The sequence below is a fragment of the Anabaena sp. CCY 0017 genome (assembly GCF_963920885.1).
GTDB lineage: Bacteria > Cyanobacteriota > Cyanobacteriia > Cyanobacteriales > Nostocaceae > Nodularia.
The window spans coordinates 1-57,671 of record NZ_CAWUDG010000021.1; the positions used below are offsets into that span (position 1 = coordinate 1).

Annotated in this window: 54 protein-coding genes and 3 pseudogenes (1 of these 57 running past the window's edge); 34 read left to right on the forward strand and 23 right to left on the reverse strand. The window is 41.4% G+C overall.

Going from position 1 to position 57,671, the window contains the following annotated elements; genetic code table 11:
* Positions 1 to 319 (forward strand): annotated as a pseudogene (locus ACM0OW_RS20000) (GTPase); the annotation flags it as partial.
* A gap of 441 nt (positions 320 to 760) precedes the next feature.
* Here ACM0OW_RS20000 and ACM0OW_RS20005 read toward each other — a convergent pair.
* A complete protein-coding gene (locus tag ACM0OW_RS20005) occupies positions 761 to 1,270 on the reverse strand; it encodes an orange carotenoid protein N-terminal domain-containing protein (RefSeq protein WP_414551897.1) in 510 nt (169 codons plus the stop codon).
* Between the two features lie 423 nt (positions 1,271 to 1,693).
* On the opposite strand from ACM0OW_RS20005, the gene ACM0OW_RS20010 reads away from it, so the two are divergent.
* Positions 1,694 to 1,966, forward strand: coding sequence for a Precorrin-3B methylase (locus ACM0OW_RS20010; RefSeq protein ID WP_414551898.1), 273 nt, complete (start codon positions 1,694 to 1,696; stop codon positions 1,964 to 1,966).
* Between the two features lie 100 nt (positions 1,967 to 2,066).
* Positions 2,067 to 2,831, forward strand: coding sequence for a Tic22 family protein (locus ACM0OW_RS20015; RefSeq protein WP_414551899.1), 765 nt, complete (start codon positions 2,067 to 2,069; stop codon positions 2,829 to 2,831).
* A 161-nt stretch (positions 2,832 to 2,992) separates the two neighbouring features.
* On the opposite strand, the gene ACM0OW_RS20020 is transcribed toward ACM0OW_RS20015, so the two are convergent.
* A complete protein-coding gene (locus ACM0OW_RS20020) occupies positions 2,993 to 3,634 on the reverse strand; it encodes a DUF3386 domain-containing protein (protein WP_414551900.1) in 642 nt (213 codons plus the stop codon).
* 101 nt (positions 3,635 to 3,735) lie between these two features.
* On the opposite strand from ACM0OW_RS20020, the gene ACM0OW_RS20025 reads away from it, so the two are divergent.
* A complete protein-coding gene (locus tag ACM0OW_RS20025; protein ID WP_414551901.1) occupies positions 3,736 to 4,410 on the forward strand; it encodes a LuxR C-terminal-related transcriptional regulator in 675 nt (224 codons plus the stop codon).
* A gap of 70 nt (positions 4,411 to 4,480) precedes the next feature.
* Here the strand turns inward: ACM0OW_RS20025 and ACM0OW_RS20030 are convergent, their stop codons facing one another.
* Both ACM0OW_RS20030 and ACM0OW_RS20035 read right to left on the reverse strand, forming a co-directional pair.
* Entirely contained in the window at positions 4,481 to 4,882 is a 402-nt protein-coding gene (locus tag ACM0OW_RS20030; RefSeq protein WP_414551902.1) for a hypothetical protein, read from the reverse strand.
* A gap of 144 nt (positions 4,883 to 5,026) precedes the next feature.
* On the reverse strand, positions 5,027 to 5,899 hold the full coding sequence (locus ACM0OW_RS20035) for a zinc metalloprotease HtpX (RefSeq protein WP_414551903.1): 873 nt from the start codon (positions 5,897 to 5,899) through the stop codon (positions 5,027 to 5,029).
* A gap of 443 nt (positions 5,900 to 6,342) precedes the next feature.
* Between ACM0OW_RS20035 and ACM0OW_RS20040 the strand changes: the two genes are divergently transcribed.
* The gene (locus tag ACM0OW_RS20040; protein WP_414551904.1) at positions 6,343 to 6,630 is read left to right on the forward strand and encodes a hypothetical protein; all 288 of its coding nucleotides are present in this window, start codon (positions 6,343 to 6,345) and stop codon (positions 6,628 to 6,630) included.
* A 46-nt stretch (positions 6,631 to 6,676) separates the two neighbouring features.
* On the opposite strand, the gene ACM0OW_RS20045 is transcribed toward ACM0OW_RS20040, so the two are convergent.
* Both ACM0OW_RS20045 and ACM0OW_RS20050 read right to left on the reverse strand, forming a co-directional pair.
* On the reverse strand, positions 6,677 to 6,988 hold the full coding sequence (locus ACM0OW_RS20045; RefSeq protein WP_414551905.1) for a type ISP restriction/modification enzyme: 312 nt from the start codon (positions 6,986 to 6,988) through the stop codon (positions 6,677 to 6,679).
* A gap of 2 nt (positions 6,989 to 6,990) precedes the next feature.
* Entirely contained in the window at positions 6,991 to 7,173 is a 183-nt protein-coding gene (locus ACM0OW_RS20050) for a type II toxin-antitoxin system HicB family antitoxin (protein ID WP_414551906.1), read from the reverse strand.
* Between the two features lie 202 nt (positions 7,174 to 7,375).
* Between ACM0OW_RS20050 and ACM0OW_RS20055 the strand changes: the two genes are divergently transcribed.
* The 4 genes from ACM0OW_RS20055 to minE all read left to right on the forward strand — a co-directional run bounded on the left by ACM0OW_RS20055 (position 7,376) and on the right by minE (position 11,002).
* A complete protein-coding gene (locus ACM0OW_RS20055) occupies positions 7,376 to 8,701 on the forward strand; it encodes a four-carbon acid sugar kinase family protein (protein ID WP_414551907.1) in 1,326 nt (441 codons plus the stop codon).
* Between the two features lie 73 nt (positions 8,702 to 8,774).
* Positions 8,775 to 9,815 (forward strand): septum site-determining protein MinC, encoded by a 1,041-nt coding sequence (minC, locus tag ACM0OW_RS20060; RefSeq protein ID WP_414551908.1) that lies wholly within the window; start codon positions 8,775 to 8,777, stop codon positions 9,813 to 9,815.
* A gap of 44 nt (positions 9,816 to 9,859) precedes the next feature.
* Positions 9,860 to 10,666 carry a septum site-determining protein MinD gene (gene minD / locus ACM0OW_RS20065; RefSeq protein ID WP_414551909.1) on the forward strand — a complete coding sequence of 269 codons (807 nt, stop codon included), beginning with the start codon at positions 9,860 to 9,862 and terminating at the stop codon, positions 10,664 to 10,666.
* 36 nt (positions 10,667 to 10,702) lie between these two features.
* Positions 10,703 to 11,002 carry a cell division topological specificity factor MinE gene (minE, locus tag ACM0OW_RS20070; RefSeq protein ID WP_414551910.1) on the forward strand — a complete coding sequence of 100 codons (300 nt, stop codon included), beginning with the start codon at positions 10,703 to 10,705 and terminating at the stop codon, positions 11,000 to 11,002.
* Positions 11,003 to 11,156: 154 nt separating this feature from the next.
* Here minE and ACM0OW_RS20075 read toward each other — a convergent pair whose 3' ends face one another.
* A complete protein-coding gene (locus ACM0OW_RS20075) occupies positions 11,157 to 12,425 on the reverse strand; it encodes a hypothetical protein (RefSeq protein WP_414551911.1) in 1,269 nt (422 codons plus the stop codon).
* 989 nt (positions 12,426 to 13,414) lie between these two features.
* Here ACM0OW_RS20075 and fmt point away from each other — a divergent pair.
* Positions 13,415 to 14,416, forward strand: a complete 1,002-nt coding sequence (gene fmt / locus ACM0OW_RS20080; protein WP_414551912.1) for a methionyl-tRNA formyltransferase — start codon at positions 13,415 to 13,417, stop codon at positions 14,414 to 14,416.
* On the opposite strand, the gene ACM0OW_RS20085 is transcribed toward fmt, so the two are convergent.
* Positions 14,413 to 14,772: a DUF6464 family protein gene (locus ACM0OW_RS20085; protein ID WP_414551913.1), complete on the reverse strand. Its 360-nt coding sequence runs from the start codon at positions 14,770 to 14,772 to the stop codon at positions 14,413 to 14,415. The genes fmt and ACM0OW_RS20085 overlap by 4 nt on opposite strands.
* A gap of 437 nt (positions 14,773 to 15,209) precedes the next feature.
* Here ACM0OW_RS20085 and psaC point away from each other — a divergent pair, with 437 nt between their 5' ends.
* From psaC to ACM0OW_RS20120, 7 genes are all read left to right on the forward strand, one after another.
* Positions 15,210 to 15,455 (forward strand): photosystem I iron-sulfur center protein PsaC, encoded by a 246-nt coding sequence (gene psaC / locus ACM0OW_RS20090; RefSeq protein WP_414551914.1) that lies wholly within the window; start codon positions 15,210 to 15,212, stop codon positions 15,453 to 15,455.
* A 240-nt stretch (positions 15,456 to 15,695) separates the two neighbouring features.
* Positions 15,696 to 17,594, forward strand: coding sequence for a glutamine--fructose-6-phosphate transaminase (isomerizing) (gene glmS, locus ACM0OW_RS20095; RefSeq protein WP_414551915.1), 1,899 nt, complete (start codon positions 15,696 to 15,698; stop codon positions 17,592 to 17,594).
* A gap of 429 nt (positions 17,595 to 18,023) precedes the next feature.
* Positions 18,024 to 18,200 carry a hypothetical protein gene (locus ACM0OW_RS20100; protein WP_414551916.1) on the forward strand — a complete coding sequence of 59 codons (177 nt, stop codon included), beginning with the start codon at positions 18,024 to 18,026 and terminating at the stop codon, positions 18,198 to 18,200.
* Positions 18,185 to 19,354 (forward strand): ATP-binding protein, encoded by a 1,170-nt coding sequence (locus ACM0OW_RS20105; protein WP_414551917.1) that lies wholly within the window; start codon positions 18,185 to 18,187, stop codon positions 19,352 to 19,354. Before ACM0OW_RS20100 ends, ACM0OW_RS20105 begins: the two co-directional genes overlap by 16 nt.
* A 5-nt stretch (positions 19,355 to 19,359) precedes the next feature.
* A complete protein-coding gene (locus ACM0OW_RS20110; RefSeq protein ID WP_414551918.1) occupies positions 19,360 to 20,328 on the forward strand; it encodes an O-methyltransferase in 969 nt (322 codons plus the stop codon).
* Between the two features lie 381 nt (positions 20,329 to 20,709).
* The gene (locus ACM0OW_RS20115) at positions 20,710 to 20,973 is read left to right on the forward strand and encodes a hypothetical protein (protein ID WP_414551919.1); all 264 of its coding nucleotides are present in this window, start codon (positions 20,710 to 20,712) and stop codon (positions 20,971 to 20,973) included.
* 194 nt (positions 20,974 to 21,167) lie between these two features.
* Complete coding sequence (locus ACM0OW_RS20120; protein WP_414551920.1) at positions 21,168 to 21,509, forward strand: helix-turn-helix transcriptional regulator; 342 nt, start codon at positions 21,168 to 21,170, stop codon at positions 21,507 to 21,509.
* An 11-nt stretch (positions 21,510 to 21,520) separates the two neighbouring features.
* Here the strand turns inward: ACM0OW_RS20120 and ACM0OW_RS20125 are convergent, their stop codons facing one another.
* Positions 21,521 to 22,225 (reverse strand): polysaccharide deacetylase family protein, encoded by a 705-nt coding sequence (locus ACM0OW_RS20125; protein ID WP_414551921.1) that lies wholly within the window; start codon positions 22,223 to 22,225, stop codon positions 21,521 to 21,523.
* 133 nt (positions 22,226 to 22,358) lie between these two features.
* Between ACM0OW_RS20125 and ACM0OW_RS20130 the strand changes: the two genes are divergently transcribed.
* The 3 genes and pseudogenes from ACM0OW_RS20130 to ACM0OW_RS20140 all read left to right on the forward strand — a co-directional run.
* Positions 22,359 to 23,468: an acyltransferase family protein gene (locus ACM0OW_RS20130; RefSeq protein ID WP_414551922.1), complete on the forward strand. Its 1,110-nt coding sequence runs from the start codon at positions 22,359 to 22,361 to the stop codon at positions 23,466 to 23,468.
* 461 nt (positions 23,469 to 23,929) lie between these two features.
* Positions 23,930 to 26,614, forward strand: a complete 2,685-nt coding sequence (locus ACM0OW_RS20135) for a tyrosine-protein kinase family protein (protein WP_414551923.1) — start codon at positions 23,930 to 23,932, stop codon at positions 26,612 to 26,614.
* A gap of 179 nt (positions 26,615 to 26,793) precedes the next feature.
* A pseudogene (locus tag ACM0OW_RS20140) lies at positions 26,794 to 26,925 on the forward strand (DUF5009 domain-containing protein); the annotation flags it as partial.
* Positions 26,926 to 27,042: 117 nt separating this feature from the next.
* Here ACM0OW_RS20140 and ACM0OW_RS20145 read toward each other — a convergent pair.
* The 3 genes from ACM0OW_RS20145 to ACM0OW_RS20155 all read right to left on the reverse strand — a co-directional run bounded on the left by ACM0OW_RS20145 (position 27,043) and on the right by ACM0OW_RS20155 (position 29,454).
* A complete protein-coding gene (locus ACM0OW_RS20145; RefSeq protein ID WP_414551924.1) occupies positions 27,043 to 27,366 on the reverse strand; it encodes a hypothetical protein in 324 nt (107 codons plus the stop codon).
* A gap of 277 nt (positions 27,367 to 27,643) precedes the next feature.
* Positions 27,644 to 28,672 (reverse strand): GTPase ObgE, encoded by a 1,029-nt coding sequence (gene obgE / locus ACM0OW_RS20150; protein ID WP_414551925.1) that lies wholly within the window; start codon positions 28,670 to 28,672, stop codon positions 27,644 to 27,646.
* Positions 28,673 to 28,782: 110 nt separating this feature from the next.
* Positions 28,783 to 29,454, reverse strand: a complete 672-nt coding sequence (locus tag ACM0OW_RS20155; protein WP_414551926.1) for a Mo-dependent nitrogenase C-terminal domain-containing protein — start codon at positions 29,452 to 29,454, stop codon at positions 28,783 to 28,785.
* Positions 29,455 to 30,008: 554 nt separating this feature from the next.
* Here ACM0OW_RS20155 and ACM0OW_RS20160 point away from each other — a divergent pair.
* Positions 30,009 to 31,112: a glutamate--cysteine ligase gene (locus ACM0OW_RS20160; protein ID WP_414551927.1), complete on the forward strand. Its 1,104-nt coding sequence runs from the start codon at positions 30,009 to 30,011 to the stop codon at positions 31,110 to 31,112.
* Between the two features lie 332 nt (positions 31,113 to 31,444).
* Here the strand turns inward: ACM0OW_RS20160 and ACM0OW_RS20165 are convergent, their stop codons facing one another.
* From ACM0OW_RS20165 to ACM0OW_RS20175, 3 genes are all read right to left on the reverse strand, one after another.
* Positions 31,445 to 32,158, reverse strand: coding sequence for a serine/threonine protein kinase (locus ACM0OW_RS20165; protein ID WP_414551928.1), 714 nt, complete (start codon positions 32,156 to 32,158; stop codon positions 31,445 to 31,447).
* A gap of 133 nt (positions 32,159 to 32,291) precedes the next feature.
* Entirely contained in the window at positions 32,292 to 34,139 is a 1,848-nt protein-coding gene (locus tag ACM0OW_RS20170; RefSeq protein ID WP_414551929.1) for a peptidoglycan D,D-transpeptidase FtsI family protein, read from the reverse strand.
* Positions 34,140 to 34,521: 382 nt separating this feature from the next.
* The gene (locus tag ACM0OW_RS20175; protein ID WP_414551930.1) at positions 34,522 to 35,211 is read right to left on the reverse strand and encodes a hypothetical protein; all 690 of its coding nucleotides are present in this window, start codon (positions 35,209 to 35,211) and stop codon (positions 34,522 to 34,524) included.
* Positions 35,212 to 35,734: 523 nt separating this feature from the next.
* On the opposite strand from ACM0OW_RS20175, the gene ACM0OW_RS20180 reads away from it, so the two are divergent.
* From ACM0OW_RS20180 to ACM0OW_RS20190, 3 genes are all read left to right on the forward strand, one after another.
* Complete coding sequence (locus tag ACM0OW_RS20180) at positions 35,735 to 35,905, forward strand: hypothetical protein (protein ID WP_414551931.1); 171 nt, start codon at positions 35,735 to 35,737, stop codon at positions 35,903 to 35,905.
* Between the two features lie 269 nt (positions 35,906 to 36,174).
* Positions 36,175 to 36,843 (forward strand): glutathione S-transferase family protein, encoded by a 669-nt coding sequence (locus ACM0OW_RS20185; protein ID WP_414551932.1) that lies wholly within the window; start codon positions 36,175 to 36,177, stop codon positions 36,841 to 36,843.
* Between the two features lie 12 nt (positions 36,844 to 36,855).
* Positions 36,856 to 37,179, forward strand: a complete 324-nt coding sequence (locus tag ACM0OW_RS20190; protein ID WP_414551933.1) for a hypothetical protein — start codon at positions 36,856 to 36,858, stop codon at positions 37,177 to 37,179.
* 372 nt (positions 37,180 to 37,551) lie between these two features.
* Here ACM0OW_RS20190 and ACM0OW_RS20195 read toward each other — a convergent pair whose 3' ends face one another.
* Positions 37,552 to 39,282, reverse strand: coding sequence for an NFACT family protein (locus tag ACM0OW_RS20195; protein WP_414551934.1), 1,731 nt, complete (start codon positions 39,280 to 39,282; stop codon positions 37,552 to 37,554).
* Positions 39,283 to 39,300: 18 nt separating this feature from the next.
* On the reverse strand, positions 39,301 to 40,569 hold the full coding sequence (locus tag ACM0OW_RS20200; RefSeq protein ID WP_414551935.1) for a glycosyltransferase family 4 protein: 1,269 nt from the start codon (positions 40,567 to 40,569) through the stop codon (positions 39,301 to 39,303).
* A gap of 510 nt (positions 40,570 to 41,079) precedes the next feature.
* Here ACM0OW_RS20200 and ACM0OW_RS20205 point away from each other — a divergent pair.
* The 9 genes and pseudogenes from ACM0OW_RS20205 to ACM0OW_RS20245 all read left to right on the forward strand — a co-directional run bounded on the left by ACM0OW_RS20205 (position 41,080) and on the right by ACM0OW_RS20245 (position 50,068).
* On the forward strand, positions 41,080 to 41,604 hold the full coding sequence (locus ACM0OW_RS20205) for a Ycf51 family protein (RefSeq protein ID WP_414551936.1): 525 nt from the start codon (positions 41,080 to 41,082) through the stop codon (positions 41,602 to 41,604).
* 352 nt (positions 41,605 to 41,956) lie between these two features.
* Positions 41,957 to 43,141: an iron-containing alcohol dehydrogenase family protein gene (locus tag ACM0OW_RS20210; RefSeq protein WP_414551937.1), complete on the forward strand. Its 1,185-nt coding sequence runs from the start codon at positions 41,957 to 41,959 to the stop codon at positions 43,139 to 43,141.
* The gene (locus ACM0OW_RS20215) at positions 43,138 to 44,349 is read left to right on the forward strand and encodes an aspartate aminotransferase (protein WP_414551938.1); all 1,212 of its coding nucleotides are present in this window, start codon (positions 43,138 to 43,140) and stop codon (positions 44,347 to 44,349) included. The genes ACM0OW_RS20210 and ACM0OW_RS20215 overlap by 4 nt, the downstream gene beginning before the upstream one ends.
* Positions 44,350 to 44,381: 32 nt before the next feature.
* Complete coding sequence (locus ACM0OW_RS20220) at positions 44,382 to 44,711, forward strand: ArsR/SmtB family transcription factor (RefSeq protein ID WP_414551939.1); 330 nt, start codon at positions 44,382 to 44,384, stop codon at positions 44,709 to 44,711.
* Positions 44,712 to 44,828: 117 nt separating this feature from the next.
* Positions 44,829 to 45,890 (forward strand): PstS family phosphate ABC transporter substrate-binding protein, encoded by a 1,062-nt coding sequence (locus ACM0OW_RS20225; protein ID WP_414551940.1) that lies wholly within the window; start codon positions 44,829 to 44,831, stop codon positions 45,888 to 45,890.
* A 117-nt stretch (positions 45,891 to 46,007) separates the two neighbouring features.
* A complete protein-coding gene (locus ACM0OW_RS20230) occupies positions 46,008 to 47,018 on the forward strand; it encodes an ArsJ-associated glyceraldehyde-3-phosphate dehydrogenase (RefSeq protein WP_414551941.1) in 1,011 nt (336 codons plus the stop codon).
* 158 nt (positions 47,019 to 47,176) lie between these two features.
* A complete protein-coding gene (gene arsJ, locus ACM0OW_RS20235) occupies positions 47,177 to 48,436 on the forward strand; it encodes an organoarsenical effux MFS transporter ArsJ (protein ID WP_414551942.1) in 1,260 nt (419 codons plus the stop codon).
* 87 nt (positions 48,437 to 48,523) lie between these two features.
* Positions 48,524 to 48,808 (forward strand): annotated as a pseudogene (locus ACM0OW_RS20240) (arsenic resistance protein); the annotation flags it as partial.
* A 159-nt stretch (positions 48,809 to 48,967) separates the two neighbouring features.
* A complete protein-coding gene (locus tag ACM0OW_RS20245; RefSeq protein WP_414551943.1) occupies positions 48,968 to 50,068 on the forward strand; it encodes a response regulator in 1,101 nt (366 codons plus the stop codon).
* 177 nt (positions 50,069 to 50,245) lie between these two features.
* Here the strand turns inward: ACM0OW_RS20245 and ACM0OW_RS20250 are convergent, their stop codons facing one another.
* The 3 genes from ACM0OW_RS20250 to ACM0OW_RS20260 all read right to left on the reverse strand — a co-directional run bounded on the left by ACM0OW_RS20250 (position 50,246) and on the right by ACM0OW_RS20260 (position 51,888).
* Positions 50,246 to 50,845 carry a sulfite oxidase-like oxidoreductase gene (locus tag ACM0OW_RS20250; protein WP_414551944.1) on the reverse strand — a complete coding sequence of 200 codons (600 nt, stop codon included), beginning with the start codon at positions 50,843 to 50,845 and terminating at the stop codon, positions 50,246 to 50,248.
* A 194-nt stretch (positions 50,846 to 51,039) separates the two neighbouring features.
* Complete coding sequence (gene rpmF, locus ACM0OW_RS20255) at positions 51,040 to 51,213, reverse strand: 50S ribosomal protein L32 (RefSeq protein ID WP_194001444.1); 174 nt, start codon at positions 51,211 to 51,213, stop codon at positions 51,040 to 51,042.
* A 126-nt stretch (positions 51,214 to 51,339) separates the two neighbouring features.
* Positions 51,340 to 51,888, reverse strand: coding sequence for a hypothetical protein (locus ACM0OW_RS20260; RefSeq protein ID WP_414551945.1), 549 nt, complete (start codon positions 51,886 to 51,888; stop codon positions 51,340 to 51,342).
* 199 nt (positions 51,889 to 52,087) lie between these two features.
* Here ACM0OW_RS20260 and ACM0OW_RS20265 point away from each other — a divergent pair, with 199 nt between their 5' ends.
* Positions 52,088 to 54,052, forward strand: coding sequence for a caspase family protein (locus ACM0OW_RS20265; RefSeq protein ID WP_414551946.1), 1,965 nt, complete (start codon positions 52,088 to 52,090; stop codon positions 54,050 to 54,052).
* Between the two features lie 66 nt (positions 54,053 to 54,118).
* On the opposite strand, the gene ACM0OW_RS20270 is transcribed toward ACM0OW_RS20265, so the two are convergent.
* From ACM0OW_RS20270 to ACM0OW_RS20280, 3 genes are all read right to left on the reverse strand, one after another.
* Positions 54,119 to 54,496, reverse strand: a complete 378-nt coding sequence (locus ACM0OW_RS20270) for a Mo-dependent nitrogenase C-terminal domain-containing protein (protein WP_414551947.1) — start codon at positions 54,494 to 54,496, stop codon at positions 54,119 to 54,121.
* Positions 54,497 to 55,113: 617 nt separating this feature from the next.
* Positions 55,114 to 55,791 carry a DsbA family oxidoreductase gene (locus ACM0OW_RS20275; RefSeq protein WP_414551948.1) on the reverse strand — a complete coding sequence of 226 codons (678 nt, stop codon included), beginning with the start codon at positions 55,789 to 55,791 and terminating at the stop codon, positions 55,114 to 55,116.
* Positions 55,792 to 55,924: 133 nt separating this feature from the next.
* Positions 55,925 to 57,671: the 3' portion of a ribonuclease J gene (locus ACM0OW_RS20280; protein WP_414551949.1), read on the reverse strand. 26 nt of this gene lie beyond the right edge of the window; only the last 1,747 of its 1,773 coding nucleotides appear in the window; its start codon lies beyond the right edge, outside the window — the gene reads right to left on this strand; the stop codon is at positions 55,925 to 55,927.

The window sequence follows — 57,671 nt, forward strand, 5'->3', positions numbered from 1 at the left end:
AAGCGACAACCAAATCAGTATATTACCAGATGCGATCGCCCGTCTGCAAAATCTCGCCACACTGTATTTACGCGGCAACCCCATTGAAAAGCCACCACTGGAAGTTGTACAAAAAGGTCTAGAGGCAATTAGAGATTATTTCCGACAATTAGAGGCGGAAGGCACAGATTATCTGTATGAGGCTAAATTGCTGATTGTGGGTGAAGGTGGTGCAGGTAAAACTACTCTGGCAATTACCATTGCCTTATCTAGCTTTAACAATTATTGGCACAGCTATATTTATTGTCTTAATTGGGGTTTTACAACTGCGTCAAGATGACCGCTTATCTGAGATAAATACTGTAGATTTGATAAAAATGGTATTAGAACAATTACCTTTAATTGGCAATTTGATTAACCAGATTAAAGGTAAAAAATAAAATTACTGTACATAACGCGAAACCTAACCCCCTAACCCCCTTCCCTACTAGGGAAGGGGGGAAAATTTAAAGCCTCTCTCCTTGCAGGGGCTACGGTGTACACACAAGTGATCTGATCCCCCTAAATCCCCCTAAACCCCTTCGGGGATGCGCCTTCGGCGTAGAAAAAGGGGGACTTTGATTCTAGTTCCCCCCTTATCAAGGGGGGTTAGGGGGGATCGAAACGCTCTTAGGCAACTTGATAAGACTTGTGTGTACACGGTAGCCTTGCAGGGGAGAGGAATGGAAGTGGGGTTTTCCAGATCCCGTGAAAAGTCAGATTGGGGATCTATATTTGCTACTTATAGCACCTGCTTTAAGAAGGATACTAAATCGTTAGGTTCTAAGGATTTGAGGGTGTTAAATACTTCTGTTGCAGGTTGAGAAAGGCTATAGTCATGGGGAATAGCAATGATTGTAGTTCCCAACCTTTCAGCTAACACAGACCAAAAAGCCACCTTAGCTTCAGGTTTCATTGCGCCATACTCACCTGTGGGAATTGTGGTTCCGCCTTGTGCAAGTTCTACTGTGGCTTTGGTAGGATGTGGATCAAGCATGATTTCATCTTGATCATTTTTTGTAGCTGGTAGCAAGTCACGCAAGGCATAAAGTTGTTCTTCTGGGGAAACTTGCTGAATTTGTGCTACTAACTCTGCTGGTTTTTGTGTTGGTAAGGCATCTATCATATCAGCAGGAAGTTGATTAGCAATTTGGGTATAAAGTCGCCCTATTACTGCTAATCTATCGTCTATATCCAACTGTTTAAATTTGGATGCGCTTTGCTGAACAGGGTTAATGTTGGTAGATGTCATAAAAGCCTCCAGTTTGATGATATTTTTGCTCTAAAAAGGTGGGAAATTTAATTTTTGGCCTTTTTTAAGGTTAGAAATTTATGTTCTATGTCAGGCACTATAGAAAGATAGAGAATTATTGCAAAATATAATGTTTTAAGCCACCCATAGGATGGATGAAATGTCAATATTTTATGTTTGGTAAATTGATTTCTGAGGCGGGTATTTGGGTGATGGGGAAGAGTATCGAACCACAGAGGCGCAGAGGTCGCAGAGGAGGAGGAGGTAAGCGGCGATTCTACCTCATAAACCTGCAATACGCGTAAACCTTCAATTATGATTGCTCAAATGAGTCTAAATCGCTACGATCTGCTTTGCAGCAGCGCTGAGTGCAAAGCACACGCTCCGCGAACGCTATCGCATTATAAATTTATCGCGCTGACTATGGCAAAGCCAGACCCTCCACTCACTGGAGATTCATTAATCAAAGAAGTCTGTCGCCGGATTCGAGTAGCCCGCAGTTATTGGGATGCTCATAATAATGCTGCTTGTCGGGGTGAAAGAGACCGTGCTTTAGCCCTCTACAACACATTAACCAAAGAACAAAAACAGCAAATCCCGCAAGCATTGCGGGTATGGTTACGCTATCGTAGTGAGAAATACTTTGGCGAACACCGCACACCGCCCAAATCGGCACGAAAATCGTCTAAGGGCTAATAGTCGAAGATTTATTAAATCGCCTTGATATTGTTCAAACACAACGATTACTGCAACAATTAGTGAGTTTGTGGGTTTAATAGCCGTAACGAGAGAAATTATGAAATCATTACTTCGTCGGGGTAAAGCATTCGGTATAGTTACTACTGCTGTATTATTGAGTTTATTTGGTAGCATCACATCTGTCTTGGCATTATCGCAAGAACAAATTAAACAAAAACTTGATGCTGTACCAGTATATTTAATCACTAATGAGGAAGGTTCACCATTAACTCGTTCTGTTCCAGCCGAGCAAAACGGCCAAAAAGCTATGACAGTGGCTGGTGTTTATATGAGTCAACAAGAAGCTGAGGCTGTAATTACCGAATTACAAAGTGCCAAAAATAAAGACCAACGATTGACGGATTTAGTAAAAAATTTACAAGTAGAAGTTGTACCACTGGGATTTATTTATCAAAAATTAAAACAGTCTGAAAATAAGCCAGATTCCGTCGTATTTGCGCTGCAACCAGTAAAACAAGAAGTAACAGCAGCAAAAGACTTACTGCGCCAAAGTGGTGAAAAAGTTGAGCAGTTTCCCGGTGTACCTGTATTTGTGGTTAGATTTGCTCCCGATGAAGGGTATGTAGCTATCAAATCAAATTCTGATAGTCAAGAACTAATCCCGATGTTCTTAAGTAAGCAAGATGCACAAGGTTTGTTAAATCGAGTTAAACCTGAGTTTTCCAAGGCTGAAATTCAAGTCATCGATATCGATTCAGTCATTGAAAATTTAGAAAAAAAGAATGATGAATGGTTCAAGCAAGTGGTTATTGTGCCATCTCCAGAGTCGAGAAAGTTGCTTGAAAGATTACCTCGGAAATGAAGAGAGTGCTGAGTGGGGAGACGCGATTTATCGCGTCTGTACAAGGGAATGGGGAGAGTGCTGAGTGAAGAGCGTTTACAATTTAAATCCCCCTTTTTGAGGGGGATTTGGGGGAATTTAGAATGTTTTGCTACCAACTAGAGTATTTTTCAAACATCCTCTTACAACAGTTTTAAGTTTGAGAAAATAAACTCTTGAGTTGAAGTTTTTCCGGCTGTTTCAGTGCGAATCTCGCGACGATTTAAAATGAAATATTCACCAACTTTTTCATATTCGTCGGTAAACTCACTTCTACCACCTTTTTGTTCCCCTGTTTTGGGGTCATGGTATACAGAGTCATAAGTGTGAGACAAGTAACCTGCGCCAGTGTCATGACTGCTGAAAGTGTCAATGGTTACATAAGTACCGTGGATTAAACGGTGAACGTGGCAAACTTCATTATTGCGAACTTTATATTTATCGCCTTCACCTTTACCACCAACTAAAATTTCAGTTGCACCAGTTTCGTCTGTGTCACCATAGCTGAATTGGTTGGCGCTGTGGGTATCTTCAAAGCTACGACGGACACGGTGAATCGCAATTTCCCAAGCTTGTCCGTGGATGGCTTTTTTGGCTTGCTCATCTTCTACGTCCAATACTTCGGCTTTGAGATTACCGTCAATGACTACTTTACCTGTTAATACTTTGTCATCATATTTATAAGTAATATCTGCGGTATAACCGGGAAAAGTGTTGTCCCAAGTGTAGCGATTTTCATAAGCAGCTTGGAAAAGTTCCCGCGCTGAAAGTTTTGTGATTGTCATAAGCTCTCCTAGCTTGACTAGCTATATTAGCGTTTTATCTTGGCTAGTATTAGCATAGAGGTAATTATGAAGCTTCGCATAGTCCCCAAGTGGGTACACTTATGCCTAATTCTCTTTACGTTGTATTTCAAGCGATCGCAAATGTCAAGAACGAGGAGCAACTAAGACTGGCTCTCATGGATAAAATTGGTGAGTATTTTGGCGTACAACATTGCGGTATCTATCTGATTGATGAACAGCCAAATTCAGAAATGAATGTTCAGACTATTCCCGCAGTCTGTATGGAGAATAACCCAGTCGGGCGCTATGTGGTGGAACGGCACGCTCCCGCCCATGAACAATTAATATTATCACCAGGAGATTGGAAACATTTCTGTTCGCGTCAAGACCATGAACACGTGATGACTGGGCCGATTGTTTGCGATGGTCAGCTTGTGGGTACGTTAAATTTAGCCCGCAATCAAGGAACTGAAGCTTTTAATGCCGATGATATCGCGGATTTAAGTGCTTTGTGCATTCATTTATCAGCCAAACTTGCCACTCTGCGAGCCAAAGAAGCAAAAATATCCAATTCGTTGTTAGTAAGTCCTTTAACCGCCCGTGAGCTAGAAATTGCTGAGTTGGTAGCCCAGGGGTTAACGAATGCGGAAATTGGTCGCAGATTGTGGATAACGCAAAATTCTGTCAAGCAAGCCCTCAAACGGATGTTTCGGAAGCTTGGTGTTTCAGCTCGGAGTGAAATGGTGGCAAAATTACATTTAATTTCTCTTAATTAGTTATCAGGGCGGGTGTACAGAGATTTGCATTTTCCTACAAATAACTTCGGCGAACCCGCCCCTACATTTTTTAAGGACGAGGCGCGTTGAATGCGTCCCAGGCGGCTTGAGCTGCATCTTGCAAGCGATCGCCAAAATCTGTTACTTCTTTAACTAGCAAGTGCCAGTTTCTCTCTGTTTCTTCTTGCATATTAGCCCAAGAATTCTCCAGGCGATCGCGCGAAATCAGTTTTTCCCGTTCAATAGCTTCTCTGGCTTGGCGCACAGCATTCAAATAAGTTTCACGCGTGAGAGTCCCGGCTGAATCAGCCTCACTTTGAGCGCGTCTTTTCAGCGCTTCAATCAACGCTTTAGTTTCACGCTTAATTTCATCAGTCTCACCAGCCATTTCGGTTTCTACCATTTCGTCAGTTTGAGGACTGATTTCCACAATTGCTGTAGATTCTCTGGGTTCGTTGTTGTGAGGATTCATAATCTAATATCCTTAATTGCAAAACTTCTGTTTCTGTTTAGAACTACAAACACGGTTTATTTGCCAAATCTTAGATATTTTCGGCATCTTTTCTTAGTCAGGTCTCTTCCCCAACTTGATTATGCAAATGAAATCTGCAATAGCTTAATAAGCCGTTCTTGGCAATTCTCGCTCTAATTTTAGTAATTCTTCAACTCGTGCTTCCGTAGCTGGGTGACTAGAGAATAAGCTACCTAAAAAGTCTCCCGAAATTGGATTAATAATCAATAACGGTTCAAAAGAGGGGTTAGCATTTAAAGGTAGTTGCTTGGCTGTAGCTTCTAACCTTTGCAGCGCCTGAGCCAAAGCGCGAGGATTCCCCGTCAATCTAGCAGCACCAGCATCGGCGGAAAACTCTCGTGTGCGGGAAATGGCTAGTTGAATAATTGTGGCAGCTATGGGTGCAAGTATTACAGTTAACAAAACACCGAAAATATTTCCACCTCTGTTACCATCTCGCGAACCAGAACCACCAAACCATAAACTGTAACTCACCATTTGTGCCAAAAACGATATCGCCCCGGCAATTGTGGCCGCAACAGCTTGGGTAAGGGTATCACGATTAGTAATATGAGTCAGTTCGTGAGCAATTACGCCTTCGAGTTCATCATCTGGTAATATATTCAAAATGCCTTCAGTAACGGCTACAGCCGCGTGTTCGGGGTCACGTCCCGTAGCGAAAGCGTTGGCAGTTTGACTAGGAACAATGTAAACTCCTGGCATGGGAATATTGGCGCGATCGCTCAATTTCCGTACCATACGATAAAGTCCCGGTGCTTGGGCTTCAGTCACAGGACGGGCGCGGTAGACTCTCAACGCAATCTGATCTGATTGATACCAAGAAAATAGGTTTGTGGCTGCGGCTAAACCGATGCCGATCATTAAGCCACCAGTACCGCCAATTATCCAGTAGCTAATAGCAATTAAAAGACCACTCAGAACAGCCAGCAAAGCAACCGTTTTCAATTGATTGTTCATAATTCTGCTCTCCCGCTAATGCTGCATTAGGTTTTTGAGACAACAGCATTAATTAAGTCGCATTTTTATTGTATCTAGCCAAACTCAGATATTTGTACAGAAAACCTCTCATCTTGAGTACGGATTTCCCGCTTAAACTTTGGCATAGTATTTACACTTATATAAGCCTGGTTAGTTTTTTTAGCTACTTTTTTCCATAAGAAAATATGTATACTTTCCTAAAAAAGGATATACTTTAGAGGTAGTAACAATTATATTTAAAGTAGTTTCCCGCAGACTTTCAGGGTAAAAAATCGTAAGGCAAGTATAGTAACATTAACTACTTGAATTTGTCAATACCTTTTTAACTGATAGACTACCTTGTGATCAAAGTTTAAGTCACACGCTTAATCATATCACAATATAATGTTTAACCAAGCAGCACGATTAAACGTGTATAAACAATGCCAGATACTTCAAATTTAATTTCCGAATTTGAAACATTATTTAGACAAAAATTAAAATTAAACAACTGTAAGCTGAAAAAGAAAAAGCAAGAGAATAATTATGAAATTATAACTCCAGCCAAAGATATTTTTCTCATGTCCTGGTGCGATTTTCCAGACATTAACTTGATATATCAACCAATAGGGGTACGCACACAGCAAACTGGAGTTTACGAACGAGCCATCCGTTCCCACATTAGTTTCTGTTTGAATAGTATCAAAGATAATACACAGACTGCTGTATAGATTTAATCAGATTTGGGGTGGGTAGCACTCACCCTCAAGCATTACTTCATCTTTTTACAATATACTCTTCATCATCTAGGCGATTGGAATCATTTGTAATGCTGGTGTATTGGTAATGGTTGCGATATTCTTTTAACGCCCAATCAGTAATATCTTCTTTACGGTTTGTTCCGTCTTCGTCGTAGTTATAAAAAGGTAAACATTGCGCTTTTTCAAAAGCAAAATTCAAAGCCAGAATAAACTTTGAAATAAAAATTCCAACGGTAAGACAAATAACCTGATTTTCTTGTTCAGTTTCAGGAGTAGGGGCGCAAGGCCTTGCGCCCCTACTGCTTGGTCTATGGTCAACCCTAAGCAAATTTACTCATGTTCTAATTTATCAGCAATCACTCGCAGAGCTAAAGCCTGAACATTCAATATAGCTTGTTGTTGAGTAAAAGCATACACTAAAACACCAGGTATTTCTAAAATTTCTGCAATCCAACGACCGTCATCTTCTTGTTCAACTTCAATTGTAAACTGAGAGGGTATTGAGCTTTGCATGAAATCATCTCTAGACTCTTTTTTTAACAAATATATTAAAACTCCTCCCACCTGAATACCAAATACATTATGAGTTGCACCAGACAGCTTGGGGTTTTTGCGAACATTCCCTGCTAAATCAACGTCTTGACTGCCATATAAAAAGTATTCCGAACAGATTTTGCGGGATAATAAAAAATTACTTCCAAATCACACAGCTTTTATGAGTAATAAACCCAAAATTATTGTCTTAGATGATGACCCTACAGGATCGCAAACAGTCCATAGTTGCTTACTGCTGATGCACTGGGATGTGGACACTTTACGCCTTGGCTTGCAAGATAATTCACCCATTTTCTTTGTCTTGACCAATACGAGATCCTTACCTCCAGAGTCAGCAACATCTGTGACTAGAGAAGTTTGTCAAAATTTAAAACTGGCTTTAGCGGCAGAAAATATCACTGATTTCTTAATTGTTAGCCGTTCTGATTCTACACTCAGGGGACATTATCCCATCGAAACTGATGCGATCGCTCAAGAACTTGGCCCCTTTGATGCTCATTTTCTTGTCCCTGCATTTTTCGAGGGTGGACGCATCACCCGTGACAGCGTACATTACCTGATAATTGATGATGTACCTACCCCAGTACATGAAACAGAATTTGCCCGTGATTCGGTGTTCAGCTACCATCATAGTTACTTACCTAAGTACGTAGAAGAAAAAACCCAAGGGCGGATTCAGGCGGAATCTGTAACTAGATTTTTACTTGATGATATCCGGGCGGGTAGTTTAGAACGCTTATTACAACTCAGTCATAATCAGTGCGCTGTGGTAGATGGTGAAACTCAATCTGACCTCAATTCTTTTGCTGTGGATGTGCTAACAGCAGCAAGTCAAGGAAAACGCTTTTTGTTTCGCAGTGCTGCCAGTATTTTAACAGCTTTGGCTGCCTTACCTCCTCAACCCATTGCCGCAGAAAATATGGCGGAATATGTGCGCGGAGGTAAACCAGGGGCGATAATTGTGGGTTCCCACGTCAAAAAAACAACTCAGCAGTTGCATTCGTTATTGCAAGTTGAGGGGACGGCGGGAATTGAAGTTGATGTGGCGCGGTTACTTGATTATGGAGTTAAGGAATCGGCTAAATTGCTAACGGAGATTTCAGAAAGTATAAAATTAGCCCATGCTGCTGGTAAAACCCCAGTAGTTTATACTAGTCGTCAGGAACTCACTTTTAAAGATGTCACTACCAGATTAGAGTTTGGCGTGAAAGTTTCTAGTTTATTGATGGATATTGTGCGGAGTTTACCAGCTGATATTGGTTTCTTAATCAGCAAGGGTGGAATTACCTCCAACGATGTGTTGAGTACGGGTCTGTCTTTAAATTCAGCCCGGTTACTGGGACAAATTCTAGCTGGTTGTTCAATGGTAATCACCACTTCAGAACATCCTCTGTTTCCCAATTTGCCCGTAGTGCTGTTTCCTGGTAATGTTGGCGATGCTGATGCCTTGGGGACTATTTACAAAAGACTAACTAAAAATACATAAGTAAAGATATTTTTGTATTTTGCAAATCACTTAATATTAGTAATTAATTGGTGTATCTCTTGGCTGGTGCTGCATGACTTCTGATTCTCACATCCCCAATTTAGAGCCAAATTCTGCACACTCTGATGCTGGGTCTAACTCTCAACTTTCGGATTTAGAAGTAAATCCTACCTTTGCTGACGATAGGGAGTCGAATTTGGATATTTCTGATGGCGATTCTCATGATATTATCCCGGATGCAGAGCTAAATTCTGTTATCCTTTATTTACAATCAAATTCTGATTCTGATGATCTAGAGTCAAATTCTAGCGGGACTGATTTGGTAGATTTGGATATTGACTCTCCTGACTCCATAACAGCAGAGAATAGGTTAAGAAACCATATTCAAGTGCAGTTAAAAACAGAGGGGGAAAGACTGTTAGTAATTTTGCCAACAGAATCTCAAATACCAGCCTCAGAACTCGCTTGGTCTGATATTTGGCAACAATTGAAGTTGCGCTTAAATGCAGGCGATCGCTTACGAACATCCAGCACACCAGTACATTTGATCGCCAAAGACCGCTTGTTAGATGGCAGACAACTGCAAGAATTCGCCGAAGCCTTCAGCGAAGCCCAATTAGAGTTAAAATCTGTAGCTACCAGTCGTCGCCAAACAGCGATCGCGGCTGTGACATCTGGCTACTCAGTCGAACAACTCCAACCCGAAACTTCACTCAATTCGGAGTTGAAAGTTGCAACTAAAACCTCCGCCGATGCCCTATATCTGGAAATGACTGTCCGTTCGGGGACAGAAATTCGTCATCCTGGAACAGTAATTCTTTTAGGAGATATAAATCCAGGTGGTATCGTAATTGCAGAGGGAGATATTGTAATATGGGGACGACTACGTGGAATTGCTCATGCGGGTGCTGGAGGCAATCGTGAGTGTCTGATTATGGCCTTGCAAATGGAACCAACCCAGTTGCGGATCGCAGATACTGTAGCTAGATCACCAGAAAAATCACCGATGCAGGTTTTTCCAGAAGTGGCGCACATTACGCCCGAAGGAATACGCATCGCCAGGGCTAATGATTTTTCCCGAAACCAATTAAATAGGATAAATCAGGTTCCATAAGTATTTACTATATTTCCTGAACCCTCATCGAGCGCAACTCTAACATGACTCGCATTATTGTGATTACCTCCGGTAAAGGAGGAGTGGGTAAAACCACCGTTTCCGCAAATTTAGGCATGACTTTAGCCAAAATTGGTCGTCAAGTTGCTTTAGTTGATGCCGATTTTGGTCTGAGAAATTTGGATTTGTTATTAGGATTAGAAAACCGCATTGTCTATACTGCGGTGGAAGTTCTGGCTAGGGAGTGCCGATTAGAACAGGCATTGGTGAAAGATAAACGACAACCCAATCTCGTATTACTACCAGCCGCCCAAAATCGTTCTAAAGATTCAGTTACTCCTGAACAAATGAAATTGTTAGTGAATGCACTAGCGCAAAAATTTCAGTACGTAATTATCGATAGTCCGGCTGGGATTGAAAACGGATTTAAAAATGCGATCGCCCCAGCCAAAGAAGCCCTGATTGTCACCACGCCGGAAATCTCCGCAGTTCGTGATGCTGACAGAGTAGTGGGTTTACTAGAAGCACAAGGCATTAAACGCGCCCATCTAATCATTAACCGCATCCGACCCGCAATGGTACGGGCAAATGATATGATGTCTGTGCAAGATGTTCAGGAACTTCTGGCAATACCCCTAATCGGGGTAATCCCTGATGATGAGCGTGTTATTGTTTCTACCAATCGCGGCGAACCTTTGGTATTAGGGGATACCCCCTCATTAGCTGCCTTAGCCTTTGATAATATTGCCCGTAGATTGGAAGGAGAAAAAGTCGATTTTCTTGATCTCGACGCACCCAGCGACAACATCTTCGCCCGTCTGCGAAAGTTGTTATGGACAAAAATTGGTTAACTCACTCATGTTCCAATCTCCGCACACCCATTGGCAATGATTCTTGAACTTATAGAACGATTATTTGTACGTACTCCTGACACCAGTCGCACTCAAGTGAAACGTCGCTTGCAACTGGTGATTGCCCACGACCGCGCTGATTTAGACCCTCAAAAGTTAGAAAAAATGCGACAAGAAATCCTAGAAATAGTTTGTCGCTATGTAGAAATCGAGACAGAAGGACTAGAGTTTTCTCTAGAAAGCAACCAACGCACCACAGCGTTAATTGCTAATTTACCCATCCGTCGAGTCAAAGAAGCCACAGATGAATTAGAAAACAGCGAAAAATCAGAGTAGTTTAGATTAATCACTATTCTAAGTAGGGTGTGTTGTCGCATAGCGCAACGCACCGTATTGACGCTCAACCGCCTTGACCGAAGGAATACTGAGACGAAAAAAATTCCCGATGTTTTTGGATCTCACAACGGGAATTAATCAATTTTTTGGGAATTTATCGAGAAGCAAATTGTGGGCCAGCCCAAACTTCGGTAATCTTTTTACCAAAAGTAATCGGCTGATCTGCATCTGTGGGATTTACAGTTTGACCATCAGTGGTAACTTGCACCAAAGGCCAGTCTTCTTCCCCCATTTCTCCCGCACGGAAAAGCGCATTATCTGGTTTGTTTTTACTCCAACCTAATAAAATCGCAATTTTCTCATGTTCATGTTCCTCACGCGCCGGAGCCACTGTATTAATATTATTTTTTTGCCGATCCCAAATGACTGCTTGATCGGTAGAATCGCCTGTGTTAAACTTACCCTCAAATTTACGGGCTAAGAAGCGATCGCTTTTTTCTGACCAGCTAACAGGAACTAAAACCCCTATTTTGCCACTCCTATCTGTATCGAGTGCTTCTAAGGATGAAAGCTTTTGCTTTAATAAAGGATCACTCACAGGCGCAGTTGAAGCCATCACCCGCAACAAATTAGTTTGCGTGTCCTCTACAAACATCACACTGCTAACTTTGCTGTTATACATTTCTGGTCTTACCTCTAGTTCCACCCGACTGTAAACCACATATCTACCATCAGGAGAAGTCACAGGGACACTACGATAGTGACGAACTCCCGAACCTCCATTGGCCGCAATCGCCTCCTGAGTCGCCAAAATCCATTTCCAAGGAATGGGATGGGGGCTACCGATGGGATCATTCTGTGCCATTTGCGCCTCATCCATTTCTTCGAGAACAGGTGTTTCCGGGGTTAAAATAGGTTCAAAATTTCCCGGTCTTGTTCTCAATGATTTAGCGGTCAATAAGCTATTACCCAGATTGAATGATTTTTCTAAGTTCAATTTACTAACAGACGTTTCTGGAACTGGTGCTAATTCCACTGCTGCGAATGGAAAATCTGCATCTACATCACTGCTAGAGAAAAAATCATCTGCTACTAAAGACTCAGTTTTGCTCGTTTGTAAGATTGACGGTTCCCTAATAGAAGCCATTAACAATGGCAGAGAATCAGATTTTTTAATTACGGCGGGTATGGGAGATGTTGTTAATAATTCAACTAAATAAGGTTCATTCATGGTAGCCACTGCTGACGGTACAGAATTAAATGCTGCCGTTGCGCCAGTAATTTTCGTGACTACTTTTGATTGTTTGGCTGAACTAGAGTGACCTGAGATTGCGACTAAGGGTGCAATCAGCATCACAAGGGCAACATAATTGAGAGATGGTTGAAGGCGGAACCAACCTGACAGCAAGAAGAGTTTGAGCATAAGTAGACTCTCTAGGGAGGGCGGGTGCTGTGTGAAGAGCAATGCCTAAGCAGTAAGGAAGCAGGCGATAATTACAGGTATAACAACAAACTTCTAGTTTTAGCCAGTAAAACTCAATAATTTCTTCAAAGTTTGCAGATTTTTACAAAACTTTAGTCTCATGTTTCAAACCTCATGGCTGAAAAATTGGCGAACAAAAATTGTGCAGATTAACTAAAAGTTACTGCATCAAATATGCTGTTGACACTACCCTGAATAGGTGACAACCTCAAATAAAGGCCTTTAGTTACAGGTATTAAACCTATGATGTTATAGGTTTAAATTACTGACGACATAGAGGCAGAGCAAAACGACTGAACTGTTGATACTGGCACTAGCAAAAGCTAAGGCGCTGGTGGTTTCCCTATTGATTCCTGATACAACAGAACTGACCCTGATAATGGGAGAAAAACTGAGGCGTGACTTTAAAATCTAGGAAGGGTGACGCACAACTTATAATACGAAAACAACACCGCTAGCATCCACCCTAAGATATAAATACGGCGCGCCGGCTAACTTGTTAGCCAGTCAACCTATTAAACATCTCCGACAAAGTAGAGACGTTGCATGGAAGGTTTGTACAACGGTTCCAAATAACGCATATTTTATTGTCACCAGATGTCTATGACATAAGTGTATCAAGATACCCTGATTTTCTCCAATATGACACCACTTTAGCATCAAAAAAATGAATTTCGCACTATTTTCTGGAAGAAGTCTGGGTAGTGGAAACCCTGGACTAGGGAAAATGTGCATTTATCAGCAAATGCAGACCCCTTCCTATCTATACCATTGTCAGGGATTGAGTACATATTACTGAAGTCGGCAAAAATCGCTTAAACTGCATCACCCAAGATAAAATTGTTTAAATTGGTTTGTAGTCAGGACTTTAGTCCTATTTTTTAAAGACATTGATTATTTCAAATGACCTACGCAATGAATAAGAACTAATGAAAGTAGTATTTTTTGGAACACCTCACTTCGCCGTTCCTACTCTAGAAAAATTACTGAATCAACCAGAGTTTGAAGTATTAGCCGTTGTTACCCAACCAGATAAACGTCGGGAACGAGGTAACAAACTTATCCCTTCACCAGTAAAAAACGTTGCCATTAACCACAACTTACCTGTATGGCAACCACAACGGATAAAAAAGGATACTGAAACTTTAACCCAACTTCGAGAATGTGATGCAGATGTATTTGTGGTTGTAGCCTATGGACAGATTTTATCCCCAGAAATCTTGGATATGCCCAAGCTGGGCTGCATTAATGTGCATGGCTCAATTTTACCCCAGTATCGTGGCGCAGCACCCATTCAGTGGTGTCTGTACAACGGTGAAAAAGAAACGGGGATCACTACAATGTTAATGGATGCCGGAATGGATACTGGGGCAATGCTATTGAAAGCAACTACACCGATTAGATTGCTAGATCATGCCCAGGATTTAGCCCAGAGGCTATGTGTCATTGGTGGAGATTTATTAGTAGAAACTCTGTTTAAACTGGAAAATCGGGAAATTGCACCTGTTCCCCAAGATGAAGCCGAAGCGACTTATGCTCCTTTGATTCAAAAGCATAACTATACTTTGGATTGGTCAAAGAGCGCTATTCAATTACATAACCAAATCAGAGGCTTTTACCCTAACTGCACAGCCACCTTTCGCAATCAAAGCATAAAAATTATTGCCTCCCTTCCGCTTGGTGATGCTTACGGTTATGAACCGACACCTGAATTAACAGAAATTTCCCAAAAATTGCCTGATTTATCAACTATATCAGGAAGTATAGGAGAAGTAGTAAGCATCGCCAAGGGAATTGGCGCTATTATCCAAACTGGTGAGGGTTTGCTACTTTTACGCGAGGTTCAGTTAGCTGGCAAACGTCCACAGTCGGGATGGGATTTTGTGAATGGGAACCGTTTAACGGTAGGAGAGGTTTTCGGCAATGGTTAAACTTCTAATTTTTCGTAGAAATTGCAAGACTCACAAGGGCCTTCTGGCTTGACAGCACAGCGCATAATTTCCGATTGGGCATTATAGCTACAGGTAGCATCACCAATTACCCAACGTCCTTTCACTAAAGTTTTCTCTGTGGGTCTTTTGGCAGACTGTACATAAAGAGCTACATTCCACAAGTGGTAACGTCCTGACTTCAATTGATATCTGTGGCGGCGTTCTAATACCGCATAGGTTTTACCTTCAAAATCGACGTAGTTTCCTGGTTGGGGTGTCCAATCGAGTTGGACTCTGCCGAGTGACTGACTGGGATGTGTCAGAATTACCTCGGTTGCTAAAGAGTCTGGCTCCATAAGTTTATGTGATGGGATTTACATCAATTATAAAGAAAAGTCCGAAAAGCTTATACCAAATTAACGCGATCGCCCGAAACGGGGCTTTGCCCATCGCTATTAATGAAGCAAAATATTTAGTCACAAATTTCTGCAATTCAATATTGTATAGTTACAAACCAATAATTGTCATAGATAACTCTAATATTTCCTACATATAAATTAACAAATATCAGCCATTTGAAAAAGCATTAAAGTAAATCCGCGCCCATGATATCGTTGATATATAAGCAACAGAGAGATTTCGGCATAAAAATTTTGCTCATTGCCTATGACTGTCGATGGCATTGTTTAAAGTTATGTAGCCTTTTAATGACCGACTGTAAGCTACTGCTGTAAACTATGCTTTGATATGATTCTTTCGCAGAGAAGAATACTGGAAAGGAGCCTTTTTCTCAATGTCTCATACCGTTAAAATTTACGATACCTGCATTGGCTGCACCCAGTGCGTCCGCGCTTGCCCTACAGACGTGTTGGAGATGGTTCCCTGGGATGGCTGTAAAGCTTCTCAACTTGCCGCTTCACCCCGCACCGAAGACTGTGTAGGATGTAAGCGTTGTGAAACTGCTTGCCCTACTGACTTTTTGAGCATCCGAGTTTATCTAGGTGCTGAAACAACTCGCAGCATGGGTCTAGCTTACTAGGGGATTTTCTGGAAATTCCTGATTGGTTCCACAACTGAGTGTTTCCATAGCAAGCTGCTTTAAGCTTGTAGGGTGGGTTCTGCTCACCCTACTAAAATTTTTCTTTTAGTTTAAAAATTCAAAAATCATAATACCTGGTAGCATAGGGAGCAACTTGCTCCTTTTTTTTTGGACAAAACGCCGCTTCTATGCTGGCAACTAGATTAAATTAAATTATATTCAAATCAGAGTGGTGTGAGTATGTGTGGAATCGTTGGGTATATAGGGACTCAAGCTGCAACAGATATTTTACTGGCTGGGCTAGAAAAACTGGAGTATCGGGGGTATGACTCCGCCGGTATCGCCACTGTCTGGGAAGGTGAAGTGGACTGTGTTCGCGCCAAAGGTAAACTACATAATTTACGTTCTAAACTCGAACAAATCGCCACTCCGGCTCAAATTGGGATTGGTCACACTCGTTGGGCGACTCATGGAAAGCCAGAAGAACACAACGCCCATCCCCATCTGGATATGGCTATGCGGGTGGCAGTGGTGCAAAATGGCATTGTGGAAAATTACCGCGAGTTACGAGAAGAACTCAAACAAAAAGGACACCAGTTTGTTTCCGAAACCGATACTGAAGTTATTCCCCATCTGATAGCTGAATTTTTAAAGCATCCTCCAGCGCCTCATCTCCCTAGTTCCCCATCTCCGCTTTTAGACGCAATTCGTCAAGCTGTTAACTATCTTAGGGGAGCGTTTGCGATCGCAGTTATTTCTGCTGACTACCCAGATGAATTGATTGCGGTTCGTCAACAAGCCCCCCTAGTCATTGGTTTTGGTCAAGGTGAATTCTTTTGCGCCTCCGACACTCCCGCAATTGTGGCTCATACGCGTGCCGTTTTGCCACTAGAAAATGGTGAAATTGCCCGAATGACACCGTTAGGAGTGGAAATTTACAACTTTGCTGGCGACAGGTTAAAGAAACAGCCCCGGATGCTGAATTTGAATCCCACGATGGTAGAAAAGCAGGGATTCAAACACTTTATGCTCAAAGAAATTTATGAGCAACCGGGAGTAGTCCGAGCCAGTTTAGCAGCTTATTTTGATACTGATAGTAATTCTGCTGAGTCAGTTTCACCAATTAACCTCGGCTTACCTCCTGAATTTTACGCAGACTTAGAACAAATTAATATCGTTGCCTGTGGTACAAGTTGGCACGCCGCATTATTAGGAAAATACTTAATTGAACAACTAGCGGGAATTTCCACTCAGGTACATTATGCTTCTGAGTATCGCTATGCACCCTCACCTTTAACAGCAAATACCTTAATTATTGGTGTTACCCAATCCGGTGAAACTGCTGATACCCTAGCAGCTTTGGGTATGGAAAAAGAACGTCGTCAGGGGAAAGAACTCAAGTATCAAGCTCGACTATTAGGGATTACCAATCGCCCAGAAAGCAGCCTGGGGTTAATGGTTCCCCATGTGATCAACACCTTAGCAGGAATTGAAATTGGGGTAGCAGCAACGAAAACTTTTACCGCCCAATTGATGGCATTTTACGCTTTGGCGTTAGATTTAGCGGCTCGTCGTCAGACAGTTTCCCCAGAAAGATTAGCAGAAATTATTCACGGTTTGCGCCAAATTCCTCAAGAAATTGAGGCGACTTTGCAAAGTCAAGAAACTTTAACTGAACATTTAGCACATGAGTTTGCAGACACAACAGATTTTATATTTTTAGGTAGGGGGATCAACTTTCCCATTGCTTTAGAAGGGGCGTTAAAATTAAAGGAAATCAGCTATATTCATGCTGAAGGTTATCCTGCGGGGGAAATGAAACATGGCCCCATTGCGTTATTAGAAGCGAAAGTTCCAGTCGTTGCGATCGCAGTTCCTGGTAATGTATATGAAAAGGTGCTTTCTAATGCCCAAGAAGCCAAAGCCAGAGATTCCCGCTTAATTGGTGTGACTCCTAGCAATGATGGCGAAGCGGCGGAAATCTTTAATGATTTGCTCCCGGTTTCGGAAGTAGATGAATTACTCTCACCGATTCTGACTGTGATTCCTTTACAACTTTTGGCTTATCATATTGCAGCGCGTCGCGGTTTGGATGTTGACCAGCCCCGGAATTTAGCCAAATCAGTCACAGTCGAATAGCATAAATTTATACTTTTAACTCAAGTATAAATACATAAAAAATGAGGGATAAATAAAAAAGTTGCACAACACATAAAAAAATTATACAATTTATCCTGTGGGTGCATGTGTAAGCATTTACAGGAGTTTTTATGGCAACTATTGATCAATAGTTGATTGAGGTATTAATAGTATTTCATCAATGCGATCACATCCCTCAAAAACTAAAATTACTGATTCGGCTTTTTATGGTTGGTGAGTAATCTCCATTGAATCTGGAAACAAATAGTGCCAAATTATTACAGGGCTGGCTTTTAGGAAATTGTACAACTTTATTTTTTGAGGTTTAGGTAAATCTCAACGTAAATGTAACGCTTACCAGCGTTAAAATTGTAGGATTTTTTTATCCTTGTAGAAGAAAAAGCGGATCTTATAAAGAAGTGAAATCAAATGAGTGATAATCAACGGGTAATTCATGCTGAACCAACTAAAGATTTATTCATCTATATGTTGGTGCGAGATATACCGCTTATTCGTGCGATTATCGATCTTATTGACAATTCAGTAGATGGCGCAACTCATTTACAGAGCAATGAGAATTATGAAGGGCTTTGGATAAAATTGTAGTTAACAAAGATAAATTTGAAATTCAAGATAATTGTGGAGGAATAACAGTCAAGGACGCAGAGGAGTATGCTTTCAAATTTGGAAGAGCCAATGATGCTGAAGTAACACCCAAATCAATTGGAAGATTTGGAATTGGGATGAAGCGAGCTTTTTTCAAGATAGGGCAAAAATTTACAGTTGAATCAACTACCTCTAGCTCAAAATTTATAGTTTCAGAAGATGTAGAGGAATGGAAGAAGAAAGACGAATGGACATTGGAATTTTTATCAGTTGAAGAAGATGGTGATTACGAATCCAGTGAAATCGGCACTCGAATATTAATTGAAAAATTGCATGAAAGTGTGTCAGATGACTTAGGATTAGATAATTTTATATCGCAATTAAGCCAAGAGTTAACAATCGCATATTCATTAAAAATAGAAAAAGGATTAAGCATTAGTATAAATAATGAAGACCTGCCTCCCACTACCCTTAATTTTCGTACTTCTGACAAGATTAAAGTTGCAAAATTTGAAAAGGAATATGAATTCTTTGGAAGTCGTGTAATAGATACGCCAGTGCGGGTTCGTTTGTATGCTGGTGTATCAGATAGAAAACTAAATGAAGGTGGATGGTATGTATTCTGCAATGAACGGATGGTTCTTCAAGCTGATCAAACTGAAATAACGGGCTGGGGTACAAAAAATGGTTTCCCAAAATATCATGCTGACTTTGCATTCTTTCGAGGCTATGCTTTCTTCGAGTCTGATGATGCAGCCTATTTGCCTTGGACGACGACAAAAACAGGGATTGACTACGACTCACCAATCTACAAATCCATCAAACAAGAAATATCTCAAGTAACAGTTCCCGTTATTACATTTTTAAGAAAAATGGCAGATGAAAAGAGCCGTGTAGAGCGTGGTGAACTGTCTGAGAGTTTACTTGAGCAATCGTATTTGGACACTTTACCTCATTCTGTATTTCAAGCAGAGACAACTATAACTTTTGAAATTCCTGATCAATCAGAAATTCCTCTTAGCCAGAAGCGTGGAACTATACAATACAACAAATCAATTGAAGAAATTAATCGAGTCAAAGAATTATTAGATGTTTCCTCAAACAAAGACGTTGGTGAAAAAACGTTTGATTACTATTTATTGAATGAAGGATAAAGATTATGGCTGGTAGCTATTCAAGAATTAATTATAGTCTTCGTCCTGCAAAAGCAGTTGAAAGAAAGATTATCTGTGATTCTCTCCGATGTTTAAGTCCGTTCGGAGAACTTACAACTTATAGATATGTAGGTTTTGGCTCAACTTACTTTAGTGACTTTATTCTTTTTCACAAATCCTTACATATTGAGGACATGATAAGTATAGAAAAAGATAAAGATGCTAAAAAACGGTTCGATTTTAATAAACCTTTTGGGTGTATTAAAATCAAGTATGGAGATTCCTATGAAGTTCTGCCGACAATTGAATGGAATAAGAAATCGATTGTATGGCTTGATTATGATAGCCCACTAGAAACAAGTATTCTAGATGATATTGATACTCTTACAAGCAAATTAGTATCTGGAAGTGTTTTAATTGTTACAGTTAGTGCAGAACCAGATAGACCCCCAGCGGAAGGTCTTAGTCAAGATGGGATAGATAAATTTAGAGAAGATAAATTACATAAAAGACTGCCTAATGAAAAAATCCCCATTGACGTAAAACCAATTGATTTGACTGGGCAAAAACTAGCACATTTGTATCAGAGAATCATTAATAATCAATTGCAACAAAGTGTTAGTATATTCAACTCAGCACGTTCTGAAAACCAAAAGCTTAATTGTAAGCAAATTTTTGATTTCCGTTATGCTGATGGTTCTCGCATGTTAACAGTTGGATGGCTCTTTTTTGAAAAGAGCGACTATAATTTGACCAAAGAATGTAAATTTAGTAACAAGTTTAATACAATAGAAGATAATCCTTATGAAATAAAAGTGCCAAACCTTACACTTAAGGAAATTCGGTATCTAGATAGTCAAATGCCTACAGATGATTGCAATACTGTAGAGCGAATTTGTATCCCCCTGAAGGATGTTAAATCCTATGCAGAATTGTATAAATACTTTCCTGCTTTTGCGGAAATGATTATGTAGCTACGACAAGATTTTTCTTTTGATAGATTGGAAGGGTAAGGGAAAAACATAGACTGCCTCCGCAGCTTGTAAAAATTTTATTTACGTAATAATCTATTGTAGCTATAGCTACAGGCTAAAAGCCTGTGAAAAGTTCACAAAATAGGCAGAAATCTGGATCATGTAGAAAATATTTCTGAAGATTGTGATCAATGCGTGAAAATTTACAGTATAATTGCTCTGATATAGTGCTTGCTCGGTAATTTTTCTCACACCAAAGTTAATAATAACTTTTTGCGGATCTCTCTAAAGATTCTTGTAAGACTACACTAGCGTCTTTCAGAATCAATATTAAAGATTTTCGTTTTTTTAATGTCCTGTTTTCCAACTCTTGAAATTAAAATGAAATTAATCAAAAAATCTGAAAAACTTCTCCTCGATAAAATTAAGCTGATGGAAGAAGCGGAAGAACAAGCTCTTACAGTGGAAACTCCTAATATTCCAGAACTAGAACCTATGGTTGAGGAATATCAAGATTATCTAGAAAATGGAGAAATTAACTATATTCCTTTACGGACTCATCCCATTATCCAATCTGTGGGCAACTCTGGTTGGCAAGTGTCCGATATTTGGAAGGATGTCAGAGTGGATAATTTCTCAAGTTAAACCTTTGTAGAGACGTTGCATAGAACGTCTCTACTGAAAACATCTCTTGTATATTTTATAGCCTAATTTTTTGATAAAAGAGTTGCAACTCTAAGTATATAAAATGCAAATAAAAGTTTTTTAGTAATTTGCTAGGTCTTGGTTTCTTTGGTGATAGGATATACGACTATAGATAGAATTAAAGTGCTGTAGCTGTGAAACAGAAGCCAAAATCAAGGATCGCTTTGCTTCGTGAAAGAGCAGGGCTAACCCAGCTTGAATTATCGCGTCTTGTCGGCGTGACTGAAAGCACTGTCCAAAATTGGGAAAGCGGTAGGACTGGGACAGACCATATTGAAAGAATCGTTAGGTTTTGCAAAGCCTTGAATTGCCAAGTCGAAGACCTAATTGAAGATATTAATGATTCATTAGAAAAGCCTATACCTGAACCAGGCTCATTAAGTGAAATACATAATTTGTTGGGTACTGAAGAGTCAGCCACAACTAGCAGTTCTGACACAAAAGTTACTCAAGAAGAAAGCGCAAATCTCAGATAATTCATAGTTGATTATTGAGAATTCTTACTTATGAGATGACGATTAGTTTGGTGTTGCTGCCAGAGACTATCAATAGTCACGAATTTATAGCCTTGCTGTATTAATTGCGGTATCAGTGTTTGAATTGTGGCTGCAACATCTTGTCCACCACAAATACCATCATGCAAAACAATTAGTGAACCGTTCTGAACTTGTTTGAGAACTCGTTGCACTACAGTAGTTACTCCTGGCCTTACCCAGTCTTCTGGTACAACACTCCACATGACTGGGCGGTATTTCCATTTAATGAATAATTGTAAGGTTTGGGGTGTAAATAAACCGTTAGGGGGTCGCACATCGCATACTTGTTCGGGTGTCAAGTCGCAAGCATTATAAATCGCAACTTGAGTTTTTTCTAAACTGTCTTGCAAATCATTTGGGGAAAGTGTAGGAAAAGAACGATGATCATAACCATGTAATCCGATCCAGTGTCCGCGATCGCATATCGCTTTGGCAATAGCTGGGTAACGGTTGACACAAGCACCCAACCAAAAAAAACTAGCTTTAATATTATAACGGTCTAATACAGCCAATACTTGGGGTGTGTATTCTGCGTGCGGTCCATCATCAAAAGTGAGTGCGATCGCCTTATTATAACCATTACCACTCCAAAGACAATTAGGAAAACTCGGTTGGAGAATGCGATAAAAAAATGGGAACAGTGGTGCTAGCTGCATTTTGAGTTTTTTGTAGCTTGTATTAGTCTAGCCTTAACAAAATTAAGATATTTATCGATTAGCCAAGTAAGTGCTTTTTAAATGGTATTTACAAAGGGATTTAAGACAACTCGTCAAACATAAAATCCCCTTTATGCGCCTCTCCTCACTGGATGTTTTTCGCGGTATCACCATTGCTGCTATGATTTTAGTCAACATGGCAGGAGTCGCAGGTGAAGTATACCCTCCCCTAGCTCATGCAGATTGGCACGGATGCACACCCACAGATTTAGTATTTCCCTTCTTCCTGTTTATTATCGGTGTTGCCATGTCCTTTTCCTTCTCAAAGTATAGCGAAAAAGTATACTTGCGAATATTCCGCCGTGCCGCTATCCTCTTTGTTTTGGGGTTGCTACTCAATGGCTTTTGGAATCAGGGAATTTGGACTTTTGACTTAAGTAATATTCGCATGATGGGAGTATTACAGCGTATCAGTTTAGCATACCTGTTTGCCTCTATTGCAGTTCTCAAACTACCACCCAAAGGACAATGGATATTAGCAGGTGCTTTACTCATCGGCTATTGGCTCACCATGATGTATATCCCAGTTCCCGACTATGGCGCAGGTGTACTGACTCGCACAGGTAACTTTGGTGCTTATATTGACAGGTTAATTATTCCCCAAGCCCACTTATACGCGGCTGATGGGTATGAAAGATTAGGAGATCCAGAGGGATTATTTAGCACCATTCCTGCTATTGTTAATGTTCTGGCTGGCTACTTTACAGGGGAATGGATACGCAATCAGCCAGTAAAAACACGTACAAGCATAGGATTAGCATTATTTGGTATTGGTTGTTTAATTATTGGTTGGACGTGGGGGTGGACATTCCCCATAAATAAAAAACTGTGGACAAGTTCCTATGTAGTATTCAGCAGTGGTTGGGCTTTATTATTGCTAGCAGCTTGCTATGAACTGATTGAAGTGCGACAGATACGGCGTTGGAGTAAGGCTTTTGAAATAATGGGATTAAATGCGATCGCACTCTTCACAGCATCCATTTTATTAATTAAAATCTTAGTCAGAACCAAAATCGGCACAGGTGAAACCGCCATCAGCACCTACAATTGGATTTACCAAAACATTTTCGCATCATGGGCGGGTACTTTAAACGGTTCATTCTTATTTGCCCTAGTCACCCTTTTATTCTGGTTAGCAATAGCTTATCTCATGTATCGCCAAAGCTGGTTTCTCAAAGTCTAACCTTTGCGCCTTTGCCTCCAATTTATCCATACTCTTCTTGTACTGTATAAATTCTTGTAACTTTCATGTTTTTAATACTTATACAAGGCTAGAACTTTAGCTAAAATAATGAAATTATTTGACTGATTTACATTGTATAAAGAAAGGTTCATTGTTGAATGGATACTTACAGCACTTCCTTCTGCTATGAGGTACACATAGCGGGCAAGATGCCCGCACCACAAGAGTTTTATCATTAATATCTGTACCTCATAACACCGGGAACTGCTGTATCATAGAGAGTGCCAATTAGGTGCTTCCCGTCGTCGCCTAGAAGATGCTGTAAGTTTGCATGACCAAAAACGTTGGACAGGTGCTACTTATCTGGGAGGTTATGCAGTTGAATGTGCGTTAAAATCTCTTATATGTTATGCAGTAAAAATTTTACACACATTTTTTTTAGCTAAACAAGATGAGGCATCATGATGGAGAATATAACCTTAATACCTGACGTTATTCAGAAATTTTTAACAGAAAATTTAATCTGTGAAGATGAACAGGTAAGAGTCAGTGTTAAACGTACTTCATTAGGTTGGCTAAAACTTAGGATCGTTACTAAAATCTTTGAAGGTAAATTTTTAATTGAACGTGAGCAACAAATAGATAACTTACTAACAAATCTTGACTCTAATTTAAATCTTGGTCAATATCCCATTGCTGGCTATGAATTACTAACTCCCCAGGAAGCAACAGAGCAACCTCCTGAATATATAAAATTACCTCTCTGGTCAGATATTTTGATGGCTCCAGAACCTGATGAGTCAGTGGAGGTAGATGAAGATATTCCTACTAAAAAACCTTTCATTGTGACTTTTTATTCTTTTAAGGGAGGTGTAGGTCGTTCCACAGCTTTAGGAGTAGTAGCAGGTATACTAGCAACCCGTAAGCGTCGCGTGGTTATGGTAGATTTTGACTTAGAAGCTCCTGGGATTTCAATTATGTTTCAGCAGGATATTGAAAATACTACTGAAGAAAAATTGGGAGTTTTAGATTATTTACATCAACGCTCCTTAACACCTGACCAAGATGTTCCTAATATTGCTGATTGTATCCAACAGATAAATTTACAAACTCGTGGCGAACTTTTTTTAGTTCCTGTAGGGGAGTATGACGAAAATTATATTCATCGGTTAGCTGATTTGGATATGCGCTCTTTTTACAGGTCTGGAAAGAATGCAGTTAAGCAACTGATAGAAGATATTAAACATCAATTAGAACCAGATGTAATTTTAATTGATGCTCGTCCAGGATTTAATGATGTAGGTGCGATCGCATTATTTGATTTAGCTGATACGGCTATAATTTGTTTCTCACCAACTGACCAAAGTTTTGAGGGACTGCGTTGGGTTGTACAAGCTGCTCGTAAACAACAAAAGTATCAAGATAAACCTGATGTAAGATTTCTTCTAACACCTGTACCAGCAGTTGCATCTGAACAGCATCAAATTTGGATAAATAAAGTTGAAAATTGGATTGAAGATAACTGGGGTTTACCAGATGAAATGACTGTTGGACAACTTTATTATGAAGTTCTCTATAATCCTAACATTGTAACTTTGTCTAGTCTAGTCAACAATTTACCTAAGAGTTTACTAGATGCTTATTTACCTATTTCCGACATTATTGATGCTAGCTTGCCAGATCCAGATGTTAAGCCTACTATTAAAACTGAAACAGTTGATGATCGCAGAAAAATCCTCCAAGAGTTAAAGTTTGAGGCAGCTACAGCACAAGAACTACAACCCAATGATATTCCGGCTATATTTCAACGTACAGAGGATTTTCCTAGATTTTTAAGTAATAGAACTTGGTTAATTCGTGGCGCTAAAGGAACAGGTAAAAGCCTATTGTTTAGACTGTTTGTAGAAAAATCAGATGCTGCAAAAGAACTAGCTCAATCTGATGTTAATTTAGCTCATGTTCATTTTATTCCAGGTCATGGTCAGCCTAGAGTATCAGGTACAATTCTAGAAAGTCTTGATCTAGAGAGCTATGAACAACAAGTCGGTGAGAATGACTGGCAACTTTTTTGGCTCAACTATGCTCTTTTACAACTGTGCCGTCATCAGCCAGAACTACGTTTACTCTCCAGTTTAGATGAAAAATTAGTGGCACTGAGTAATCAAGAACACCCTGCTCATGCCGAAATTATTTCATGGCTAGTAGAACGCTCACAATTACCAACTAAGCGCCCACAAGCATCAGACGAATTGCGTTTAATTGACAGATGGTTACAGCAGAAAAATCTAGTAATATGGTTACTTTACGATGAACTAGATGCTGGATTTGGTTCTACTCAAGAAGATTATGAGCGACGTAGACGTTCACTAGAAGCATTGCTTGCTTGGTGGTTGGAAAGTGGGACAAACTTAAAGCAGATTGTACCTAAGATATTTTTACGTGAAGATATTTGGAATCAACTCAACTTTACTAATACAGGACATTACAGTGGACGTTCACTTCAGCTACGTTGGGAAGAAGCTGATCTCTGGCGGCTTGTACTTCGCCAAGCTCTTAAAAGTTCTGAATCTCTAAGCAAATTTTTAGAAAAAACCTTGGGTGTGACTGTCGAGCGACTCGATATAATTGGGCTGGAGCAATTGCGTCAAAGTCTCTATCCTCTCTGGGGTGAAAGAATGGGGCGGACAAAAAAGGCTTACACTTATAATTGGGTTCGCACCCGTATCGCTGACGGTCATAATAATTGTTTCCCACGCAGTTTGATATTGCTCTTAGAAGAAGCAGTGAAAAAGGAAACAGACTTTGCTACCGAATATAGTTCCGATATAACTTTGCGTCCAAAAGCATTGATTGATGCTTTTCCCTATGTGTCTCACCAACGTGTAACCGAAGTGAGGAATGAATACCCTGAGCTGATAGAATTTTTAGACAAATTCCAAGGTGAACGCTCTCCTATTGATGAAGATAGGTTAGCTGAAATCTGGAAAGTTAAAGATGATGAATTAGCCCGTCGCATCAAGGATATGATGCTGGAAGCTGGTATTCTTACCGAACGCTTTGGTTCCAAATATCCGCCTCCTCGTACTTATACAGTTACTGAGTTATACCTGTATGGACTAGGGATGGTTCGTAAGGGACAAAGATAGCCCGCCAGAATATGTGTAAGTAAGTGGGTGCTAAAATTTTCCGCTATGTAACAGAATGTAAAATCAACAAAATCGTTGCGATTGCTTCATTTCACTTCGTTCCATTCGCAATGACATACATTCAGATTTTCACACCGGCCTACTTACCATTATTTTAGTGTTGCTTCCTAAATTATTTGATTTACCAAAACATTTTTGCATCGTGGGCGGGTAATCTGAACGGCTCATTCTTATTCGCCCTCATCACCCTCTTATTCTGGTTAGCAATAGCTTATCTCATATATCGCCAAAGCTGGTTTCTCAAAGTCTAACCTCTGCGCCTCTGCGTGAGATTATTCTACTATTTCCTCAAGCCACTCGATACGGAAATAACCTTACATCTTCGCCCTCGTCATGCGCCAGGAAAATCTGCTGAAACTGTAATATCGCTATAATTCCTTATTATCTTCAACCTCAAAAGTAGAAGAACCGTCGCCGATTTGGAGTTTTGTTTTTATGTCCTCTGGTAAGGAGTCAAAAGTTACCTGTATTTCGTAATTGTAGTATTCGTACTCTCGGTTGCCGAAACCGTGTTTCTCTAATGCGCGAACAGTCTCGACCATGAACACCGTATGAGAAGTACTGTCCCAGATGAATTTTCGCTTCCACAATCTCCTAGATGACTCCATAGTTGAACCATAATCATGCTCCCAGATGTCCTTGAGTGCTGTTTTAGCGGTTTCGTAGTCTTGGGGCTTTTTATCCTCTATCATGATGATTTCCTGCCTTAATCGTTGATGTTACATTGCTTAACATAGTTTTATTTATTTCCGCCAACTTATTTAAATTTCGAGCAGTTCCAGAAATACTGGAACCCTCAAAACAGATAGCTAAATTACCGCACTTTGCAAGTAAATTAAGTACACACATTAATATTATAAATCTTGTGGGGTGGGCATCTTGCCCGCCCTTGTGTACCTCACTTAGATGAAATATGCTTTATATAAAACCAGTCCTTACAATTTTAGCCAGTTAACTAATTTTCTTTACTTACCGCAAAACCTCCACTTCTTCAGCCACATTCATTTGGTCAAGAATTCCCCAAAGTTCCTGTAACATTGGCTCTAACCCTGTGCGGGTAACTGCTGAAATCAAGAAAACTGGAGACAACGATAGATGATTCAGTTCAGTAGCTAAAGCTTCTAAATCTACTGTTTCCCTATCAACCGCATCAATTTTATTCAGCACCAAAATTTGCGGACGCTTGGCTAAACCTCTTCCGTAGGCTTGTAACTCCTGCTTAATTGTCTTATATTCACCAATCACATCTTCGCTAGTCGCATCAATAAGGTGTAATAAAACCTTTGTGCGTTCAATGTGACGTAAAAAATCGTATCCCAAACCCGCACCGTGGGAAGCGCCTTCAATCAAACCAGGAATATCAGCAAAAACAGTACCATCCCCAGTGGGTTTTCTGACTACACCCAAATTAGGGATGAGAGTTGTGAAAGGATAGTCAGCAATTTTAGGACGTGCGGCTGATAGAGAAGAAATTAATGTAGATTTACCAGCATTTGGTAAGCCAATAATTCCAACTTCCGCCAAAAGTTTCAACTCTAAGCGCAGTACCAACATTTCTCCTGGGAGTCCAGGTAAAGCATATTCTGGGGCGCGGTTACGGTTACTCAAAAAATGCTGATTTCCCAATCCACCTTTTCCGCCCGCAGCTACTCGAAAACGTTGTCCAGGTTCAACTAAATCGCAGAGTAAAGCCCCTGTACTTCCATCATAAACAGACGTACCGCAGGGAATTTCAACGATTAAATCCTTACCATTAGCCCCGGTGCAGTTATTTGGTCCACCACGTCCACCACTATCAGCTTTAAAAAGATGTTTGTATCTGAAATCTAGCAAAGTTTGCAGGTTGGTATCAACTACAAAAATCACCGAACCACCTCGTCCCCCATTTCCTCCAGAGGGACCGCCTGCTGGTACATATTTCTCACGTCGGAAGGCGACGATACCATCGCCACCTTTACCAGCTTCAACTTCTATGAGTGCTTGGTCAATAAATTGCATATTTTTTCAATCCTGAGTCATGAGTTCTAAATTATAAGTTTTAATAAACCTGTAATTCCTTACTCTTTACTTGTAACTCAGCAATTAGGAAGAATGCACTCACTCAACACTCAAATATATGGTGAAATATCCTCACCACATTCATCTGCTAAATAGGAGAGGGCGCGAAAACGTAAACCTACTAGTTGCTCATACAATGGGTTGATTTGACACAATGGCGGTATGTGTACAATTTTGCGTCCAAATAGCGTGATATCCCTTTCAAAGGGACACTGGGAAGGAATCATTCTGCACAAGAAACGGGCTACTCTGGGGTCGTGGATTTCTAGCTCGTCTAACCAGTCACGCAGGGAACACAGTGATTCCTGGGGAGGTGCTTCTTCAGGTGCTGCTAGGCTGGAAACTTGTTCTGCTGGTGCTAGGGTGTGGCGTAAGGACTCTAGGGTGTCTTGTGGCTGTTCTAAAGCCCTGTACAGCTGCTGCATGACTTGATCTTCGCTGGGGGAATATGTACCATTAGCGATCGCCACCATCACAGCTGTCCGCGTAAAATTTTCGGCAGCTGGTGTTCTTTTACCCAACTTTGCAGCTAATTCTTCTGGTGTAATTAGCTCTAGTGAATCTAACTCAATCCCTAAAGCTAATTCTTCCTGTGTCAAACTGGTAATTAATTCCTGCTCTTCAGGATCAAAGTTACCATCTGCCCAAGCAATTGTCAGCAATCCACGTAACCAAGCGGTAATTTGTTCGCTGCTGTAAGGAGATTTCAATGCTGTTGTCATCGTCACGCCTCAAACTTTCTTGGTGAAAATTAAGCTACTTTAGATCATGATACACAGTAATTGTGCGCCTCGTGATTGCGTTAGCGGAGCTGACCCTTGTACAGCACGGCGGAAATAAACCAACCATTCCAAGCTTTTGTACGCCTGTATTGCAATACGCCCCTCCTCAAGAACGCCCTGCGGTAATAGGTATCGCTTTCTAGCCACTTCAACCGAAGTTATTTGAAGATTTATATTAAATATAGCTAAAATATATATTGATAATTTTTCTATTTAAACTAAAAAATATTCAGTGAATTTGTGTGATAAATGTCTTTTTCATGCAATCTAGACTTGATCTTAGCATCTCTCAAAAACTTTATTAATTAACCTTTGCTAATTTAAAGCTGCCTAAACCCAGAATTACAAACTCGAAATCAACATAAAATTTTAGTGCAACTGACTACAAATTTGATAGATTAATTAATGCAAAAGTATCTCAGATAGAATGCTATAAGAGATGCAAGTAGCACTAGATTGGCTAAACAACCCTCATTACTTGTCAATAAGTATACATGAAATTTTATTTTGGCATTGAGCATGAAGTGGCTTTCCTCAACCAAGAAGAAAAATTTGCTGATTTTTCCCAAACTAAATTCGCTGACTTTGATCAAATTGTGGAAAAACTGCCCACATACCCCAACGATTATGCACAATTACGGGTTGGCGATGCAGGGATTAGGCAAAAGAGATGGTATATTGAAGGGTTTGAACGATTTGCTGATTCTGACAAGGTGATTGATTGTCTACCTAAAGGTATCGAAATCAGAACCACTATCCAATCTAATATTCAAGGTGCTTTAACTGAATTAGCAGAAAGTTTTCACTTATTGCGTGAGGTAGCTAATAGCTACGGCTTTTCACCAGTTTTAACGAGTTTCAACCCCCATAAAACTGTATTTGAGCCTCAACCTCCTTTAAATGAGTATGAACTCAAACAGTTACAGACTTATCCTGATGAACGTACTGCTAATATTTACATGGTGACTTATGGACCAGATTTAAATATTTCTGTAGCAGATTTACCAATTGAAAATGTGATTGATATTGGTAAAAAGTTAACTTATTATAGTCCTTACATCGTTCCTTTTAGTTATAGCTCTCCCTTCTATAATGGGAAATTATGGGATGGTTTATCAGTCCGAACTTTTGTGCGAACTGGAAAAAGATCCGCAGCACTCGTGTTTGTGGAGAAACAAGAACAGCTAATTCATAGTATCCCTTCATTAACCAAAGTTGCCCGCATTCCGGCTGAAGTTGGACGCATTGAATTTAAAGCTTGTGATAGTTGTGATGATTTTGCTATTTATGGGGCTTTATTGGCATTATTAAAAGGTCTAATCTTAGATAAAACTTTGCTGGGTAGAGCAACTATACCTGACGCAAATTTACACCAAGTTTCCGCAAAAGAAGGCTTTGATAATGCAGATATTTTGGCTCATGCTGCACAGCTTTTACAAGTAGCTGAACTCTCTCTAGGCGATGATTTAGATGTGCATTTATTAACGCCATTAAAAAATATGTTAGCCGAGCGAAAAACTAAATCCCATGAGTTAATAGAGGCTTACCAAAGAGTAGGTTCTATAGAAGAAACACTCAAACAGACCTACCAAGGATAGAGGAATTCGATTTGATTTAGGAAAAAAATAAGTATTGTAGTGGCGTGAAAAAGCTAATTTTGTGCATAAGCATAAATATTGTGGGGTGGGCTTCTGGTTTCCCCAGAATAGGCAAGATGCCTATTAAAGTATTGAGTGTAAAGCCAGTTGTTTTCAGGCTTTGAGATATCAATACGTAACTGTTCTCACTCTTATGAAAACCGCTATATTAGTTACAGCAGTTTTCATGTATTTGAACCACATCTGTCGTAGGGGCGCAAGGCCTTGCGCCCCTACCGAGTGGTCTATTTACCTGAAAATACCTGTAAGTTCTGCTCAAAGGAAGTCTGTGTTTAATCATACTTCCTATTTTTTTGTTTAACTTTTCTATTTAATTTGAGGACTAATTGACCACAGGACGTTTTGAGAGCAATTCCTAAACGATAACCTCTACGGACTACATCTAAAGCAAAATATGGTAAGCGCAGTCGAAGTGGGTAGAACACAGGGAGATACAACCAGTAATAAGCCTTTTTTAAGTCGTTCCACTTTGAGCAAGTTTCTACATGGAGAAAATCTGAGATATCTACAACTAATCCTCTTCCTTGCTGCATCATCACATTCCGACCGTGGACATCATGAGGGTGGAGTCCTTGATTTTGGGCATAGTTGAGAGCTTCATCGATGTCCTGTATGACTTGTTTGGGAATAGGTAAACCCAAGTACATACAATCGTAGAGGGTGGTTCCATAAAGCCGTTTCAAAACTAAGAAGTTATCTTTGGCATAGAAACATTCAGAAAACGCTGGATGAGAGCCTAGACGATGGTAGACTTCTACTTCCTCTTCATAGCCTGGCCGCCCTGGGGCATAAATCTTGACTACAGACTCTGGGTAGTCTGGGTGATAGACTACTGCGGCGTAATTTCCTGCACCAAGCAGCCGCCAGGGTTGTGGAAGATAGTTAACCTTGACGGGATTACGGGGATTGATACTCTCAATTTGTAAGCTAGGTAGTAGTTGCTGATAGATACTTTCGAGCAGCTGCTGTGGGGGTGATTTGTCCATACCAAATAAATATTAGGAAAAATGCGATTTTGTGAGAGGCTAAAAATAGGTAACATAAGCTACATTTTTTTTAGTACACGGACAATTCAACGCGATCGCTAACTAGAAAACATAAAAAAATTAGTTCCCCTATTTATTGTTTTGCTTTAGAGTCTGATTTAATTTGCTGACTTGGCGGAATCCCTTCAATGGGAATTAATGCTTCCATCACAGCTTTGACAATTGGGGCGGCGACAGTAGAACCATAAGCATTTGCCCCTTTTGGCTCATCTGCTACTGCGAAAACTACATAGCGGGGAGATTCGACTGGCAAAATAGCTACGAAACTGGTAATTCTAGCACCGGGAATATAGCCTCCATTCGGACTGGCTTTTTGAGATGTGCCTGTTTTACCACCAATACGATAACCAGGAATTTCTGCTGGCTTGCCAGTGCCTACTGATACAACTGTTTCCATCATTTCCACCACCGTTTGAGCTGTGGATGCGGAGAAAATTTGGCGTGGTGTGGGAAGATTAGGTGCATAATGCATCTGCCCTTTGGTATCCACTAACCCTTGCACTACATGAGGGGTGACTAATTTACCGCCATTAGCTAAAGCGCCGTGCATTTGTACCAACTGTAAAGGCGTGACAGAAAAGCCTTGCCCAAAGGATGTCGTTGCGGCTTCAATGGCCGAACCGATAAACTCTTTTTGACCTTTGAGCTGTCCCCGAACTTCAAAAGGTAAATCTGTCTCCACAGTTTGCCCTAGTCCCAAGCGTTCTAGCCAGTTGTAATAAACAGTTGGTTTCATCCTTTGAATGATTCGTACCATGCCAATGTTGCTAGAAGTTTGCAGTATTTTCGCAATATTGATGTTTCCATAGCCATTGCGCCCAGCATTTCTGATGGTGTGCTTACCTATTTGAATAGAACCAGGATCATTAAATACATCATCTGCTTTAATGGCATCATTTTCTAACGCGATCGCTACATTTAAAGGCTTAAAAGTAGATCCCGGCTCATAAAGATCAGCCACTGTCCAGTTTCTAAATAGGGAAATATCAGCTTTAGAATATTCATTGGGGTCATAGTTAGGATAAGAAGTCAAAGCTAGCAAAGAACCATCTGAGGCATCCATGACAATTACCGCCCCACGTTTAGCCTGAAACTTCTGCATCTGTGATTGCAAAGCATTCCGCGCAACCCTCTGCAAACGGCTATCAATAGTTAGTTGCAGTCGCAAGTCGTCAAAATTTAAAAATCCTTCCGGGGCATGATTTGGCAGCAGTCTCCCATTACCCGCCCGACTCAGCTGCACTGTCTGCACAGAACGTTCTAATAACTTTTCTTGACTGTATTCCACACCAGCCTGACCACGACGATCCATATTTACGTAACCCACTACGTCTGCAACCACATTCTTTTGTGGGTAATAGCGGGAATATTTTTGAATCAATTCCAAACCATCTAAACGCAATGCTCTTACCCGGCCAGCATTTACTTCTGGTAGGGCAGAAGCTAGTGTAATCCCACTATTTCGGCTTTGAAAAGTTTTCACTAACTCAGTCGGGGTTTTCTCCAGGATGGGAGCTAGCCGTTCTGCCATCTGTTGATTAGACTGGTTAAACAGCTTGGGATGGGCATACAAGGTATAAACAGGGCGGTCAACAGCTAATACATTGTTACTGCGGTCTACAACTAGGCGACGAGGAACAAAAGGCCGTAACTGCACCATTTGCTGGTTGCGCGCCCTCTGCGTTAACTTTGTCCCCTGGACAATCTGCAACTGATACAAATTAATAGCTAACCCCAATCCTGCGGTCATGAAGATGCCCCAGATCATGAATAATCGGGATCTCGTATTTGGTATCTGGTCGGGAGTATTAGAAATAAATCTCAACCTTTGCATAAACCTCAAGAGAGAAGGCTTCTCTCGCCTTCTAAATGCTGGATTGCGAAAGTTTTTAACTTTTACTTTACTCGGTGTCTTTTGCATTAACTTGCTCAGTATTAATAATTAGTTATCGGAATATCTCGGATTTTAACTAGAACGGCGGAATTCCCCTTCCTCAACGAAGTAGCTACTTTGTATACACAAATGATTGAATTACAGAAAAAAGGGTGTGGGGTGTGGGGTGTAGGGTGTAGAAGAGCAACAATCAAAAACTTTAGTTCTGAGTTCAAAGCTCAGTTCAAAAAAAGGAATTGTATCGAGAATGGGGCGCGAGATACAAAGCGAAGCCACTGCGGTGGAAGGGTTCCCCGGCATAAAGCAAGTGACGCTCGTGGCTTCAATCCCATGTTTTTAAACGTGGGTTCCCCACACCCTACACCCTACACCCTATCCCCTACACCCTTTGAGAACACTGTTTATCACTCTAATATCCGAGTGGCGAGGGTGTGTTTTTCTCCGTTTCCAGATTTGGTTGTGTACTCAGGGGTATAGTATCCGAACTATAAGATGGAGATGTTATGGGCAAAAAAATTGTCCTGGCTGGCGTTGGTGACACTAGTCCGCCTGTCTCCTGTTCCGCTTCCTCAGCCATTTTGTTCTTGAGAGTGGCGTTGGTTGTAGTTAACTGCCGTTCATGAAGATGCAGGTCTTGCAGCCTGTTATATCCCTGACTCCATAATTTTTGAGAATATACTGTACCACCATAAACACATAAAGTTGCTACCACCAATAAAAACGTCACAACAGACGAATAACGATGTGAACTATATAACCGTATTAACCAAGAAGGTGCTGCTCCCGAAGTTGGCATCATAGGCAGACTACCTTCGCCTAACTTCTGATTTTTCTGAGTTAGTTTATTTGACGGAGTTTTCAGGAGAGAAACTGGTTGTTTCGCTAGCTCTGACAATCCGTTAGTACCAGAAACTGATAACTTTTTGGAAACACGCCGTTGTCTTTTTGAGGATACTGGCAAAGGTTCATCTGTAAGAGTAGATGTACTACCAACGGTTGATCCTAGACGCATGGAGCGCCCGTTCCCTAAAGATGGGGTGGAATTTCGCCGGAACCAAGTACCTGTTGTAGAAACAGCTGATTTACGAACCACAGTCATAAAATTTTTTAGGTTGAAAATATTGTGTTTTAGACCGTTTGCCTGTTTGGGCTAAGATGAAAATCTGCTTCTGTGTCAGCAAAGTGCTGTAAATGGCTACGATTAAAGCGGTAGCGGGGCGTTGAGCAGCGAATAAACCCAGTTGTTTCAAGCCTTTGAGCTATCAACATTGTCTTTAGCAGGTGCTATAACTTCTCTAATGATGGCATTAGCTGGGTATTGTAATACTTATAATCCGTGAGTAGCAATATTCTGTTTAAAGTATGGCAACAGAAGGTAGCAAGGGGCAAGACCTCGGAAAATCAAGATTTTGAATGTAATCTCTGAGTTGTCTAGCAAATTTATCGATAATTTGGCTATCCGCTTAATCTACTGCATAATAAGTAAACTCCAACAAATCAACTTAAAGTATTACTTTTGAAAATCTCAGTACAAGGCATTTTTAAAATTAGCAATAAATAGGTTATCTTATTCAACAGGCGAATTTTTTTTTAATCGCCATCATTTGGTGAAAGAGGAGTTTATGATGAAAAGAAAAATCTTTGGTTTTGTTCTAACTTTAGGGTTGGCTACTGTTCTGGGAGCCTGTGAACCTACTCCACCAGAGCCTACTGAAGCGCCACCTGCGGCTCCGGCTCCTGGTGAACCAACGGACGGTGCTACTCCTGCCCCTGCACCTGATACCACTCCATAAATTTTCTCAGTGGAAATTGCCCCCAAAAACTCTGAGTAATAGTATAATCTACTACAAAGATCAATTAATATAATTTTGGGTGAGTAGATAGTATCTTTTGGTTTAGTGGAATCAACTCTTTAATCAAGGCGGTAGGTCAAGGACACTGGTGAACATTGTTTCATCTGGAACCAAGTGTCCTTGCTATTACTTGCCCGGTGATGTCACTATTGAAGTGCCTTGGCAGTTAAGCGAATATATATAATCCTTTTGTAGGACAAAGTAGCTTTATGTTGCTACTACAATTTAGCACATCTCATTATTGTCGCAAAGCCCGTCTAGGGCTAGGCTATAAGCAAATTAATTATAAAACTGAAAATCTAACTCCTGGGTTGCATATCCTCCGAGTTAAGCCTCTCACAGGCTTAAAAACTCTGCCTGTCTTACTACCACAAATTGCAGGTCAACCGAATGCGATCGCTGATTCTACCGAAATCCTCAAATTTCTGGAAACTTACCAAACAGAACCATCGTTATTCTTACCTGACCATAAACAGCAGGCAGAAGCCTGGATGCTAGAAGATTGGTTAGATGAAAGCATCGGTACAGCCACAAGGTTTGTATATTATCAGTTTCGCGCAGGCGAAGGCAAGCAAATTGACCCTTCACTACTTAGCCAAACAGTAATTTCAGTTGTGCGCCAACAATATGGCATCAATCAGGCTAGTGTAGAATTAGCGAAAAATAGACTTGTCACTGCGTTGTCAGAGTTATCTAATCGCTGGCAAAAAAATGATTATTTAGTAGGTAATCAGCTAAGTGTAGCAGACATTAGCGCAGCTGCCTTACTGAGTCCCCTCGCACTCATTCCCCAGTATCGTCAAGGATATCCCTGGTTATTTGACCGCATTGTGCAAATCCATCAACTGTGTGATGAACCATTACCGCCAGGATTGTAAGGGGGTGGGAAATTGAGAAAGAACAAAAAAATATTTTCTGGTATTTTGATTGTCAGCACTAGCATTTTGGTGTGGTTAACTAGCACTTGGGGAACATCTGTAGTAGCATTACCACCACCAGAAGATATCCCCGAAGAAATATTACGGACAGAAATTATTCTAGACGCGCGATCGCCTGTTGATGGCAAACCCCTCAATGCTGCTGAATACGCAGAACTACAAGAACAGCTACAAGTCAGTCCTCCACCCAAGCTGAGTGCCGATTTACGGCAAACTATTTACCTGATACAGTTACGTAAAGCTTTACTACAAATTTTTCCTTTTTTAGATATTTGACCAATGTATGAACCGCTTTGGCGGTTCATATCTCTTTTTTCGTGAAACTAAAAAGGCCAGCATTGCACAGCTGGCCTAATATTTTTTCCGTATTGTCTTTTTAATAGAGTTAAAACCAAATTGCGCGTTCCCAAAACCAACGGGCAACCTTTCTTAACAATATTGTAACAGTCAACACAGTTTTTTTATAAAAATAAATAAAAAAAGATATGTCCGAACAAAAACAGCCTCTATCTTTGAGAATAAATATAAATACCAGACGGTAGAGATAGAGGCCTGGGGTAGGGTGCAGGGTGCAGGGTGTAGGGAGAAAGATTGTCGCTGGCTTCCCAACGAACTACGAATTACGAATTACGAACTACGAACTACGAATTACGAATTACGAACTACCAATTGTGGCTGTCCCCAAAGGATGCGCTCTTGCTTATAAATGGCAATACCTGGCTTGGCTCCTTTGGGTTTGTAAACGTGCTTGGGCTGAGTATAAACGACTGGTACTTGCTCACTCTGACGCGCACGACTGTAGTAAGCCGCAAGATTAGCTACAAATTGTAAGTCAGCTGCTTCTGGAACTGCACCTGGTTCTAAACGCAGTAACAGATGACTTCCCGGAATTTCTTGAGCGTGGAACCACAAATCATAATCTCCAGCTACGCGAAAGCTCAAGTGGTCATTTTGGCGATTGTTCCGACCGATTAAAACTTCAAAGTTGTTAGGGGTACGGTAACGATGAAAGTTTGTAGCGGCTGTTTCGCTGTTACTGCGGCTGCGGTATCCGGGATCTTCTAAATATTTTTGTCCAATTAACTCGTCGCGGATTTCTTCTAAAGCCTGCAAATCTTCTACTTTTTGGTAGTTTTCTATCTGAGCTATGGCAGCTTCTACTTGTTCTAAATAGCTAATCTCTGATTGTACATCAAAAAGTAACGGTTCCACAGCCGCACGAGCGCGTTTGAGTTTTTGGTGCTGTTTATAAAGGCGTTGGGCATTTTGAACCGCGTTTTTATCTGGTTGCAGAGCGATCGCTATGGGCTGTTCTGTCTCAAAATCATTCAGGATAATTTCTTTCATCCCTGGTTGCCATTTTTGCAGGTGAGACATCAACAAATCGGCTTTGGCTCGGTATTCATCCGCTTGGTCTGATTGCTGCAAGCGTTCTGAAAAGGTTTGGGCTTTATTACGTAATTTTACTAAAATATTATGTAACTTCTGGTTTAATTGATGCCGTAACTGAGCAAACACCTGCTGATTTAATTCGTCAGTGTAGTACCTGTTCAGTAAGGTTTGGATGTCTTTTTCTGGTGTAACTGCGCCCCAACCCATGACTGTATAACCATTTGCAGTCCAAGCTGGTTGAAATTTACTTAATTCCAAAGCTTGTAGCCATTCTTGCCATCGCTCAAATAGTCGTTGCCAATCTTCCGGTGTCAGCTGGTCTGTGGTAGTTTCTGGGGGTAAATTCGCTGCTAGAACCATAGACTCTACCAGTGCCGAACTCAAGCCACTATAACTTTTTAATAACTGTCGCTTGATTGCTCCAGGCACTAAACTCACCCGTTCTTGCCAGCGTTCTGGGGTTTCGTTCAAACTGGGAACAGGGCCAGTTAGTTTTGGTGGGGTTTCATAAGACTGCCCGGTTTGGATGGGACGGACGCTAGACTGATGCTGACCAACTTGATGGGCTGCTGTGATAATCATCTTGCTAGCATCGGTGAGGATGGCGTTGCTGTATTTGCCCATCACTTCTACATATATATGGTAGAGTGCCTCCTCTCCGGGACGGCGGGCAAATTGCAAATCCACAACACGCTCCCAAGGCGCGATCGCTTGAATGTCCACCAAGGCCAAACCACCTAATTGATGTACTAATTGTTGGCTAAAGGTGAAGGTATCTGGTAATCGTGGTGGTGGTTCGCTAATACAAATACGCGCCGCTTGGGGATGCCAGGAAATTTCTAGCCAATCCCTTTGTTTAAGCGTGCGTAATGCCACAGCGATAGTATAGCGATCGCGCTGATAAACTTGTTCTAATCGAGATGGCAGCCAGTGCGCGCGTAGTTCGCTACAAGAAGCTGTGAGAGTAGTATAGTCAACTGGTTGCACAAGAATTATGATTACTGATTACGTACTGAGCAATGCTGGTTCTTTCACCGTTTGCTGCAAAATTTGGGTGTAAAGTTCACCTAGCTGAGTGGCTACACCATCCCAACTAAATTTACTTTCTACGCGTTTTCTGCCAGCTTTACCTAATTCTTCTCCCCATTGTGGATTTAATAAAATGCGGTCAATCGCAGCTGCAAAGGCGGCTACATCTTGTGGTGGAGCTAACAAACCTGTAACTTCGGGAACCACCGTAAATTGAAGTCCACCCACATCACTGGCTATTACAGGTGTGCCACTGGCCATAGCTTCAATGGCTACAAGTCCAAAGGGTTCATAGTGACTGGGTACGACGCAAACATCAGCCGCAGCGTAATAAGTAGGCAATATTTCCTGACTGAGGCGACCGGGGAGGATGGTAAATTCACTCATTCCCAATTCATTAATTATATTCTCGATGCGATCGCGTTCTATACCGTCACTATTACCTGGGATACTCCCACCACCAATAATTAATTTTAGGTTTTTATCGCCACGTAACTGAGATTCGTTGACTGCTCGCACTAGGGTTTCTATTCCTTTGCGTCGATCAAAACGTCCTACATACAATACAAGTTTAGTTTCTGGAGCAATTCCTAATTCTAACCTAGCTGCTGGGCGCTCAACAGAACCAAACCGGCGAATATCTGTACCGCAGGGAATAATCTCAATATTACCTTGAGTGGAAACGAGCGATCTCATGTGCTGCTGTTCTTGGGGACTTGTGGCGACAATGCATTCTGCTGTCTCCAATACCTCTTTTTCCACTGCTAATCGCTGACTCGCAATCAGAGGAATCGCTTCTATTGTATTGTACTTAACTGCTCCTAACGAATGATAGGTATGAATCTGCTGCGTACCTTGGATTTTCTTCAGTTGCATCCCTATCCAGCTAGAATGCCAGTAGTTTGTGTGAACTAACTGATACGTTATGTAATTTTCTTTTTGGAATTGGAGGAAATTAGCCAAAAATTCCGGCATATATTCCAAAAGCTCATCTCGTGGCACAAACTCTATAGGGCCTGCTGCTAGACGAATAGTGCGACAATTTGGGCTAAATTGAACAATTGTCTCTTGCTCTATACTGACTTTGCGGGTAAACATATCAACTTGCCATCCTAGCTGTGCTAGTGCTTCACCCACGTTACGCACATAAACATTTTGTCCACCAGCTTCTTCCTTACCAATTTCAATCGCCGGATCTCCATGAACAGAAATTAAGGCAATACGTTTGTCGGTAGTAGCGTTCATAGTTTGTGTGTTGCTAATTCTGGGAATGTGTCGTCAAAGTTTCGCCGCGCAAACTTAACTAAACTATTTAGGAACTTTGAGTAATCTTTATTTTAATTTAATTATGTGCAAGATTTTAATCTATGGGCTACCGCGTCTATAGTTATTTGCACAGTGATTTGCTGGAATTTCCCTATACATAAACGAGTATATTAATATCTAATCCTTTCGATAGATAAACTTCGATTTATAGCGATCGTCACAGCCGTTACAGATATTTTCAGGTAAATAGACCACCCCGCAGGGGCGCAAGGCCTTGCGCCCCTACAACTGGATTACGAGCTAACGCAACTTTCTAAGTGCAGCTATCTTCATAGCACTCAGCACTCCTGTAAGGGCGGGTTTATTAAGGATTGCGATGAACCACAAATTCACTGCTTAAACCCGCCCCTACCCACTTTTCCCACTCAGGACTCCTGTAAAATAGGTGTGTCGGTCATCAACTAAAATACGCCTAAGTAGCCCATCTGTATGCTTACAACAGCTGACTTTCTTCAGTATGCCCAATGGTCGGGTATTGCCACTCTGGTATTCGGTGCGATCGCCGTCCTGGCTTTTCTACTCAAATGGGGTATCCGCTTTCGGCTGGTAGGTACAACTGGCTTTATGCTGGTGCTGACGGGTGGTTTATTTGCTCTCTCGTTGGTTCCTCTGAGTCGCACTGTCATTCCAGGCGCAGTAAAATACACTCTCGTTTATGATAATGCTTCTACACAAACCGTAATTGCGACATCACCTAATATTACCCCCTTTGAATTAGAAGCAACTTTACGTCAAGCGGCTAGTAATCTTTATTCTTTCGGTCGCTTAGGTTCACGGGGAGATAATCAACTAACGATTCGCGCCCGTACTGTTATCCATCCTGAACCAGGGGTTTCTGTACCTCTGTTCTTGGGTCAAATTAAGCGCACATTGGCTAGCCGTGAGGATGCGGATATGGATATCGAAATTTACTTGGAAAAATTCGATCAATTACCTAACTCAACTGCTTCATAGTTTTCATTAGACCTCTTGAAAATAGTAGAGACGTTTCATGAAACGTCTCTACAGAGGTTCTCTCTTCACTACAGGGAAGAAACCATTTATTTGTTACCAAAATTACATATATTTTTTGTATTACACTATACAAAAGTCCTTAATTTTAGATTAAAATAGGAATTACGCTGCGAGAAGCACGGGGCTTTCAACCCAAATTTTCGGTAAAAAGTATAAATTCTAGATATTGAAAAATTTGTAGTTCAGAATTTGAGACGAATGGGCATGATTAAAGCCAAGAGAAACGAAAATTCCTGGACATAAGTCTAAAATTTTATTAAGAAATATCAATATTTTGGCAAACTAGATTTATATGCCCAATCAACGTCCTACTCAAACTGTGTCTCATCAAACCTCTAGCTCATTCTTGACGCTGACGGTTGCTCCAGGCAAAATCATTCGTGGTTCTGGTGTGTTACAGACAGCATCAGCAGAAATTACCCGCATAGGGACTCGTCCATTAATTATTGCCGGGAATTCGACCCAGACCATCGCTCAAAAGAGTTTACAAGCGATTTTAACCAAGTTAAACACTGCTCAATCTAACTATGGTGTAGATTGCTGTGAAGCTAGTTTAAAAGCTTTAAAGAAAACAGCCCAGGAACATCAAGCCGATGTGATTATTGGCATCGGTGGCGGTAAAGCCTTGGATACAGCTAAATTAGTCGCTGATCAATTACAGTTACCAGTGGTGACAATTCCCACATCAGCAGCTACCTGTGCGGCTTGGACTGCCCTTTCTAATGTGTATTCTGAGTCGGGAGCTTTTCTCTATGATGTGGCGCTGTCTCGCTGTCCTGATTTATTAATCCTGGACTATGATTTAATTCAAACTGCACCACAACGAACATTAGTTGCTGGAATTGGGGATGCGATCGCTAAATGGTATGAAGCATCAGTTAGTAGTGGCAATTCTCAACAAACATTAATTATCTCCGCAGTCCAACAAGCGCGAGTTTTACGAGATATTTTATTACAAAAGTCAGCTACAGCTTTAAAAGAACCAGATAGTCAAGATTGGCGAGAAGTCGTAGATGCTACCGTGTTACTGGCTGGGGTAATTGGTGGACTGGGAGGGGCGCAGTGTCGCACAGTAGCCGCTCATGCAGTACATAATGGTTTAACTCACATTTCCGGACACAGCAGCATCCACGGCGAAAAAGTTGCTTATGGTATTTTGGTGCAACTGCGTTTAGAAGAAATGTTACAAAGCAATCAACTAGCGGCATCGGCACGGCAACAATTATTAAAGTTCTATGCAGAGATTGGATTGCCAAAGAATTTAAGTGATTTAGGTTTGGGCAATATTACATTAAAAGAGTTACAAACAGCCGCCGAAGTTGCTTTAGATCCTCAGTCTGACATCCATCGACTACCATTTAAAGTTGCACTAGAACAGTTAATGGCGGCGATGGTTTCTACCACTGCACCAACAGATAGTAGAGATGTGATAAATCGTGTTTCCACTAGGGGAATAAGTGAAGAGGTTTCGGAATGAGCTTGAATTGGATTACCCCCGCAGATCGCATACAACAGCTACCGCCTTATGTATTCGCCCGTCTAGACGAATTGAAGGCCAAGGCGCGAGAACAAGGACTAGATTTAATTGATTTAGGCATGGGAAACCCGGACGGGGCGACACCACAGCCTGTAGTTGAAGCTGCAATGGCGGCTTTGCAAAATCCCGCCAATCACGGTTATCCGCCCTTTGAGGGGACTGCGAGTTTCCGCCGTGCCATTACTAATTGGTACAATCGCCGTTATGGTGTCACACTTGATCCCGATAGTGAGGCTTTACCTTTACTGGGTTCTAAAGAAGGATTAACTCATTTAGCGATCGCCTATATTAACCCTGGTGATTTAGTTCTGGTTCCTTCTCCCGCCTATCCCGCCCATTTTCGTGGGCCGTTAATTGCTGGGGGGAAAATTCACAACTTAATTCTCAAACCGGAAAATAACTGGTTAATTGATTTAGCGGCTATTCCCGATGCAGTTGCAGAACAAGCCAAAATTCTCTATTTTAACTATCCCAGTAATCCCACAGCCGCCACCGCCCCCCGTGAATTTTTTGAAGACATCGTAGCTTTTGCGCGTAAATACGAAATTCTGCTAGTGCATGATTTATGTTACGCCGAGTTAGCTTTTGATGGTTATCAACCCACCAGCTTGTTAGAAATTCCCGGTGCGAAAGAAATTGGCGTAGAATTTCACACCCTATCAAAAACCTACAATATGGCTGGTTGGCGTGTGGGTTTTGTCGTGGGGAACCGCCATGTAATTCAAGGTTTGCGAACTCTCAAAACCAACTTGGATTATGGCATTTTTGCGGCTTTGCAAACCGCAGCCGAAACCGCCTTGCAATTACCAGATGTGTATTTGCATGAAGTCCAACAGCGCTACCGCACCCGTCGGGATTTTCTCATCGAAGGGTTAGGAAAATTGGGTTGGGATATTCCCAAAACCAACGCCACTATGTATCTGTGGGTAAAATGTCCTGTGGGTAAGGGTTCTACAGATTTTGCTCTAGATGTATTGCAGCAAACAGGCGTTGTTGTCACCCCTGGTAATGCCTTTGGGGTTGCAGGTGAAGGCTATGTCAGGATAAGTTTGATTGCCGATTGCGATCGCTTGGGTGAAGCTTTGCATAGATTTAAACAAGCTGGAATCCGCTATCAACCCGAAGCTGTCGTTTCTGCTTCACAATAGAAATAGAATTATATCCTGAAAAAATGTCACTGATGCCTACCCCCTCTGCTACCAATTCTCATTTAATTGCTGCTGGCTTTCATGCACTTTCTGATCCCATTCGGATCGGCGTACTGGAATTGTTACGAAAGCAAGAACAGTGTGTATGTGACTTGTGCGATGCTTTGGGGGTGAGTCAGTCTAAACTATCTTTTCACCTCAAAACTCTCAAAGAAGCCCGCTTAGTTAACGCCCGTCAAGAAGGACGCTGGATTTATTACAGTTTGAATTTGTCTCAATTTGCTGTTTTAGAAGCATATTTAGCAGAATATAGCCGATTAGCGCAAATATCTCCGGCGCGTTGTTGTGATAACTTTTCCTGATGCATCAAGTTTTATTGATGAATATTTGTATACATTGACTTTATAGGGATTGACATATCAATTTTTTTTGAAATGATATAAACATAACCTGTCATATCACCGCTAGAGGTGAAGTCAATGAAAGCAACCGCAAACAAATTGGCTATGGTGCTGGGTGTTTTGGTTGTGTCTACCAGTTGTGCGACATCATCCAATACATCTACTAACACTCCCCAGTCAGCAAAAGTGACTGAAATGAGTGATTCCAGCAAAATTACGCAGATTCAGATAGACGGTTCTAGTACAGTTTATCCGATTACCGTGGCGATCGCCGAAGCATTTAAACAAACAAAACAACAAAATAAAGCACAAATCACAGTCAACTTCTCCGGTACTAGCTCCGGGTTTGAAAAATTCTGTGCTGGCGAGACAGATATTAGCAACGCTTCTCGACCAATTTTGCAACCAGAAATGGTAGCTTGTGACAAAAATGGTGTGAGGTACTTTGAATTACCAGTAGCCTATGATGCCCTCACTGTGGCTGTCCATCCCCAAAACAACTGGGCAAAAGACATTACAGTAGCAGAACTGAAAAAGATTTGGGAACCTGCGGCGCAAGGTAAAATCACCCGTTGGAATCAAGTCCGTGCATCTTGGCCAGATCGTCCCTTAAATTTATATGGTGCTGGTGATCAGTCTGGTACTTTTGATTATTTCACAGAAGCAACTGTAGGTAAAGCCAGAGCTAGTCGTAAAGATTACACAGCCAGCGAAGATGATGATGTCTTAGTTGCAGGTATTAATAACGACCCCAATGCCTTGGGTTATTTTGGCTATGCTTATTACGAACAAAACCAAGATAAGTTAAAAGCCTTAGCAGTAGATAGTGGTAAAGGCGCTGTTTTACCATCCAGAGAAACAGTAGAAAAATCTCAATATCAACCATTGTCTCGACCTTTATTTATCTACGCTAATTTTGAGTTGGCACAAAAGAAACCAGCATTAAAAGACTTTGTGGAATTTTATTTAAAGAATGCACCACAGACAGCGATTTCTGTAGGTTATGCACCTTTGCCTGATGAAGCATATAACATCGATTATGTCAACTTCAATAAAGGCAAAGTCGGAACAGTATTTGAAGGGGAAGCGCAGTTAAACCTGACTATTAGTGAGTTGCTACGGAAACAAGCCAAGTTTTAAAGGGACTGGGGAACCCCCTTCGGGGAAGTCAAAAGTCAAAAAAGTTTAATTTTAAATTAATTTTTTCCTCTCTTCCCTATTCCCCATAAATTTTTGTTGAACTAAATAGGAAAACTGATGAAAGTTCGCGTAGGAATCAACGGATTTGGGAGAATCGGACGGTTAGCTTTACGCGCTGCGTGGGGTTGGCCGGAATTAGAGTTTGTCCATATCAATGAAATCAAAGGTGGGGCTGTAACGGCTGCACACTTGCTGAAATTTGATTCTGTTCACGGACGTTGGACACCAGACGTAGAAGCCCAAGGGGAACAAGTATTAATTGACGGTAAACCTCTGAGCTTTAGTGATTATGCCAAACCAGGCGAAGTTTCTTGGGATGAGTTGGGTGTTGATTTGGTGCTGGAATGCTCAGGTAAATTCCGCACACCTGCGACTCTTGACCCCTATTTTAAAAGAGGGGTACAAAAAGTAATTGTCGCTGCACCGGTGAAGGAAGAAGCCTTAAATATTGTCATGGGGGTGAATGACCACCTCTATCAGCCGGATAAGCATAATTTACTAACTGCTGCTTCTTGTACTACTAACTGTTTAGCTCCAGTAGTCAAGGTAATTCATGAAGGTTTGGGAATTAAGCATGGAATTATTACTACCATCCATGACAATACCAATACTCAAACCATTGTCGATGCACCCCATAAAGATTTGCGTCGGGCGCGGGCTACGAGCTTATCTCTGATTCCGACAACTACAGGGTCAGCAACCGCAATTGGTTTAATTTATCCCGAACTCAACGGTAAGCTCAACGGTTTAGCCGTGAGAGTACCATTACTGAATGCTTCTTTAACAGACTGTGTATTTGAGGTTGTGCGACCAACCACAGTAGATGAAGTTAATAGTTTGTTGAAAGCTGCTTCTGAACAAGCACCACTTAAAGATATTTTGGGTTATGAAGAGCGTCCTTTAGTCTCTATTGATTATAAAGATGATCCTCGTTCTTCGATTATTGATGCTCTCTCCACAATGGTGGTGAATGAAACTCAAGTCAAAATCCTGGCTTGGTATGACAACGAATGGGGTTACGCGAATCGCATGGTTGAACTGGCTCGTAAGGTTGCATTGAGTTTTTAGTTATTGTTTTTGTTTGTGAATTGAAGAAGGAACGAACCGCATTCGCGCAGCGTATGCCCCCAGGGCGCTAGGACGCAAAGTACACAAAGAAAGAAGAAGAAAGAAGTTTGGCGCGGTTCGTCACAAGGAAATGGTATTAGCACTCAGCACTCTAAACAATGACTTCTACAGCTTCTCGCGCTCATCTCAAGAATTATACTCTTGTTACCCTTGCCTATTGGGGTTTTACTATTACTGATGGTGCTTTGCGAATGCTGGTACTGCTGTATTTTGACAGTATTGGCTATACACCATTACAAATCGCTTCTTTATTTCTGTTCTATGAAATATTTGGCGTTGTGACTAATTTTTTAGGTGGTTGGATTGGTTCTCAATTCGGATTAAAAATCACGCTTTACGCTGGTATTGGGTTACAGGTTTTCTCGATGGTGATGCTGTCGTGGCTGAATCCAGCTTGGACAGAATGGATTGCAGTGGGTTATGTGATGGTAGCTCAGGCATTTTCTGGGGTTGCTAAAGATTTAACCAAAATGAGTTCTAAAAGTGCCATTCGCTTGGTTGTCCCCCAAGAGGCTCAGTCATCTTTGTTTAAATGGGTGGCAGTATTAACGGGTTCCAAGAATGCCCTTAAAGGTGTTGGCTTCTTTGTTGGTAGTGTCCTTTTAACTTCTGTTGGTTTTAAGAATGCCCTGTTAATCATGTCCGGGGGACTATTCTTAATTTTATTCACTGGGTTGATGTTGCCTAAAGGTATGGGCAAAATCAAGACGAAAGTCAAGTTTAGCCAACTCTTTTCTAAAAGCAGAGAAATTAATATTCTCTCAGCTGCCCGATTTTTTCTTTTTGGTTCACGGGATGTCTGGTTTGTGGTCGGGTTGCCGGTTTTCCTGCGGGGGACTTTAGGCTGGTCATTTTATCAAGTGGGTGGATTCTTAGCTTGTTGGGTAATTGGCTATGGTGTTATTCAGTTTTTAGCACCAGTACTTATCCAGCGATTTGGTTCTGGTCATCCCCCCCAATCAAAGACCATCCAGTTTTGGACATTTACCCTCACTGCTGTTCCTGGTGCGATCGCTCTAGCTCTACAATTAGGTGTACCCGGTAATATAGCCATCATTGGGGGGCTACTAGTATTTGGTGTAGTCTTTGCCTTCAATTCCGCAGTGCATTCTTACCTGGTATTAGCCTTCACCGATGACGATAAAGTCGCGCTGAACGTTGGCTTCTACTACATGGCCAACTCCGGTGGACGATTAGCCGGCACAGTCTTATCAGGATTAGTCTTTCAATATTTCAACTTAGTAGGTTGTCTGTGGACATCCATGTTCTTAGTTTTAGCAGCCGGACTCGTGACGATGAAACTACCTGACCCCGAACCAAGTCAAGCTATAGCTTGGAAATCTGAAGGTGGAGATTAGGTTAAGGGACGCTGGGTAGTGCTAAGACTTTTTGCAACATTTCAATACGTTCAGGCACTAATTGATAGTAAATCCATGTACCGCGTCGTTTTTTTAATTAGTTATGTGGCAGCATTAAAATTGAATATATCTTATGAAGATGCCGCACCCGCAGCATTAATTGGAGCTAGCAATCACTTTGAAGTTGCCATTGCTACGGCTGTAATGTTGTTTGGCTTAAATTCTGGTGCTGCACTAGCGACAGTGGTAGGTGTTTTAATTGAAGTTCCAGTCATGTTAATGTTAGTTGAAGTGTGTAAGCGCACGGCTGCTTGGTTTCCCAGGGAACCGCAAAAGGCTACATTACGAGATCCACGCTGTATTCGTATTTAGGATTAGAAAAAAAATTATTTTAAGCCCCTAAATTTATTTATGGGATTCGCCCCTTCCCCCCGCCCCCTGCCCCTTTTCCTCTTCGTTGACGATCCAAGTTATACAAAAACATAATATCATTGCCACAAGATCACAGCCTGGCCTACACCTCTTGATAAAATGACTTCCCTATCTTCTCGCTTTGACAAAATTCTGGTTGTCGATGACTCTCCTGATAATGTATTTTTGATCAAAACGATTTTGGAGGGAGAAGGCTACATCATTAGCAGCGCAGAAAATGGGATCAGCGCTTTAGCACAACTGGAAAAATCACCTTGTGACTTGATATTATTAGATTTGATGATGCCAGGAATGGATGGGTACGAAGTCACTAGACGCATTCGTGGAGATGCGAAGTTTCAGCCGTATATCCCCATTCTGCTGATTACAGCCCACGATGCGCCCAATGTCGCTAAAGGCCTAGATTTGGGTGCTGATGATTTTATCCGTAAACCTGTCACAGTAGATGAATTATTGGCAAGAGTGCGATCGCTCTTACGGTTGAAGCATAGTATAGATGAACGTGATGAAATCGCCCGACAGCGCCAAGATTTTGTTTCTCGCCTGACTCATGATTTACGCACACCTTTAGTAGCAGCTGATCGAATGTTAACGCTGTTTGGACAGGGTGCTTTGGGAACATTATCGCCGCAAATGACAGAAGTGATTACCATCATGGCGCGCAGTAATCTTAACCTGCTATCTATGGTGAATACTTTATTAGAAGTTTACCGCTTTGAGGCAGGTCGCAAAACCCTGGTATTTCAAGAAGTTGATTTAATTCAGTTGCTAACAGAGGTGGTTGGGGAACTGAAACCTTTAGCACAAGACAAAGCCCTATCCATCAAACTGGATTTGTCTGAGGATTCAACTAAAGCTATGATGATGGGCGATCGCTTAGAACTGCATCGTTTATTTACCAATTTAATCGGTAATGCTATCAAATTTACCGAATTCGGCTCAGTGACTATCCGGCTTAACTCGTTAATTGAAAGTAGTAAAATTAATATAGAAGTAGCAGATACAGGAATTGGGATTCCGCCTGAAGAACTAGACACTTTATTTGAACGATTTCGTCAAGGTAGCCACAAAAGTGCTGGTAGTGGCTTAGGATTGTATCTTTCTCGCCGCATTGTCGAAGCACATCAAGGTAATATCCTCGTAAATTCAGAGTTAGGTAAAGGTAGTGTTTTCATTGTTATTTTACCTATCAACCAATAAATAAACACCATAATAAATCATATAATTTTTTAATTATTTGTCTTTAATTTTGAATTGATTTGACACCTTTTCCCATGACAAAAGTATGTTAAAAAATTACTTCTGGCTAGATTTAAACTAGCGATATGCGTCCTACAAAGGCAAGCTATCTACCTTGAAGCGAATTATAAGTTAAATTCAAAAACCACTGCTGTAACGCTCCTGCTGCCAAGGTTCACCCCGTTTGTGGTAGCCGTTACATTCCCAAAAACCTAGTTCTTCTTGATTCAGAAACTCTAAACCATTAATCCATTTACCACTTTTCCAGGCGTAGAGATGAGGCACAACTAACCGCAAGGGTCCACCATGTGCTGTTGGTAAAGGTTCACCAAATAATTTAATGGCAAAAAAGTTGTCTTCTCGGATAAAGTCTTCTATAGAAATATTAGTAGTATAGCCACCATAGCAGTGTTCCATAACATGAACGGACTGGGGATATACCTCAATTAAATTCATAAAATCTGCCACCTTAATGCCAGTCCATTTGACATCTAGTTTTGTCCAGTGGGTGACACAATGAAAGTCAGAGGTGAATTCATGCTGCGGTAATGCCATCAAGTCTGACCAATTCAAGATAGCAGGTTTTGCCAAACCCCAAACCCGAAATTCCCATTCTTCTGTGCTGACTTGGGGAGTTTCACCGTAGGTTAACACCGGGAATCCCTTAGCTAAGTGTTGACCCGGAGGAACGCGTTTTTGCTCTTCCTCATTTGGTTTATGAAAAAATTTTCCTGCCATAATTTCATAGAAATACTTGATCATTATTGGTGAGTAATGGGTAACGGGTTTACCCAATTACTCATTACCCATTTTTTATCAATCCGATGAGCTTTTGCCGACTACCAATGATTGATAATGCAATCAGAAAAGCTAAAAAAAAGCGCTTATACAGTATTGCTAAATCTGGCAGGGGGCTTTTTCTAACAAGGGAATTATGATTCGGTTTCCTCTTCTTCAGTGGTGGGATAGACAAAGGTAGAACGTCCAGTCAAAATTGACTTGCCGAGAGAGAGAGCCTTTTGAGCTTCAACAACAGCTTTATGTCTCCAGGTGGCGCGACGTTTATCTCGTTTGGATTTTGATGTTTTCTTCTTAGGAACAGCCATAGTAGCGGATATCGCAATTCTTGACAACCTTCCTATTCTAAGCCATCAATTCGACTTTTTAGATGGGGATGGGGAAGAGGCAGAGGGCAGGGTGCAGGGCGCAGAGGAGAAGAGGAAGCTATTGAGCTAATTAGCAGGAGAATTAGGAGAATTGTCTGTGGTATTGGCGGGACTGGCGGCTGGAGTCATGGTTGGGGCTGGTTGACCTATGTTGGTGGAAATTGCTGGTTTTGTGTCAAACAACAGGAGCGATCGCGCGGTTTTGAAATAAGTTGCCCAACGTTTGGGATCGGGACGGGTGCGCCATTGCTGGCGACTAACTTCTAAGGACAAAATTGGGGCGATCGCGCCATAACTTTCTACGGTGACGATTACTGAAACATCTGTAGCTAATATATCTTTATCAAAGCTACGTTGAGCTGCTGCCCTAGAAATCGCTTCTGCCCTCCTGAGTATGGTTTCATAGCTTTCATCTGCCATGCGGACAATATTCAGGTCAACTCTGGCGGTATAAGCGCGAACTACTTGGGGGGCGATCGCTTCTGTTAAAATCCATACAGAAATGGGCGAAAAAAGTAAAACAATTAACGGAAAGCTCCGGATCTTTTTGGCAATTTGGCCAATAAATGGAAAGGGGATGATCAATGATCGTGGATGAGTAATACGAACGGTCATAACGTGATAACTCCTTAGTGATGATTTGTAATTGGAATTTTACTAAGCATGATTATCTAAGTTTACTGTAATAAAAACTGCTTATAGTTCAGTAACTCGATAATATTCTCCGAAGAGTATAAGACATAGGTTAGCTTTGTTTTTTCAGCAAAGCCAACCGCAATTTTAGGCAAGAAAACAGCAACCTACAAAGAGCGGGATGGCAAATTACTGGGCAATTACAATTGGCATCAATCAATATCAGTTATTTCAACCTTTACGTTGCGCTCAAGCAGATGCCGAGGTACTAAATAATTTTTTGGTTCAAGAAGGAGGTTTGGCACAGCAACGCTGTCTGTTGATGACAGCTGCTTCCCCACCCATTGGGGATAGATCCACCTATCCCACCAAGCAAAATATTCTCGTGTTGCTGGAGGATTTGACAGCAGCTTGTTGGCAACCACAAGACCATCTCTGGTTATTCTTTAGCGGTTATGGGGTAAGTTACAAGGGCCAAGATTATTTAATGCCGGTGGAAGGAAACCCGGAATTAGTGGAAGAGACTGGCATCGAAGTGCGATCGCTGATGCAAAGTCTACAATTGGCTGAAATTAATACACTACTGCTGCTTGATATCAACCGTGCTTTTGGCACTCAAGCAGATAGTCCCGTGGGTCTAGAAACCATAGAACTGGCGAAAGAATTGCAAATGGCCACAATTCTTTCTTGCCAATCTCAGGAATTCTCCCATGAAAGTAGCGAACTAGGTCACGGATTCTTTACAGCCGCATTATTAGAAGCTTTGCGTTCTGGTAATGCTAGTAGCTTGACTGATTTAGACAGCTATTTAAGTGTTCTGACTCCAGAATTATGTCAACACTACTGGCGACCTACACAAAACCCAGTCACAATATTTCCATCTCAACCACAAGCAATATTGCCTCAGTTTGAGGTGCAAAGCAATCACGAAGTAGCTCCTAGCACCATAGATCCCAGTGGAAATAGTTCACGAATTTTTCCAGACGAAAACTTTGCTGTAGCGCTGACAGCATCTTCTATTGGCGCAATAAACCTGAACAATTTCAATAAATCACAAAACGCGAGTACCTGGGGAACAGCTCCAGGGGTGGAAACTAACCTGGGTGGTCAATCCCCATTACTGAATTTACCCAACTTCATCCCAGCCATTGGTCAGTTAGAAGAACAACAACTATCTAGCTCGGCTAAAGAGCAGTACCTCAACCAACAAAACCCGCTAAACACTCAAACTGCTACAGGGGGGAGATTTATCCCCAATGTGTCTCCATCTGATGTTTCTCCCGTGGCTAAGAATCAAGCAGATAAACCATTGTGGAAGCAGTTTTTATTTTGGGGCGGCGGGACTATGTTGGTAGTAGCTTTAATTTCTGTAGTGGTTCTCCGCAATCAGGCAATATTTTTACAAGGTAAAGGAATATCACGTCCATCACCCATTACTGCTAACCCTGAGCCAAATACTGACTCCGCCTCCGAAACATCATCAATAACGCCTCCAACGCAAAACCCATCGAACGCCCAAATCGTCTCTAATTCTGATTCTCAAAAGCGGAGTCAAGCAGTTTTAGACCTAGCGAAAATGTCTCTGAGAGAAACTCAAGCTAGTGATTTGAGCAAAGCGATCGCCACTGCTAGTAAAATTCAACCAGGTGAACCACTCTACGAACAAGCTCAGGACAATATTCAAATTTGGAGTCGGATGATTCTAGATTTAGCAGAGGGTCGTGCCAAACAACAAGAATATACAAATGCCATTGCTGCGGCGCAATTAATTTCCCCAGAACTAGACCTTTATCCTCAAGCACAGGCACTAATGAGCCAATGGCAGTTAGAAGCTCAACAATATGTCGGTAATATAACTGTTTTAGAGGCAGCACAGGCCTTAATTAGACCCGGACAAGCATCAACATATAATCGTGCCATTGAAGTGGCGAGAAGAGTACCACCAGGTCAACCAGGATTTGATCGCGCCCAACAATCCATTAATGAATGGAGTGAAAGAATTTTGGCACTAGCCAAGAGTCGAGCTGATCAAGGCAATATTGCCGCAGCAATTGAAACGGCCACTTTAGTCCCAGAGGTGACAGCAGTTTACGAAGACGCTCAAGAATCCATCCAAAAATGGCAAGCCAGAACAAATAAAAATTAAAAAAGTTAGGAGTTGATTATTCACTCCTAACTCTCTTGTAGAGACGCGATTTATCGCGTCTATTTATTAGCAATATTGAGATATATCTTCACCACATTCGTCTGCAAGATAGCACAACGCTCGGAAGCGCAAACCAACCACTTCTTCAAAAAAGGGATTGAGTTTACACATAGGCGGAATGTGAAACAGTTTGTTGCCGAATAATTTGACATCACGCTCAAAGGGACATTGAGCCGGAATCAGTTTGCACAAGCGGTGAGCTAATTGAGGATTATTAATTTGAATATTTTCTATTCTCTGCCGCAGGGGTTGGAGAAGACCACCGTGAGACTGAGGAGCCGAAGGGCGTAGCTGAGTTACAGGAGCATGATTAGTCTCTGTATGATTAATCGCTACCCAGCTTGCCAGAAAAAACCTTTTTGTGGTATTGTCAAATACCTTCATGATTAAGCCTCTGTATTAATGAGGGTATTCATCTTGCTGATGAATGTATACAACGTGGCAATTACCTTTACCGGAAACATCCTTTCCTGACTGAGTTACAATAGGTGTTACAGTAGCCACTTATGTCAGAATCTAATTTATTACTACATCAAGTTAAACGCAATTTTCCCGGCATCGGTAGTGTAATAATCTAATCTTATTGATAACTTCACATACTTCACATTTTAGTAAAGTCATCTGTCATTGGACAGGTTCCCATGTAATCGTTACACAATTTAATATAACAAAATTCTATAGATATTTTCAGTCAGTATAAATATCACCAATGCAAATATTAGTTGTAATGGCTGAATATTGGAGGATTTCAGCGCCCTGTGTTCAGATATTGGGTTTTGCAATGGCTGGGAAAAGAATGTGATTGTCCAGCAAGTTGCAATTTATGGAGTCTTGGGGCTAACTTACCAGGGTTACGGATGAACCGAAGTTTCTTAAACAAAACGGGGTGATGAAGTCTATATTCACCTGAATTAGCCCACTGAGCTACCAAAAAACTATAGTCAGTAAGTGAGAAAAAACATGACTTTGGAGCATTACCTGGAGGCGATCGCTCAATATCCCTAACACCAAGATTGTTCTCCCGGAGGATTGTGTAGTAACTCACGAATATTGGCTTCCATAACTCGGTAGCCGACATTACCATTGAGTCTCTGCCGTCCTTCATTAAAAATCAGGGTAGGGCTGACCGTAACCATCAGCTCTTTGACTAATTCAAAATCCTTAGATAGTTGAGCATAAGCTTCACCACTATCAATCTCAGCTTGAATAGCAGCAATCGGCAGTTTTAACTCCTCCGCAATTTCAAATTGCACCTTGCGCTCAGAAACGTTTGCCAGTTGGGTAAAAAACGCTTCCCGAAATGCCCAGGTTGCTTTTTCAAATCCCTGTTGACCTGGCTCTACCAGACCCTTCGCTGCTAATAATTGAATGGCATGGAGGAACAGATGACAAGATGTGGATGAAGCTGGTGTCACCTTAGTCCAAATATCAGGATGAAGACTGATGTGATCAAATTTTTTGGCAACCCCCTGAACATGATCACTGTATCCTTGCAATCCCCCCCGCTCTCGCCATCGGTTTTCCAGCTTTTCACGAGCAGCACCAAAGACGGGGACAAAGTGGTGTTCTATAGCAATCTTGTCTTGAAAAGTTGTTTTCAACTCATCGAGCCGGATTTGAGCAATATAAGCCCAAATGCAGAGAATATCGGAAAAGTAAAAAATACGAATCGGTTCCATATAGATCAAAACTAAATTATTAATAAAGCCAAAAACCCCGATTTATTCAAGAAACCAGGGTAATAAATTCTATTCGTAGGGTGGGTTAGGACCTTAGTCCGTAACCCACCACCAACTTAACTCAGCACCTTGATTAAGATGCTACCTGCGCTGTAGTACGAGTCCGCCGTCTTCTACCATCGGAAACTTTCGCAGGTGGTTCTTCAGCAATTTGCATCAATAAAGTTACAGTGGGTTGACATTGTAATTCTCGACGAATGGAGCGTTGTAATTCACGCTCTAACATCCCTTGCAATCCACCCCAGTCTACTTCTGGTTTTTCGCCTTCACGAATCTGGGCAAATTCTGACCAACGCACAGTGAGCATTTCTTCAATGCGCTGTTGTACCCATTTTTGTACTAGCGATTGCTCTACACTGGTAACGACACCGCGCAGATGAGTTTCTGCTCTAGCCATCAGTTTGCCGTTCCAATCAATAGCAGCAGCTATGGTAACAATGCCTTCTTCTGACATCCGTTGTCGTTCTAGCAAGACTTTATCGCTTACCATACCAGCGCTGGTAGTATCCACAAGTTCAATGCCAGATGCTACTTTACCAGCAACACGGATAGATTCTTCAGTTAATTCTACAATGTTACCATTTTCGATAATTACCATATTTTCGGCAGGAATACCCATACTCTGAGCCGTTTGGGAGTGCTTCACTAGCATTCGATGTTCACCGTGAAATGGCACAAAGAACTTGGGACGAGTTAAGGCAATCATCAGTTTTTGGTCTTCCTGACAGCCGTGACCAGAGACGTGAATACCTTTGTCTTTCCCATAGACTACATTTGCGCCCTGAATCATCAATTTATCGATGGTGTTAACTACAGCGATAGTATTGCCAGGAATTGGGTTTGCAGAGAAGAGTACGGTATCTCCTGGACGAATTTTGATTTGGGAGTGTTCTTTGTTGGCAATGCGGGTCATGGCTGCCATTGTCTCACCCTGAGAGCCAGTAGTTAAAATCAGTACCTTTTCATCTGGCATATTCCGGACTGCGTGTAATGGATGGAAGATACTATCATCACACTTGATATAACCCAGATTGCGGGCATGAGCAATCAAATTCAGCATGGAACGACCCACCACTGACACCACCCGGTTATGCTTCTGCGCCAACTGCAAAATCATGTTGATGCGATGCACACTGGATGAAAATGTGGTGACAAATAAGCGTCCGGTAGCTTTACCAAATTCCCTGTCTAAGTTGGGGAAAACAGCACGTTCTGAAGGGGTAAATCCTGGTACTTCGGCATTTGTTGAATCACTCAACAAGCACAGTACACCTCGTTCGCCGTGTTCTGCTAGTCTTTGTAAGTCATAGTGTTCGCCATCTACAGGTGTATGATCAATTTTGAAGTCTCCTGTGTGGATGACTACACCTAGAGGCGTATGAATAGCCACTGTAAAGCTATCGGCAATGGAGTGGGTATTGCGGATAAATTCTGCAAAGAAATGTTGACCAATGCGGACTACATCACGGGGTTTAACTGATCTTAACTCGGTGCGATCGCGTACTCCTGCTTCTTCCAATTTACCCTCTAGCATCGCCATTGCTAGTCTAGGGCCATGAATGATCGGGATGTCAAATTGTTTGAGGTGAAAAGCGATACCGCCGATATGGTCTTCATGACCGTGGGTAACGATCATGCCTTTAATCTTATGGCGATTTTCCCGTAGATATGTTGTATCTGGCAGGACAATATTTACGCCTAGCATTCCTTTTGTTGGAAAGGCTAATCCTGCATCGAGAAGAACAATTTCGTCTTCGTACTCAAAAACACAGGTATTTTTGCCAATCTCGTGCAAACCGCCCAACGGAATAATTTTGAGG

Coding starts and splice junctions, on each gene's coding strand:
- ACM0OW_RS20075 (WP_414551911.1), bottom strand. CDS start 12,425: ATGCTCAAACTCTTCTTGCTGTCAGGTTGGTTCCGCCTTCAACCATCT.
- ACM0OW_RS20050 (WP_414551906.1), bottom strand. CDS start 7,173: ATGCAAAGCTCAATACCCTCTCAGTTTACAATTGAAGTTGAACAAGAA.
- ACM0OW_RS20270 (WP_414551947.1), bottom strand. CDS start 54,496: ATGAAGGTATTTGACAATACCACAAAAAGGTTTTTTCTGGCAAGCTGG.
- glmS (WP_414551915.1), top strand. CDS start 15,696: ATGTGTGGAATCGTTGGGTATATAGGGACTCAAGCTGCAACAGATATT.
- ACM0OW_RS20160 (WP_414551927.1), top strand. CDS start 30,009: ATGAAATTTTATTTTGGCATTGAGCATGAAGTGGCTTTCCTCAACCAA.
- ACM0OW_RS20250 (WP_414551944.1), bottom strand. CDS start 50,845: ATGGCAGGAAAATTTTTTCATAAACCAAATGAGGAAGAGCAAAAACGC.
- ACM0OW_RS20210 (WP_414551937.1), top strand. CDS start 41,957: ATGCCCAATCAACGTCCTACTCAAACTGTGTCTCATCAAACCTCTAGC.
- ACM0OW_RS20145 (WP_414551924.1), bottom strand. CDS start 27,366: ATGATAGAGGATAAAAAGCCCCAAGACTACGAAACCGCTAAAACAGCA.
- ACM0OW_RS20125 (WP_414551921.1), bottom strand. CDS start 22,225: ATGCAGCTAGCACCACTGTTCCCATTTTTTTATCGCATTCTCCAACCG.
- minE (WP_414551910.1), top strand. CDS start 10,703: ATGATTCTTGAACTTATAGAACGATTATTTGTACGTACTCCTGACACC.
- ACM0OW_RS20010 (WP_414551898.1), top strand. CDS start 1,694: ATGGCAAAGCCAGACCCTCCACTCACTGGAGATTCATTAATCAAAGAA.
- ACM0OW_RS20110 (WP_414551918.1), top strand. CDS start 19,360: ATGGCTGGTAGCTATTCAAGAATTAATTATAGTCTTCGTCCTGCAAAA.
- ACM0OW_RS20245 (WP_414551943.1), top strand. CDS start 48,968: ATGACTTCCCTATCTTCTCGCTTTGACAAAATTCTGGTTGTCGATGAC.
- ACM0OW_RS20265 (WP_414551946.1), top strand. CDS start 52,088: ATGGCAAATTACTGGGCAATTACAATTGGCATCAATCAATATCAGTTA.
- rpmF (WP_194001444.1), bottom strand. CDS start 51,213: ATGGCTGTTCCTAAGAAGAAAACATCAAAATCCAAACGAGATAAACGT.
- ACM0OW_RS20020 (WP_414551900.1), bottom strand. CDS start 3,634: ATGACAATCACAAAACTTTCAGCGCGGGAACTTTTCCAAGCTGCTTAT.
- ACM0OW_RS20040 (WP_414551904.1), top strand. CDS start 6,343: ATGCCAGATACTTCAAATTTAATTTCCGAATTTGAAACATTATTTAGA.
- psaC (WP_414551914.1), top strand. CDS start 15,210: ATGTCTCATACCGTTAAAATTTACGATACCTGCATTGGCTGCACCCAG.
- ACM0OW_RS20025 (WP_414551901.1), top strand. CDS start 3,736: ATGCCTAATTCTCTTTACGTTGTATTTCAAGCGATCGCAAATGTCAAG.
- ACM0OW_RS20130 (WP_414551922.1), top strand. CDS start 22,359: ATGCGCCTCTCCTCACTGGATGTTTTTCGCGGTATCACCATTGCTGCT.
- ACM0OW_RS20185 (WP_414551932.1), top strand. CDS start 36,175: ATGTTGCTACTACAATTTAGCACATCTCATTATTGTCGCAAAGCCCGT.
- ACM0OW_RS20135 (WP_414551923.1), top strand. CDS start 23,930: ATGATGGAGAATATAACCTTAATACCTGACGTTATTCAGAAATTTTTA.
- minC (WP_414551908.1), top strand. CDS start 8,775: ATGACTTCTGATTCTCACATCCCCAATTTAGAGCCAAATTCTGCACAC.
- ACM0OW_RS20055 (WP_414551907.1), top strand. CDS start 7,376: ATGAGTAATAAACCCAAAATTATTGTCTTAGATGATGACCCTACAGGA.
- ACM0OW_RS20085 (WP_414551913.1), bottom strand. CDS start 14,772: ATGGAGCCAGACTCTTTAGCAACCGAGGTAATTCTGACACATCCCAGT.
- fmt (WP_414551912.1), top strand. CDS start 13,415: ATGAAAGTAGTATTTTTTGGAACACCTCACTTCGCCGTTCCTACTCTA.
- arsJ (WP_414551942.1), top strand. CDS start 47,177: ATGACTTCTACAGCTTCTCGCGCTCATCTCAAGAATTATACTCTTGTT.
- ACM0OW_RS20220 (WP_414551939.1), top strand. CDS start 44,382: ATGCCTACCCCCTCTGCTACCAATTCTCATTTAATTGCTGCTGGCTTT.
- ACM0OW_RS20030 (WP_414551902.1), bottom strand. CDS start 4,882: ATGAATCCTCACAACAACGAACCCAGAGAATCTACAGCAATTGTGGAA.
- ACM0OW_RS20275 (WP_414551948.1), bottom strand. CDS start 55,791: ATGGAACCGATTCGTATTTTTTACTTTTCCGATATTCTCTGCATTTGG.
- obgE (WP_414551925.1), bottom strand. CDS start 28,672: ATGCAATTTATTGACCAAGCACTCATAGAAGTTGAAGCTGGTAAAGGT.
- ACM0OW_RS20225 (WP_414551940.1), top strand. CDS start 44,829: ATGAAAGCAACCGCAAACAAATTGGCTATGGTGCTGGGTGTTTTGGTT.
- ACM0OW_RS20215 (WP_414551938.1), top strand. CDS start 43,138: ATGAGCTTGAATTGGATTACCCCCGCAGATCGCATACAACAGCTACCG.
- ACM0OW_RS20205 (WP_414551936.1), top strand. CDS start 41,080: ATGCTTACAACAGCTGACTTTCTTCAGTATGCCCAATGGTCGGGTATT.
- ACM0OW_RS20015 (WP_414551899.1), top strand. CDS start 2,067: ATGAAATCATTACTTCGTCGGGGTAAAGCATTCGGTATAGTTACTACT.
- ACM0OW_RS20005 (WP_414551897.1), bottom strand. CDS start 1,270: ATGACATCTACCAACATTAACCCTGTTCAGCAAAGCGCATCCAAATTT.
- ACM0OW_RS20115 (WP_414551919.1), top strand. CDS start 20,710: ATGAAATTAATCAAAAAATCTGAAAAACTTCTCCTCGATAAAATTAAG.
- ACM0OW_RS20170 (WP_414551929.1), bottom strand. CDS start 34,139: ATGCAAAAGACACCGAGTAAAGTAAAAGTTAAAAACTTTCGCAATCCA.
- ACM0OW_RS20175 (WP_414551930.1), bottom strand. CDS start 35,211: ATGACTGTGGTTCGTAAATCAGCTGTTTCTACAACAGGTACTTGGTTC.
- ACM0OW_RS20180 (WP_414551931.1), top strand. CDS start 35,735: ATGATGAAAAGAAAAATCTTTGGTTTTGTTCTAACTTTAGGGTTGGCT.
- ACM0OW_RS20155 (WP_414551926.1), bottom strand. CDS start 29,454: ATGACAACAGCATTGAAATCTCCTTACAGCAGCGAACAAATTACCGCT.
- ACM0OW_RS20100 (WP_414551916.1), top strand. CDS start 18,024: ATGAGTGATAATCAACGGGTAATTCATGCTGAACCAACTAAAGATTTA.
- minD (WP_414551909.1), top strand. CDS start 9,860: ATGACTCGCATTATTGTGATTACCTCCGGTAAAGGAGGAGTGGGTAAA.
- ACM0OW_RS20230 (WP_414551941.1), top strand. CDS start 46,008: ATGAAAGTTCGCGTAGGAATCAACGGATTTGGGAGAATCGGACGGTTA.
- ACM0OW_RS20260 (WP_414551945.1), bottom strand. CDS start 51,888: ATGACCGTTCGTATTACTCATCCACGATCATTGATCATCCCCTTTCCA.
- ACM0OW_RS20165 (WP_414551928.1), bottom strand. CDS start 32,158: ATGGACAAATCACCCCCACAGCAGCTGCTCGAAAGTATCTATCAGCAA.
- ACM0OW_RS20200 (WP_414551935.1), bottom strand. CDS start 40,569: ATGAACGCTACTACCGACAAACGTATTGCCTTAATTTCTGTTCATGGA.
- ACM0OW_RS20035 (WP_414551903.1), bottom strand. CDS start 5,899: ATGAACAATCAATTGAAAACGGTTGCTTTGCTGGCTGTTCTGAGTGGT.